This is a genomic window from Neisseria sp. P0021.S006 (assembly GCF_051956895.1).
The window spans coordinates 1-55,894 of record NZ_JBQCWZ010000001.1; the positions used below are offsets into that span (position 1 = coordinate 1).

Sequence of the window (55,894 nt, forward strand, 5' to 3'; positions counted from 1 at the left end):
CTAAAGAGCAAGTTGGTCCGAAAACCGAGCCGATTATGGACGAAGTTTTGGACTACGACACTGTCTTTGAGCGCATGGACAAATTCATGGATTGGTTGGCAACCCAATACGTTACCGCGCTGAACATTATTCACTACATGCACGACAAATACAGCTACGAAGCTGCATTGATGGCATTGCATGACCGTGATGTGAAACGTACGATGGCATGCGGTATCGCCGGTTTGTCTGTGGCTGCCGACTCATTGTCCGCCATTAAGTACGCCAAAGTGAAACCGATTCGTGACGAAAATGGCATTGCCGTTGACTTCGAAATCGAAGGCGAATACCCACAATTTGGTAACAACGACGACCGCGTTGACGATATTGCTTGCGATTTGGTTGAACGCTTCATGAAAAAAGTGGCAACCCACAAAACTTACCGCAACGCCACTCCGACTCAGTCCGTACTGACCATTACTTCCAACGTTGTTTACGGTAAGAAAACCGGTAATACTCCAGACGGCCGCCGTGCAGGCGCTCCGTTTGGTCCGGGTGCAAACCCAATGCACGGTCGTGACGTCAACGGTGCAGTCGCTTCATTGACTTCCGTAGCCAAACTGCCATTTGAGTTTGCCAAAGACGGTATTTCCTATACCTTCTCCATTATTCCTGGCGCGTTGGGTAAAGACGAGTATTCTCGCGAACGCAACCTTGCCGGTTTGATGGACGGTTATTTCCACCATGAAGACGGTATTTTGGAAGGCGGCCAACACTTGAACGTCAACGTATTGAATCGCGAGACTTTGGAAGATGCGATGCACAATCCAGAGAAATATCCGCAGTTGACCATTCGTGTGTCCGGTTATGCGGTTCGCTTCAACTCGCTGACCCGCGAACAACAGCTTGACGTGATTACCCGTACATTCACAGAAACCATGTAATCCGGGTGGAGAAACAAACCGGAAGCTAAATTTGCATTTGGTTTGTTTTGAAACAAAGCTCCGAGGCCGTCTGAAATGTTCAGACGGCCTTTATTATCGTACAATCCATATAAGCAAAAACATTTTTGAGCCGAACACTATGTCCACGACTTTTGCCATTACCCCCGAGCTGGCACTGAAAGACCTTGGCCACCGTCACTATAACGGTAAAGGCATTATTCATTCGATTGAATCTTGCGGTGCTGTCGATGGTCCGGGTTTGCGCTACGTGCTCTTTTTGCAAGGCTGCCTGATGCGTTGCCTGTATTGCCATAATCGTGACACATGGGATCTTCATACTGAGCAGGCGCAGGAATTGGATGTGGCAACTGTGATGAAGCAGGTCATGACCTATCGTCATTATTTGCGTGCGACAGGCGGAGGCGTAACGGCAACCGGCGGCGAGCCGTTATTGCAATATGAGTTTGTATGCGATTGGTTTACGGCCTGTCGGGAACACGATATCCATACCTGTCTAGACAGCAATGGCTATGCTTTGCACTATGATTCGATTTTGGATGATTTGCTCGATCATACCAATTTGGTCATGCTCGACTTAAAACAAATCGATCCTGAAATTCATAAAGTGCTTGTCGGTATTCCAAATACCAAAACGCTGAAATTCGCGCGCTATCTTGCTGAACGCAATCAGCCGACGCGTGTGCGTTATGTGGTTGTTCCCGGTTATACCGATGATGAGCGGTCAGCGCATTTATTGGGCGAGTTTATCGGTGATATGGATAATGTCGAAATGGTCGAGCTCTTGCCGTATCACGAATTGGGCGCACACAAATGGGCTTTGTGCGGCGACGAATACAAATTAAAAGGCGTACATCCGCCGCCCAAAGAAACCATTCTGAAAATCAAAGAAATATTAGAGAGCTACGGAAAAAACATTATTTATTAAAACAGAAAAAGGCCGTCTGAAACGAAATAATCAGTTTCAGACGGCCTTTTCATTATTGAAAAAAATTTAAGCGTTCAATGCGGCCAAAACCTTGGCGACAACTTCTGATACTGCAACGGCTTGAGCCTGATTGTTACGGCGCTCGGCATATTCGACATTGCCTTCTTTCAATGCGCGATCGCCGATCACGATGCGGTGAGGAATACCCAACAGCTCGGAGTCATTCAGCAATACGCCTGCACGTTCGTCGCGGTCATCCAACAAAACATCCGCACCAGCAGCCAAAAGCTCGGCGTAGATTTTGTCGGCGGCTTCGCGCACGGCGTCTGATTTTTTGTAGTTCATCGGCACGATAACGACTTCAAACGGCGCCATTGCTTTGGTCCAAACAATGCCTTTTTCGTCGTTGTTTTGTTCGATGGCGGCGGCCACAACGCGGGTAATACCGATACCGTAGCAGCCCATTTCCATGATTTGGGATTTGCCGTTATTGTCCAAGAAGCTGACATTCATGGCTTGGGTATATTTGTCGCGCAATTGGAAAACGTGGCCGACTTCAATACCGCGCGCCAGTTTCAGACGGCCTTGTTCGTCAGGGCTAATGTCGCCTTCGATGACATTGCGTAAATCGACAAATTCAGGCTCGGCAGCATCTCGGCCGAAGTTGAAGCCGGTATAGTGGTAGTCGTCTTCGTTTGCGCCGATAACCCAGTCTGCGCCTTTTTCGGTGGCGAAATCGGCATAGACTTTGCCTTTGAAGTTGACAGGGCCGAGAGAGCCGCCGTTGGCGCCGAACTGTTCAATAATCGCGGCAGGGCTTGCCATGGTCAGTGGCGATTTCACGCCGGCCAGTTTTTCCGCCTTGATGTCGTTAAACTCATGGTCGCCACGCAACAGCAGCAGGACGAGTTCGCCTTCGTTTTCGCCTTCAACCACGATGGATTTGAGGGTTTGTTCAACCGGAATATTGAGGAATTCAACCAAAGACTCAATGGTTTTGACATTTGGTGTATGTACTTTGGTCAACTCGGCCTGAGCAGCGGCGCGTTCGCCTTTGAGCGGCAAGGTGGGTGCCAATTCGATATTGGCGGCGTAATCGGAAGTATCGCTGTATGCGATAACGTCTTCGCCGCTTTCAGCCAATACTTGGAATTCGTGAGAGCCGGTACCACCGATGCTGCCGGTGTCTGCGGCTACGGGGCGGAATTCCAAGCCCAGACGGGTAAAGATACGGCAGTAAGCGTCGTACATATCCTGATAGGTCGTCTGAAGCGAGGCATAGTCGGCATGGAAGGAATAAGCGTCTTTCATGACGAACTCGCGCGCGCGCATCACACCGAAGCGCGGACGCACTTCATCGCGGAATTTGGTTTGGATGTGATAAAAGTTTTTCGGCAGTTGTTTGTAGCTGTTGACTTCTTTGCGCACGATGTCGGCAATCACTTCTTCACAAGTCGGACCCATACAGAAATCACGGTCATGACGGTCTTTCAGGCGCAGCAGTTCTTTACCGTAAAACTCCCAGCGGCCGGATTCCTGCCACAGCTCGGCAGGTTGTACCACCGGCATCAGCAGCTCCACGCTACCTGCGCGGGCCATTTCTTCACGCACGATATTTTCAACTTTGCGCAATACGCGCAGACCCATCGGCATCCAAGTATAAAGACCGGATGCGTTGGCTTTGATCAAGCCGGCACGAATCATCAGCTTGTGGCTGGCAAGTGCGGCTTCGGCAGGGGCTTCTTTAAGGGTAGAAATGAAGAACTGGGAGGCTTTCATGGCGTATTTTTCTTTCTTAAAAATAAGTGCGTATTGTAACGCAAAATGTATGGCCGCGTGTCTTTTGAATGGCATCTGATGAAATCGGCCGTTGTTTTACGCAGCTTTTGATTCGGGGTGATTTTTAGGGATGTCAACCCTAATTTATGCACAAAGCCGCATAACCTTGTTTTACCTATAAATTTTCACTGTATGATTATAGTAAAATCTTATAAATATAACCACTTGATTTTATTATATTTTATTTGATTAAATTTTAGTCAATTTAAGACTTGGTTTGTTCCTAAAGAAAATTTTACGATTACCCAAAGCTTATCAACAGATTTATCCACAGAGATTGTGTATAGATTTTAAATGCTGTCGGCGTAATGATTTCGCATGATTGGCAAGCCTTGTTTAAAGCAGATTGGGTTGCCTTAAAAAGATGGGGCAACAACACGATGAGCAGGTTTTGCGCTAACATTCTGCTCATTGTTGTTTCCTTACAAGGAATAAAATGAAAAATTCAGAATTGCATTTGCTGGAACGCAGAAAGATGTTTAACGGGTATCAGGAACGGTACCGCCATTTTTCTCAAACCTGCCGGACGGATATGGTATTTGATGTCTATCTGCCGCCACAAGTCTTAAAAGGCTATCCCGCGCCTGTTTTATATTTTCTTTCCGGCTTAAATAGTGATGGTTCTGAATTGGTTCAACAAAGCGGGATCCAACGTTTTGCGGCGCAATGGAATATTATCGTGGTTTTCCCGGATACCTCGCCACGCGGTCGGCATGTTGCCGACAGTGAGGAACATTATCTTGGACAGGGCGCCGGATTTTATGTCAATGCAACTGAAGCACCTTGGGCGCAGCATTACCAAATGGAAAGCTATATCAGCCAAGAATTGCCTGATTTGATCGAGCATCATTTTCCGGTAACGCAAGAGCGCAGCATTGCAGGTTTCAGCATGGGCGGGCATGGTGCGCTGCAGTTGGCTTTGAAGCATCCCGGCCGATATGCTGCGGTTTCAGCCTTTGCGCCTTTATGTCATCCTATCGATACGGAAGGCGGCAGGCAGGCGTTTTCGGCTTATTTGGGCCAAAACGTGGAAACGTGGAAACGCTATGACAGTACAGAGCTGCTTCAGACGGCCTCGCATAAATTGCCTGTTTTGATTGATGTCGGCAGTGAAGATGCTTTGTATCCTGAAGTCCTGCAACTGGAAGGGTTTGTCCGCTCAGCACGCGAAAAAGGTTTCAATATCCAATATAAAGTACGCCCGGGCTATGGGCATGACTATTTCTTTATTGCCAGCTTTATCGATTCGCATATTGAGTTTCATGCTCAGGCATTGGGGCTTTAAGCAGTATTGAATAAAAGGCCGTCTGAAATCCGATTAATGGTCGGATTTCAGACGGCCTTTTATTTGGTCTTTAACCTTTAATTTCAGACAGACTTATTCCTCAGGACGTTCGCCGTCGGTGTCGTCCAATTTGCCTTCGGTAATATCGACATTGATACCGACTGCCGCACGGATTTTGGCATCGATTTCGTTGGCGATATCAGGGTTTTCTTTCAGCCAAACGCGTACATTGTCTTTACCTTGGCCGATTTTTGCGCCGTTGTAGCTGTACCATGCGCCGGATTTTTCAACGATGTCATGTTTGACGCCCAAGTCGATCAATTCACCTTCCCAGCTAATGCCTTCGCCGTAAAGAATATCGAATTCGGCTTGACGGAACGGAGGGGCAACTTTGTTTTTGATGACTTTGACTTTGGTTTCGTTACCAATCACGTCATCGCCTTTTTTAATCTGACCGGTACGGCGGATGTCGAGGCGGACAGAGGCATAGAATTTGAGCGCGTTACCGCCGGTTGTGGTTTCAGGGCTGCCGAACATCACGCCGATTTTCATACGGATTTGGTTAATGAAAACAACCAATGTATTGGTGCGTTTGATGTGGCCGGTCAGTTTGCGCAGGGCTTGGCTCATCAGGCGGGCTTGCAGGCCGACGTGGCTGTCGCCCATTTCGCCTTCGATCTCGGCTTTAGGCACAAGTGCGGCTACGGAGTCGACAACGACCATATCGATACCGCCGGAGCGTACCAAGGTATCACAGATTTCCAATGCCTGTTCGCCGGTATCCGGTTGGGAGAGATAGAGTTCTTCAACTTTTACGCCGAGTTTGCGGGCGTAAATCGGGTCAAAAGCATGCTCGGCATCGATGAATGCGCAGATGCCGCCATTTTTTTGGCATTGGGCAATGGCTTCGAGACAGAGTGTAGTTTTACCGGAGGATTCCGGGCCGAAAATTTCAACCACGCGGCCGCGGGGCAGGCCGCCGACGCCGAGTGCTAAGTCCACGCCGAGGGAGCCGGTGGAAATAACATCAAGGTTTTCTTCCTGTTGGCTGCCGTCCATTTTCATGATGGAGCCTTTGCCGAAGTTTTTTTCGATTTGGGCAAGGGCTGCGGCTAAGGCTTTGCTTTTTTCGTCTGACATGTTTTCTCTCCGAAAGGAAATATGAATCGCTAAGAATTTATTTAGCTATTATCGCACAAATTAAGAAAAAGTATAGTTTTATTTTTATTTTTCAGACGGCCTGTGTTTTTTGTATGCAACAGGCCGTCTGAAATGTTGAATAATCAATCAGTTGGTCAATGATGCAAAAACTTGGAAATAGTCGGGGAAAGTTTTATGCGTACATTTCGGGTCGTTGATGATGACGGGGACGCCCAAAAGCGAAACCAGCGAGAAACACATGGCCATGCGGTGGTCGTCGTAAGTGTCGATAACGGCATCGGGGGTAAGCGTTTCGGGCGGCGTAATATGGATGGCTTCGGCTTCTTCGATGACGTCTGCGCCCAGTTTGCGCAGTTCGGTTGCCATGGCGGCGATACGGTCGGTTTCTTTGACGCGCCATGAGCCGATATTGCGCAGGGTGCAGGGTTGTTTGGTGGCCAGCGCAACAATGGCCAAGGTCATGGCCGCATCAGGAATATGGTTGGCATCTAAATCAAAAGCCTGAATCTTGCGCTCGGCAGGACGGGAAATTTCTACAAAATTTTCGCCCCAAATGACATCTGCGCCGATTTTTTCCAATTCACGCGCAAAGGCAACGTCGCCTTGAATACTGTGTGCGCCGATGCCGGTTACGCGGATGGGTGTACCGGCAATCAGGCCTGCGCCCAAGAAATAAGACGCGCTGGAGGCATCGCCTTCTACATATAAATGTTCGGGCGCATGATATTTGGCACCGGCCGGGATTTTAAATACACGGTAGTCTTCATTGATGATGTCCACACCGAACTGCGCCATCAGCTTGAGCGTGATGTCGATATAAGGTTTGGAAATCAACTCGCCTACCATGTGGATTTCAAATGCTTGTCCCGTCAAGGGCAAAGCCATCAGCAGGGCGGTCAGGAATTGGCTGGAAACATTGCCTTTAATCGGAATAACGCGCTCGCCGTTGTCTTGGCGTTTGCCGATCTGAAGAGGCGGATAGTTTTCATTGCCCAGATATTGTACGTCCGCTCCGGCAATACGCAACGCGTCGACCAAATCGCCGATAGGGCGTTCGTGCATACGCGGTACGCCATGCAGATGATAGTCGCCGCCCAAAACGGCAAGTGCGGCAGTCAAGGGGCGGAATGCCGTACCGGCATTGCCTAAAAACAAATCGGAGGATTGGTTGGGAAAGCGGCCGCCGGCACCATGAACTTTCAGACGGCCTTCAGGTAAAGATTCAATTTGCACGCCGAGTTTGTCGAGTGCTTCAAGCATTCGGTCGGTATCGTCGGATTTGAGCAAAGAATGGATTTCGCAAACGTTGTCGGAGAGTGCTGCCAAGAGCAGCGTGCGGTTGCTGATGCTTTTGGAACCGGGCAGGGCAACGGTGGAGGGCTTGAGTGTGGAAGCGGGCAGGCGGATGGATTCGGTCATTGGTTAGGATTTCAAATTGTAGACAAAACGATATTATACGCAGGCAAAGGCCGTCTGAAAAATGGAAGTGGCGTTGCAGGCAAGAAAAGCCGGACTCTTTTTGAAAGTCCGGCTTTGGGATGCTCGATATTTTAATGGTTAACCTAAAATATGCATTAACTGGTCAATGTTGAACGTACCTTCGTCAAAGCGGAATTCGCTGACTGAGGGGATTTTTTGACCTTGGACGTCGGTATGGATGTCGGCATATTGGTGGTCGATGGTGATGAGGTCGTTGTGATTGTTTTCGCCACGAATGGTGATGTTCCAAGTCGTGCCGTCTTTTTCGTTGACCGTTTCGAGCGACAGATCCGAGAGGGAAATGCCAGCGCCGAATTGGATGGCGTTTGTGCTGTGATGGTCGAAAATGGTGTCATGGCCTTCGCCGCGATTGAATACGTAGGTATCGTTACCGGCTTCGCCGTGCAATATATCGTCCCCTAAGCCACCAAACAGTGTGTCGTTGCCTGCGCCGCCGTGAAGGATGTCGTTGCCTGCTTCGCCCAACATAGTATCGTTACCGGAGCCGCCATACAGCGTGTCGTTGTCTAATCCGCCGTTCAGATGGTCATTGCCACCGCCTCCGTAGAGAATATCGCTGCCGGCATCGCCGTTGATGACATCGTCGCCGGTGCCGCCGGACAATTTGTCATTGCCGCTGCCGCCGTGAATCTCATCATTACCCCGGTTGCCGTAGATGATGTCTTCGCTTTCAGTACCTTTGATATGGTCGTCGGCGTGGGTGCCGTTGAATGTGGTTTTGCCGTCGGCAAAGGTTTGGCTGACGCTTGCCTGCCCTAAATTGCTGACATAAAGCATATCCCAGACATCCAGGCTCGGGACGGTGACTTCCAGTGCCACCGGTTTGCCGTTTTCATAGATGACGGAAGATTCCAATGTGTGCATGGATATATCGTCTGAGTCGGGGGAAGCCAGTTGTACGATGGCTTGCTCGGCCTGTTCTGCGCTGATTTCCATATCAAACGGGATTCTGACTTTAGGGTTGTCGAGTTTCAGCGTGTGGTGGTTGGAGCTGTTCCAATTGGTGTCTTTGTCGAGGCCTGCGAGATTGATTAATTGGACAACTCGGCCGCCGTCTGCGGTGGCCTTGGTCCATGTATAAACTTTGCCTCCTTCGCCTGAAGTGGAAGTCATGTCATAGCCGTCGGATGCTACGATGGAGGCATGACTGTCTTTGAGTTCAACCAAGCCTTCGCCGCGAAGCAGCTCCTCATAGGCGGTAATGAATTGTTGATAGTTGAATTCTGATTTGGCCAGGGTTTCGTTGGTTTTGAGCGTCTGAGCGGGATAGTATGGATCTTGCAAAATACCAAAACCATGTGCGTTTTTATCCGGGAGGTTGTTTAATGCGGCAACAGTCATGTGGTAGCCGCCACTCGCTGCGATAACGGCATCGACCAGCAATTCGTTGTCCGGATTGAGTTCGGAAGAATTATCTTCCGGGTGGGTACCTTTTCGAGTATAGGCGGCAATAATCGGGGAAACGTGATTGTAATCGTACAGACGGCCTACCAAGCGTTTAAGCTCGGCATAGTTGTGGTTTTCATAATGGGTATTTCCGGCTGTATCTTTAAAATCGCGCGGCCAGATTTCTGAGTAAGGAACATCCATGCCGGTGGTGGATAAGACATCGGCCCTGCCTGTGCTGATGTCGTTGATCATATAAGTTTGACCGTAATCGTGTAACTTTTCCGCAGCCGCGGCTGACAAATCGTCATAACCGTCAGACATTCTGAAGTTTTCAGTCTTTTGGCCATTTTGTATTTTGTAAACGAGGTTATCACCCATGGTATCGGCCTGCCAGCCGTCAAAGCCGCCTGTTTTCAGGGCTTTGATCATGGTGTTGACGATATAGTTTTGCCAGCTTTTGTCGGCAGGATCGACGAATTGTTGTACGGATGTTTTGGTCTCTGCACCGGCTTTGCCGAAGTTGGAATGCTCTTGGGCATTGTAGAGTTTGACATTATTTAAAATTTCTTTGATGGCCGGATTATCGAGTTCGTCATTGGAGGCGGCGTTAAGCATATTGTAGAGCATGGCACTGCCGCCTTTTTCGTGAATTTTGTTCACGAGGTTTTTAATCAGCAGGGTATCGATTTGGGGAGGGTTGGGTTGGCCGTTGTCGACAGCCCAAGTCGCCCATTCTTGCTTGAAGCTGTTGACATTTGGAAATGGATTGGAGGTTGTGTCGTACACATCATAGAAGAAATAATTGTTGATGTGCATTTGTGCCAGCTGATCGATATTGTTTTGATAGCCTTCGAGCTGGTCATTGGTCATGGCGTTGTTTCGTTCTGCCGAATTATCGTTAGATCCTGCCACTACGCCATAGCGGGGAAAAATAGTCCAGTCGTCTTCGACAGACAATCCCAGTGTTTTGCTGGTGTGGTTGCCGGTGTTGTCAACGGTTTCTACTTTGACGACGTAGCCTGAATTGGGTGAAAAAATATCGGAAGAGAGTTTGACGGAGGTTGAGTTCAGATGATCCAATTTTTGGATTTCCGTACCCAAATGGCTGACGGTGACAGAGGTGATTTTGTCTGTCGCATTGGAGATGTTCAGAATAACATCATCGCCGTTGGTATAGGCTACCTTGTTAAAGAGAATAGTCGGTAAAGGGGCTGTTTTTGCTTCAGTTGTCATGCTGTATATTCGCTTCTAAATATTATATTTTGAAATTACCTTAATAAATCAATATCACTTAAGTTGTTGATATGAATAATTGTTAAGACTTTTTAGTAGGCAGAGCGGAAAATAAGTTCCCCGTTTGATAGCAAATATCTAAAATAATTCGGTTTGTGATTGAAATTTAAAAATGCTGTCTGAATGTTTTGTTATTCAAAAGACGGTTTTTTGCAGGTATATAACCAAACACCATAAGAAAATCAGAAACCATTCTTTCCTATTTTTTCAGACGGCCTTTAATATCGGCGGACAATCATTGATAAAGTAAGAGCACGACTATGAGCCATTATCCGTTGTTTGCCGATTTGAAAAACCGCCCTGTTTTACTGGCAGGTGCGGGTAAGGTTGCCGAGCGTAAGGCGGAAAGCCTGTTGTCTGCCGGAGCGCGCGTGCGTGTTGTTGCGGAAACTTTGAATCCGCAGTTTCAGCAATGGGCGGCTGAAGGGAAAATAGTTTGGCTGGGTGGCTTGTTTGAAGAAGCCATGCTGGACGAGGTGTATTTCGTTATTGCGGCGACGGATAATGGCATGTTTAACCGCCGTGTTTTTGAAGCGGCGGAACGACGGGTGAAATTGTGCAATACGGTGGATACGGCGGACTTGTGTTCGTTTATCGTGCCTGCCGTGGTGGATAGGGGGCCATTGAAGATAGCCATATCCAGCGGCGGTACTGCGCCTGTATTGGCGCGTAAATGGCGGCAGATTATTGAAACATTGATTCCGCTGCATACGGGCACGATGGCGCGTATTGCCGGTAAATGGCGCGAAAAGGTTAAACAGACTATTCATCATGTCGAACGACGCCGTTATTTTTGGGAAAAGTTGTTCGACAGCCGTTTCAGTATTTTTGCGGCTCAAAACAATATCGAGGCGGCAGAACGTGAATTGATCACGCAGTTAAACCGGGAAACGCCGTTTGGCGGCGAAGTGGTTTTGGTGGGCGCAGGGCCGGGAGATCCGGGCTTGCTGACCATACATGCTTTGCAGGCGATACAGGCTGCGGATACCGTGTTTTACGATGCTTTGGTGTCGGATGAGATTTTGGCGATGGTGCGTAAAGATGCGGTGAAAATCAGCGTGGGTAAACGTGCTGGTGCGCACCATGTTCAGCAGGAAGAAACCAACCGTCTATTGGTTGAACACGCTCAAAAAGGCGAGCGTGTGGTAAGGTTGAAAGGCGGCGATCCTTTTGTGTTCGGTCGCGGCGGGGAGGAAGTGCAAACCCTGCATCAGGCCGGGATTGCCTACCGCATTGTGCCGGGTATTACTGCCGCGCTTGGAGCTACTGCTTATGCCGGTATTCCGTTAACCCATCGCGATTGTGCCCAAGGTGCTTTATTTGTAACCGGCCACAGCAAACACGAGGGCAGTCAGCCCGATTGGCAGACTTTGGCTTTAAGCCGCCAAACGTTGGTAATCTATATGGGCACGCTTAAAGCGGCTGAGATTGCGGAAAAGCTGATGGCTTATGGCAGGCAGCCTTCTACACCTGTTGCCGTGATTTCCAATGGGACTTTACCGCATCAAACCGTGCGGACAGGCCGTCTGAAAGATTTGGGCTTGTTGGCTGCCGAAGCAGAACGTCCGGCTTTAATGGTAATTGGCGAAGTGGTTGCCCTGCGCGATGAGATGAAATGGTTTGGAGAATTTGTCGAATGCTATGAAGAAGCTGCATAAAGAGGATTGATCAAACAAGGCCGTCTGAATATTGGTTTTCAGACGGCCTTGCCTTATTTAAAAGCTTGGCAATATTGCTGATAACGTTCTGCCAGTCCATATAGGATGATTGCTGTCAGCCCCCAGATGTCGTAGTGTCGGAAAGGCAGGGCGGGGAGGGCGAGGGTTTGATTGTTGTGATGAAGATGACGGTATGAGTAGTTTTGCAGGTTTAAGGTGAAGTCCAAAGGCAGATAAAAAATTTCTGCTACTTCATCGGGATTTGCTTTGGGGTTGACGGGCTGGGTGCAAATTGCCGGAACAGGCGTAACACGGTAGCCGGAAGGTGTGTCATAAAAGGGTAGCGGCGCAAAAGTCTGCCATGCGGCAATCGGAATGGCGGTTTCTTCGTAAGCTTCTCTTAACGCCGTTGCCGTTAGGCTGTCGTCTTGGGCATCTTTGCGGCCGCCGGCAAAGGCGATTTGTCCGGTGTGTTGCCTTAAGGTCTCGGCCCTTTTGGTCAGTAAAATTTGCCACGCTCCTTCATGCAAGGCGATGCCGACCAAAACGGCTGCTTCTTTGACCGTTTTAGTGGTAACTAATTGATTGCGCTCTGCTTGCATACGGCTGCTGAAGCGTGAAGCTTGAGTTAGGAAATGGATAAGGTGGTCGGTATTCATTTTTGGCGCTGATCGTTTTATGCAGATGAGGATTACACAAGGTTTACGGTTACCGTGTCAACAAAATAGGGTGCGTGTGTTACAGTTATGCCTGAATGATAAATAAAGCTTTGCGTCTGTTCTGCAAGTGCTTAGGCCGTCTGAAAATGTCGGCAGGTTCTCAAAAAGGATAGTTATGTTGTTTTCCCCATCCCGTATTCGAGTGGCAGCTGCGGCTGTCATGATGTTGTTTGTTACACAAACTTTTGCCGCGCCCGGCGATTCAAATGCAGTTTTTGAATCGGCTAAGATTATTAAAAAGAAAAGCCGTACCGACCGTTTTTCTCCCGAAGAGCGCGAGCAGGAGCGGATACGTCTGTTGGGTATACAAAACCGTACATCTCAGGTTTTCACTTTGTTAAATTCAGAACTGGCCCTGCAAAAGGGTGATGCAGCTTCTGCGTTGTTTACTTATATTTTAACGTTGCATCGCACCAAATCTCCCGAAGTGGCCGAACGCGCTTTGGAGATGGCGGTTTCGTTAAACGCATTTGAACAGGCTGAAGCCATTTACCAAAAATGGCGCGAAATCGAGCCGGAGCCTGGTGAAACACAAAAGCGTATGACTTGGTTGCGCAATTTGCTGCTGGGTAAAGCCGATAAGAATTTGAGCGGATTGGACAAGGTAATTGCCGGCGGTAGTGAAGATGAGCAAAAGCGCGTGTTCCTGCTTTTAGCACAAACCGCAGCACAACAGCCGAATCTGACCAGCGATGCGGTTAAACAGGTGCATAAAACGGCCTTGAATTATAAAGACTTTCCAGAAGCGGCGATTGCGGATGCAATTTTTAGTGCAAAAGACGGTCAAAAGAAACACGCCATTGCGGCATTGCAGCGATTGGCCAAGTTGGACAACGAAATTTTGCCGCCGACTTTTGTGACGTTGCGGCTGATGGCGCAACGGCATCCTGATATTTTGGACGGCTTCTTCAAAGAGACAGACACCAAAACCTTATCTCCGATTTGGCAGGAATTGGACATCGCCAATTTGATCGCCCATGGTCAAAATGATAAGGCCTTTAAGCGTTTGCAGACTTTATTGGAAGAAAATCCCAACCCTGATTTGTATATTCAGGCTGCCTTATTGTCAGCGAGCAAGACAGAAAATATTTCTGCGGTAAACAGCTATCTGGAAAAGGCTTATAAAGCTGGCACGGAAGAGCAGCGCAGCCGTGCAGCGTTGATTGGTGCGGTTTCATATAATGATGTAGAAGAATTGGCCAAAGCCAAACAATGGCTGGATAAGGTAACGGCTACGGCTTATACGTTTGATAAAACCATTTTGGCTGCTTCTATCGAAGCCAAACAGGGCAACCATAAAGAGGCTTGGGCTTTGGTACAACGCGCACAAAAAATGCCCGAGCAAAGAGGACGTTATTTTGAAGTTAAGGATTTGTTGAGTACGGCTTTGTTCGTATTGTCTAAAAATACCAATCTTCAAGAATCGTTGAACGCTTTGAACAGCTTGGTAAATTCCACCGAAAAATCCTTGAAAACCCAAGCTTCTCCGGAGCTGCTTGCCAATGTGCTGTATCAGCGTTCGATGGTGTATGAGAAGCTGAATCAGCCAGGCAAGGCGATTGCCGATTTGCGCCGAGTTGTTGAGTTGTATCCGGACAATCCGCATGGTTGGAATGCTTTGGGCTATACCTTGCTGTCCAACGGCAAGGATTTGGACGAGGCTTTCAAAATGGTTCAGATGGCCTATCAAATGGATCCGGAAAGCGCAGCCATTAATGATAGTGTAGGCTGGGCATATTATCTTAAAAGCGATGCCCAAATGGCTTTGCCGTATATCCAATATGCCTATGGAAAAGAACCTGAAGCCGAAGTCGCCGCACATTTGGGCGAAGTCCTATGGACGCTTGGAGACCAAGACAAGGCCAAAGAAATCTGGAATGACGGCTTGAAACGTGGAAGCAATCTCCGAGTATTAAAAGAGACAATGTCCAAATTCGGTATAACGCCCAGCAAACCGCATACTCAAAAACACAAATAAAACCCAAAGGCCGTCTGAAAGCGTTTGATTTCAGACGGTCTATGAAGGAATATCCATGAATTTAAAACGATTATCATCGGTTGCAGCCTTATTGCTTTTAGCTGCCTGTGCGCAGCCAAACTTACCTCAGCAAAACAGTTGGCAAGCAGCAGAGCAGGTGCAGGATTTTAGCGCAGACGGTCGTTTGGCTGTCAAAGTGGAAGGAAAAGGCTCTTATGCCAATTTCGATTGGACTTATCAGAACGCGGTTCAAACCATTGATGTGAATACCCCATTGGGCAATACCGTAGGCCAGCTGTGTCAAGACAGTGAAGGTGTATTGGCGGTAGACAGTAAGGGTAAGGTTTATCAGGCGGAAACTGCTGAGGAATTGAGCAGACAGCTTTTGGGCTTTGCTTTGCCGGTACAATATTTGCATATTTGGGCAGATGGTAAACGCGTTGCCAATGCGCCATACAAAATCCTGCCTGATGGACGTCTGGAGCAGTTTGACTGGACGATATCGCGCACTTTAAATAGTTCAGGACAGCCCAAAACGCTTCAACTTGAAAATGCCAAGTTTAATATCCGCTTGGTGTTTGACACGGTAAACCACTCTTTGGATAAGAATGGACAAACCCGATGCGCAGCACGCAAATAGAGGATGCCATGTCTGTTTCAGAGGAAATCCAAGCCTTTCCTGCGCCGGCTAAATTAAATTTGGATTTGAGGATTACCGGCCGCAGGAGCGATGGTTATCATAATTTGGAAAGTATTTTCTGTTTGATCGGCTTATATGATACCGTTCATCTGAAAATCCGTACTGATGGGCAGATTATTCTGCATACGCCGGTCGAAGGGCTTGAACCTGAGCAAGACTTAACTTATCGGGCGGCTAAATTATTACTGCCATATGCAAGCGTAGCGCACGGTGTCGAAATCTGGTTGGATAAAGTGATTCCAACCGGAGGCGGATTGGGCGGCGGAAGCTCTGATGCAGCCACGGTTTTAATGGTTTTAAACCAATGGTGGCAATGCGGTTTGAGTAGGCAGCAACTGATTGATTTAGGCGTAAGTCTTGGTGCAGATGTTCCTTTTTTTATTTTTGGCAGAAGTGCTTTTGCCAAAGGTGTGGGTGAGAAGCTGGCTGAAATAGATGTCCCTAAACAATGGTATGTTATCGTTAAGCCCCCCGTCCATGTGGCAACAGTTAAAATTTTTGCACATGAAGGCTTGACACGGGATTCCAAACCCAGCATAATGCCGACTTTCCAATCGTTACAGCCGTTTCAAAATGATATGCAGGCGGTTGTATTTCAGGAATATCCTGAAGTTTGGAAGGCTTATGTTGAGTTATCCCAATATGGTCATGCATTAATGACCGGTTCTGGGGCTTGTTTGTTTATAGCAAGTGAATCTCATCAAGAAGCAAATACAATTTACCAACAGGTTTCTCAATCATATGAAGCTTATTGTGTGGAAGGGTTAGATATTCATCCGCTGTTTCATATGATTTAGTAAGTTGGGGAGTCGTCAAGCGGTTAAGACACTGGATTTTGATTCCAGCATGCGAAGGTTCGAATCCTTCCTCCCCAGCCAAACCCTTTGTTGGGGAGTCGTCAAGCGGTTAAGACACTGGATTTTGATTCCAGCATGCGAAGGTTCGAATCCTTCCTCCCCAGCCAACACCCTTTATTGGGGAGTCGTCAAGCGGTTAAGACACTGGATTTTGATTCCAGCATGCGAAGGTTCGAATCCTTCCTCCCCAGCCAAATAAAAGCGTGTAAGTTTTCTTACACGCTTTTTTATGCTCAGAGCGCAATAACGCTGAAAAACTTTTTTTTACCCGTCTTTACGCGTATAATCGCATAATTAGTGTCTTAGACATAGGGCAAAGGGAAGCGTAATGTTTTCTGAGCGTAAATCAAATCTAGAATCAGGTGAAGATATGGCTGCTTATGACAGTTTAATGGTGTTTACCGGTAATGCAAATCCGGAATTGGCACAACGTGTTGTCAAACATTTGGATATTTCACTCGGTGAAGCCACCGTTTCCAAATTCTCTGATGGCGAAGTAGCCATTGAATTGTTGGAAAATGTGCGTGGTCGCGATGTGTTTATTTTGCAACCTACCTGCGCGCCAACCAATGATAACCTGATGGAAATTTTGACTATGGCCGATGCACTCAAACGTGCTTCTGCCGGTCGTATTACTGCCGCGATTCCTTACTTTGGCTATGCGCGTCAAGATCGTCGTCCTCGCTCTGTTCGTGTACCGATTTCTGCTAAATTGGTAGCGAATATGTTGTACTCCGCAGGTATCGACCGCGTATTGACTGTTGACTTGCATGCCGACCAAATTCAAGGTTTCTTTGATATTCCGGTAGATAATATTTACGCTACCCCGATTTTGTTGAACGACATTAAACAACAACGTATCGACAATCTGACTGTTGTCAGTCCTGATATCGGTGGTGTTGTACGTGCACGTGCTGTTGCTAAATCTTTAAATGCTGATTTGGCCATTATCGATAAACGCCGTCCTAAAGCCAACGTGGCTGAAGTGATGAATATCATTGGCGATATTCAAGGCCGTACTTGCTTGATCGTAGATGATATGATCGATACGGCAAACACCTTGTGTAAAGCGGCTGTAGCCCTGAAAGAGCGCGGTGCAGAACGTGTACTGGCATACGCTAGCCATGCAGTATTCTCCGGTGAAGCAGTGAATCGAATTGCTTCTTCCGAAATTGACCAAGTAGTTGTGACAGATACGATTCCGTTGTCTGAAGCAGCTAAAAAATGTGAACGCATCCGTCAAGTTACCATTGCCGGTTTGCTGGCTGAAACGGTACGCCGTATTAGCAATGAAGAATCCGTCTCATATCTTTTCAATGAAGATGTGATGATTGGCGGCATGTTGCTGCCATAACCCGATGTCGTCTTAAGCTGGTCGCGGCCGATGACGACGATTTTATCTAAATTGGAGTATTAAACATGACTTACGAAATTCAAGCCTCTGTTCGCGAAGCCCAAGGCACTGGTGCGAGCCGCCGCCTGCGTCGCGAAGGCCAAATCCCTGGCATTCTGTATGGTGAAGGTCAAGAGCCTGTTGCTATCGCTGTAGACCACAAAACTGTATTCTACGCATTGGAAAAAGAATCTTTCCATACTGCTTTGATTAAACTGTCTTTGAACGGTGAAACTAAAGACGTTATCGTGCGTGACTTCCAAATGCACCCATTCCGTCGCGAAGTTCAACACATCGACTTCCAAGCTGTAAAAGCTGATCAACCTGTACGCATCCGCGTTCCTCTGCACATTGTTAACGCTGAAAACTCTCAAGCTGTTAAATTGCAAGGTGGCCGCGTATCTCTGTTGAACACTTCTGTTGAAGTAGTTGCTTTGCCTGCAAACATTCCTGCTTTCTTGGAGTTGGATTGTGCATCTGTAGTTGCTGGCGACATTCTGCACTTGTCAGACATCAAATTGCCAGAAGGTGTTGAAAGTGTTTCTCTGAAACGTAATGAAAACCTGGCTGTTGCTACTGTTACTGGTAAAAAACGCTAATAGGTAGTTAATATAAGAAAACCGTATCAGATAAATCTGATACGGTTTTTGTTTTACATATAAAATCATTTGCCATAATAAAACTTAGGCAAATGCAGCAGCATATGTACTTTATAAGATTGAAGCAATTTCATTGCGAAGTTTATTAAGAAAGCGGCCATGCCGTACCCATTGTGCGGCCGATTCATAATCCTGTTGTTCAAATGCTTGTTGTAAATCTTGATATAGGTTGCTTTGTACTTCTTGGATTTCTTGATCCAGCGCTCGGATGGCATCATGGTTTTGTTCCATTTGTGCATCCATCAATGTTTCCCGCCATTCCATCTGCTGCATGAGGAATTCTGGTGAAAACGAAGTGTGTTCAGGTGCATCAGCATCGATATTTTGGCTTTTCAAGAGATAAGCGGCTCGATCAATAGGGCTTTTTAATGTGCGGTAGGCGTCATTAATTGTAGAAGACATCATAACGGCTTGTTTCTGCTCAAAAGCTGAAGCAGAAGCAAATTTATCGGGATGAAAACGGGCAGCTAAAGCTCGATAGATCTGTTCGAGTGCTTCGGTATCAATATTGAAAGATGGCTCAAGCTGAAAGAGGTTGAAGTATTGAGACATGATATCAAAGGAAAAAATCTAAAGAAGAGGATTATTTTACGATATAATCCAGAAACTGTTTATACGAAAGGAAAACAATATGACCGGTAAGGTGCAACACAATAAAGGCAAAATACGAGACAATGCCTTAAAAGCCTTAGTCAAATCTGATTTGTTCCGACACAAAGTAGAACGAAAAAGAAAAGGCAAGGGTAGCTATAATAGGCAAGAAGCCAAAAAATGGCGGGATGGTTTTGATACTTTCTCGCTATTTTTGATATTTTAAACGTGGAAGCTCTCGCCACAGCCGCAGGAATCTTTAACGTTTGGGTTTTCAAATTTGAAACCTTCCTGTAATCCTTCTTTGGTGTAATCGACTTGCGTGCCGTCTAGATAAACCAAGCTTTTCGGATCGATATAAACGCGTGCGCCGTGTTCTTCAAAAATCAGGTCATCCTCGTTCACTTCATCGACAAATTCAAGGTTGTATGCCATGCCTGAGCAGCCGCTGGTTTTCACACCCAAGCGCACGCCCAAACCTTTACCGCGTTTGGTCAGGTAGCTGTTGATGTGTTTGGCTGCGTTTTCTGTGATGGTAATCATGCTTTTTTCCTCATTTCGCAATCATTTTCTGTTTTGTCTGCTTTTTTATTTCAGATGGCCTCTTGAACTATCAGGCCGTCTGAAAACGCTGTTTTGCCCACTCTATTGCGGCAGTAATGGCAGCTTTGGCCTGCGGACTATTTTTCCAACAGGTTGAGCCGGTTAATTGTGCGCCCTGTTCCAAAATATCGTCTAAATCCGCAACCTCCAGAGTGGCAATATCATCAATCCCATTTGCTGCAAACGCTGCAATATGGTTTTACCTATTCCTTTGACAGCAAGTAGGGATTGGATTTCTTCATCGGTAAAAGGCATATCGTCTTCTTTGATTTTGCAGGTACTGGCGCACTTATATGGCAAGTTGGGCCTATCAAGCCGATTTAGACATTAATGTCTGCAAACTAAGTATCTGGCAAACAAGGTTATTTGTTTTCCTGACGTTTGCGATAGTCGGCAACGGCTGCTTTTACCGCATCTTCAGCCAAGATGGAGCAGTGGATTTTTACCGGCGGCAGCTCCAATTCTTCGGCGATTTCGCTGTTTTTGATTGCCAGCGCGTCATCCAAGCTTTTGCCTTTTACCCACTCGGTAATCAGGCTGGAAGAAGCGATAGCAGAGCCGCAGCCGTAAGTTTTAAATTTTGCATCTTCGATAATACCCTCATTGTTTACTTTGATTTGCAGACGCATTACGTCACCGCAGGCCGGTGCACCGACCATGCCGGTACCGACAGATTCGTCGTTTTTGTCGAAAGTACCGACGTTGCGGGGGTTTTCGTAGTGGTCGATTACTTTATCGCTGTATGCCATGATGTGGTTTCCTTTGTGTTTTTAGTGGTGTAAATGGTTTGTTTACGAATATTCAGACGGCCTGAAGTTTAGATTTTGCACGCGCCGCCTTCGCAGCCGTCATCATTCTCTGAATCAACGCCGCCTTCTACGGTAACGCCGTCAAAATCTTCGAGCAGGTTGTCGAGATTGTCGAGGTCGAGTTCTTGTTCGTCCATGGGTTTGTATCCTTAATTTGAAGATTGTGGCTTTTAGGTCGTCTGAAAAGGTATATTTTTAGAGTTTCAGACGTCCTTTTTAATGTCTAAGTTGATTATCTATTACAGTTGTTTTATCAGCCATTTATAAAGGCACATTCTAAAATTGTTTGGGGTTTTCCGTTAACATTAATCGGTTTTAGTTTTGCTTGCAGGGTTTCGTATTCTTCTAAAATCAAACTGTATTTTCGAATAGGGCGGTATTTTCCTTTTAACACCTTGCGTGCCTGTCCCAAAGGTACATCCAACAATAAACGGGTGTAACTGTAACCTGCGGTTTCTACTTGGAACGTCTGGCTGATATGAACCACAGGCAAGCCATAGTAAGTACCGCTGAGTTTCAAACGGGTTTGATCAAGAATAAACGGTTTTCCATCTTCACTAAATTCCGTGCGGTGCAAAGTCATCGGAGGGTGCGCAAGATCACGGTAAGCCTTTGGCAGCTTGACTCTATTGGGATAATTCAAACGCAGGTTTTGATATTTAGAGTCTTTATCGTTCCAGTCATAGCTTACATCACTAAATGGATCCAACAGGTTTTCCAAATGTTTATCGAATTGGCAGCCATTTTCAAATGATTTGAATATAGTTGACCAATCAGATTGTGTCTGTGCTGAAACCAGCGGGGCCGAGCATAGAATCAGACAAGAAAGTAAGTGGCGTATTTTATTTTTTATTATCGTCATTTTTAGTATTTTTCTTGATGAGGTCGTCTGAAAAGGTAAAGGCCTTGTGGATTTTTCAGACGACCTTTTCTCTTGATTAATGCGCCGCCCATTCAATCGAGTTCAAATCGATACCTTCTTTAAACATTTCCCACAGCGGAGACAGTTCGCGCAGTTTGCCGATTTTGGATTTAATCAGTTCTGCTGCGAATTGGACTTCTTCTTCAGTGGTCATGCGGCCGAAGGTGATGCGCAGGGAAGAGTGCGCCAATTCGTCGTTACGGCCGAGTGCGCGCAGGACGTAGCTTGGTTCGAGACTGGCAGAAGTACAGGCGGAGCCGCTGGATACGGCGAGTTCTTTGACTGCCATAATCAGGCTTTCGCCTTCGACGAAGTTGAAGCTGACGTTCAGGTTGTTTGGAGCGCGGTGTTCGAGGTCACCGTTGATGTAGACTTCTTCGATGCCTTCGATACCTTTGAGGAAGATATCGCGCAGTTTCAGGTAGTGCGCCATGTCTTGCTCGAGTTCTTCTTTGGCGATGCGGAAGGCTTCGCCCATGCCGACGATTTGGTGGGTGGGCAGGGTGCCGCTGCGGAAGCCGCGTTCGTGGCCGCCGCCGTGCATTTGGGCTTCGAGGCGGACGCGTGGTTTACGGCGTACATACAGGGCGCCGATGCCTTTAGGGCCGTATACTTTGTGGCCGGACATAGACAGCAAATCAACTTTGGCGGCTTCAACGTCGACAGGCACTTTGCCGCATGCTTGTGCTGCGTCAACGTGGAAAATGATTTTGCGTTCGCGGCAGATTTCGCCAATGGCAGGAATATCTTGAACTACGCCGATTTCGTTGTTTACCCACATTACGGAAACGAGGATGGTGTCTTCGCGGATAGCGGCTTTCAGCACGTCTAAGTCAACCAAACCGTTTTCTTGTACGTCCAGATAAGTTACTTCATAACCTTGGCGTTCGAGTTCACGCATGGTGTCAAGCACGGCTTTGTGCTCGGTTTTCACGGTAATGAGGTGGTTGCCTTTGGATTTGTAGAAGTGCGCCGCGCCTTTAATGGCGAGGTTGTTGGATTCGGTTGCGCCGCTGGTAAAAACGATTTCTTTAGAGTCGGCGTTAATCAGGGCTGCGATGTCTGCACGTGCTTTTTCTACGGCTTCTTCTGCTTCCCAGCCGAAGCTGTGGCTGTTGGAGGCTGGGTTGCCGAAAATATCGGACAGGTAGGGAATCATTTTTTCGGCAACGCGGCGGTCAACGGGAGTGGTGGCGGCGTAGTCGAGGTATACGGGGGTTTTGACGGTCATGGTTTGCTCTTTCGTTTGGTCATCTGCCTGCGGTCTTTGCCGCAAGTCGGTTTAATGAATGTGTGTAAAAGTAACGACATGACTGCTGTCGCTGCAGTTTTTTTGTTCAATGATGCTTTGCAGCGTAACGCTGCTGAGGTAATCATTGATGGTTTTGTTTAAGTTTTCCCAAAGGTCATGGGTCAGACAGGGGGCACCGTGGTGGCAGTTTGCTTTGCTGCCGCATTGTGTGGCATCCAGTCGGTCTTCGGCTGCGGAGATGATTTGTGCAATATTGATTTGCTCGGCGGGTGCGGCAAGGATATAGCCTCCGCCTGGGCCGCGTAGGCTTTCAACCAATCCGGCACGGCGCAGCTTGCTGAATAATTGTTCGAGGTAGGACAGCGATATGCTTTGTCGTTCGCTGATGGCACTGAGTTTGACAGCGCCGGTTTGCGCGTTCATCGCCAAATCTATCATGGCGGTTACTGCAAATCGCCCTTTGGTAGTCAGTCTCATGGTGTGGTTGCCTGTGTGGGGCGTTTTTATTAGTAGGGGAATTGTCTAATATCTGAGTGTTTCAGTCAAGTATGTGGCGGTTCGGTTTGATTGTTTGTTTAAATGGTGGCATGGGCTGATTTTTAAATCGGAAAATATTTTCCTTATTTTTCTGTAATTTGGACTTAAGGCCGTCTGAAAAAAGGCTATCAACCCTACAAATATCAGGGTTAAAATGTTTTGATTTAATATTGATACTGATATAGATTATCAAAATTATTCTTAAAATTTAGTTGTTTTGATGGAGTAAAATAATGAGGTGTTTGAAATGTTCAGACGGCCTTGACCATCCATCTTTACCTTAACAGAGGCAATCGACAATGAAATGTAATTTAAGCAAAATAACCTGTATCGAAGACTTGCGCCTTGTTGCCAAACGTAAAATGCCGCGTATGTTTTATGACTATATTGACTCAGGCTCTTGGACGGAAACCACTTATCGTGAAAACACTTCGGATTTTAAAGACATCCGTTTCCGCCAAAAGGTATTGGTTAATATGGAGGGGCGCAGTCTCGAAACCAAAATGATTGGGCAGGATGTGAAAATGCCGGTAGCGATTGCGCCAACAGGTTTCACGGGTATGGCGCACGCCGACGGTGAAATTTTGGCGGCGCGTGCGGCGGAAAAATTTGGTATTCCGTTTACGCTGTCGACCATGTCCATTTGTTCGATTGAGGATGTGGCTGAAAACACCAGCGCGCCGTTTTGGTTTCAGCTTTATGTGATGCGCGACCGCGAGTTTATGGAAAACCTGATTAAGCGTGCGAAGGATGCCAAATGTTCGGCTTTGGTATTGACCGCTGATTTGCAGGTCTTGGGTCAACGCCACAAAGACATCAAAAACGGCCTGTCCGCGCCGCCGAAACCAACCATTGCCAATTTAATCAATTTGGCGACCAAACCGGAATGGTGTATGAAAATGCTGAACACGGAACGTCGCACCTTCCGCAATATTGTCGGTCATGCGAAAAACGTGGGCGATTTGTCTTCGCTGTCTTCGTGGACTTCCGAACAATTCGACCCGCGCCTGAGCTGGGATGATGTGGCGCGCATTAAAGATTTGTGGGGCGGCAAGCTGATTATCAAAGGCATTATGGAGCCTGAAGATGCGGAAAAGGCAGCGAAAAGCGGCGCGGACGCATTGGTCGTTTCCAATCATGGTGGCCGTCAGCTTGACGATACCGTGTCCGCCATTAAAGCTTTGCCTGATGTGGTCAGCGCAGTTGGCAGCGATATCGAGGTTTGGATGGACAGTGGTATCCGCAGCGGTCAGGATATTTTGAAGGCTTGGGCTTTGGGTGCGAAAGGTACGATGATTGGTCGGGCGTTTCTGTATGGTTTGGGTGCGTATGGTGAAGAAGGCGTAACCCGTGCGCTGGAAATCCTGTATAAAGAAATGGATATTTCCATGGCATTTACTGGTTATCGCAATATTCAAGATGTGGATTCCAGCATTTTGCGTTCTACGCGTTGGGCTCAAGATGAATTTTAATTTTTAAACATAAGAAAAGGCCGTCTGAAAATCTGTTTTCAGACGGCCTTTTTATAGACGGCTATTTCTCGTTTTTGCGATACCATTCGATGAAGGCATCGGGTTTGACAAAGCCTAATAAGGCTTCGCTATGACTGCCGTCGGCGCGGACAACAAACACGCCCGGAGGACCGAAGAGGCCGTATTCTTTCAGTAAGGCCTGATGGTCGGGAGTGTTGGCAGTTACGTCGATTTGGAAGAAGCGCTGCATATCGACCGCTTCGTGTACCTGCGGTTGGTTGAGCGTGTAGGCGGCCATTTCTTTGCAGGATACGCACCAGTCGGCGTAGAAATCAATCAGCACGGGCTTGCTTGGATCGGCTTTCAAGGCGGCATCCATAGCGGCTTTGAGTTCGCTGACATCGGTAAACATCTTGCCGTGGTCGGTTTCTTGTCCGGCTTCGGATGGCGGAACCAGCGTTAAGAAGTGGTGGAGGGCGGTGGTTTGTTTATTGAGGCTTTGCCAGCCAAACCATGAGCCGCCAATCAGCAGTAAAAAGCCCAATACGGCGGCAACCGTTTTCAGACGGCCTTTTTGTTTGCCGGATTTCGCTAAAAGCATAAGGGCGGGAACAATCATCAGCAAGGTGTAGAGGCTGACTACTGCGAAATAAGGCAGATGCGGTGTAGCAAGGTATACGGCAACAGCCAGCAAGATGAAGCCGAATGCGTATTTGATGCCGTTCATCCAGTCGCCTGCTTTAGGCAGGATATGGCCGCCGAATGTACCGATGATGATGAGCGGCACGCCGGTGCCGAGTGCCAAGACATAAAGCGCAAGACCGCCCAATACGGCATCGCCGGTCTGGCCGATATAGCCCAAAGCAAATGCCAGCGGAGGCGCAACGCAAGGGCCGACAATCAGGGCGGACAAAATACCCATGATGAAGACGGAAATGATTTTGCCGCCGGAGAGTTTGTTGCTTTGGTTTTGGAAATAGGATTGGACGGAGTTGGGCAGTTGGATATTGAAGAGGCCGAACATGGACATAGCCAGTACCACCATCAGCGCGGCGGCGGCAAGTACGACCCAAGGCTGTTGCAGCCATACGGTCAACAGCGCACCGGTCAAACCGGCAATCACGCCGACCAAGGTATAGGTCAATGCCAAGCCTTGTACATATACCATAGACAAGGTAAACGCGCGGCCTTTGCCGGCTTTTTTATCGCCCACGACAATACTGGAAACAATCGGCAGGAGCGGATACATACAGGCGGTAAAGCTTAAGCCTAAACCTGCGACAAAAAACGCCAACAGGTTGGCGTTTAAAGTATCCCAAGAGAGCTTGAAGCGGCTGCTGTCGGGATTGTTTGTACTGGGTTGCGTTGGCATTTGGCCGTCTGAAGAGGCGGACGGTTGTAAAAAGCGGTCTTTGGCAGAAACCGGCTCATCGCTTTGCGGCTGATAAACCCCGTTGCCTTTTACGTCAAACTCGGTGTCCACAGGCGGATAACATACACCGGCTTCGGCACAGCCTTGATAAGTCAGCGTCAGTTTGTATTGCGGTGCGGCTTGTTTGTAAGGCAGGTCAACCTGTGCGGTATGGTGGTAAACCGTTTGTTTGCCGAAGAATTCGTCTTCTTTTTCTTCGCCTTTGCTGAATTTGGGTTCGCCTAGGATTTTGTCAGGATTGGTCGCTGCAACGATTTTGGACTGGTACATATAGTAGCCGTCGGCGATTTTGAACTGCACGCTGATGCCTTGGTCGGTTACATTGACTTGAGGTACAAAGGCTTGCTCTGGAGGCAGTAAATCATTGGCATCTACTGCGAATGCGAAGCTGCTCAAGCCTAAAAATGCAATGAGGAAATAAAGGAATTTTTTCATAGTATCTACGGAGTTGCCGTTGAGGAACCGTCATTATAAATGATGGAAAAAACAATCGGCTTAATTTATGTTAAATATTGCGAGAGAAATCTAATGCTTTTGAATTATATCGAAATAGAGTTGCCCATATATGACCGATAGTCTCATGTTATCGTTCAATCTATGCCAAAGGCCGTCTGAAATGTTCAGACGGCCTTTGTTTTTATTCTGCTCGGCTTTTAAGGATAAGCGATATAAGCGTAAGCGGAATGGTTGTGTATCGATTCGAAGTTTTCGCTTTCGACGACGAATGATTCGATGCGTTTGTCTGCAATTAACACCGTGGCCACATCACGAACCATGTCTTCGACAAACTTCGGATTTTCGTATGCTTTTTCCGTTACATACTTCTCGTCAGGGCGTTTGAGCAAACCGTAGAGCTGGCAGCTTGCCTGTGCTTCGACGTAATCGATGATTTCTTCAATGCCTACATCCGCGTTTGCAATAAGACTGACCGTCACATGCGAACGTTGGTTGTGCGCGCCGTATTGGGAAATTTCTTTGGAACACGGACACAAGGAAGTAACCGGAACCATCACTTTCAGGCTGTGGCTGTATGTACCGTTTTTGATTTCGCCGGTCAGGGTAACATCATAGTCGAGCAGCGATTGGATGCCGGAGACGGGCGCACTTTTCTTGCGGAAAAACGGGAAGGTAACGCTGATTTTGCCGGAATGGGAATCCAACAGGGCAACCATATCGGCGGTCAGCTTGTGCAGCGTATCGAAATCCAAAGCATCGGTTTGTTTTTCCATCAGGGCGACAAAGCGCGACATATGCGTGCCTTTTTGGTCGGCAGGCAGGAAAACCGTCATGGTCAGGCGGGCGACGGTGGATTGTTCGCCTTCTTTGCTTTTGAGGGAGATTGGAAAGCGCAGGTCTTTGATGCCGACCTGATTAATCGGCAGGTTGCGTAAATCGCGGCTGGATTGCACGTCTGCAATGGCGTTCATGCGTGGTATGTCCTTCATGATAGGATTGTTGAGATGCGTGTGGAGGGAGTCGGCTCGTGTCGGCCGATTTGCAAATGCGAGATTATATCACTTGCTTTATCCGCCTGCATTGATTGTTTCTATTTTTCAGATAGTGATAAAATCTTCAATTATTCACATCTATATAGGCAGAGACCCAATGAAATTCGCCACGAAAGCCATCCATTCCAGCTACGATTGCGACGAACACAACCGTGCGCTGATGCCGCCGATTTATCAAAACAGTATGTTCGCGTTGCACGAGATTGGCGAAAATGTGCCTTACCGCTACTCGCGCCTGAGCAACCCGACCCGACAGGTCTTGGAAGATACCGTTGCCGATTTGGAGCACGGTGTGGCCGGCTTTGCGTTTTCCAGCGGTATGGCGGGGATTGATGCCGTATGGCGTACTTTCCTGCGCCCGGGCGATACCATTGTCGCAGTCGCCGATATTTACGGCGGCGCTTATGATTTATTGGTCGATGTTTATCAAAAATGGGGTGTGAACGTTGTTTTTGCCGATTTGGGCAATCCGGATAATCTGGACGAGCTGCTTAAAGCGCACAATGTCAAACTGGTTTGGCTGGAAACGCCGTCCAATCCGCTTTTGCGCTTGGTGGACATCAAAGCGCTTGCCGCGAAAGCCAAAGCAGCCGGTGCGCTGGTCGGCATCGACAACACCTTTGCCACGCCGTATCTGCAACAGCCGTTGGATATGGGCTGTGATTTTGTGTTCCATTCCGCTACCAAATATTTGTGCGGCCATTCGGACGTACTGATGGGCGTAGTCGTTGCCAAAACCAAAGAGCTGGCGCAGCCTTTGCACGACATGATGGTGCATACCGGCGCGATTGCAGGTCCGATGGATTGTTGGCTGGTGTTGCGCGGTATTAAAACACTGGCTCTACGCATGAACGCCCATTGCCAAAACGCACTCGAAATCGCGCGCCGTTTGGAAGCCCATCCTGCCATTGAAAAAGTGTTCTATCCCGGCCTGCCGTCTCACGAACATTACGAACTCGCCCAAGCACAAATGCCCAAAGGCATCGGTGGCGTGGTTACGGTTTACCTCAAAAACGACACGCGTGAAGCGGCCAATAGTGTGATTAAAAACATGAAACTGGTCAAAATGGCTTCTAGCCTTGGCGGAGTGGAAAGTTTGGTCAACCATTGCTATTCCCAATCCCACAGCGGCGTGCCGCATGATGTGAAAATGGAAATGGGCATCAAAGTCGGCCTGCTGCGTTTCTCTGTCGGTATCGAAGATGTGGACGATATTTGGAACGATATTTCCAAAGCATTGGATACGACTTTGTAAATAAGGCTTAAAGGCCGTCTGAAGGTGGATAGTTTTTCAGACGGCCTTTAAATTATGGTGATTAAGATGAATATCCCTGAAAAATTTATTCGTCCATTCCCCTCTCCGGAAGAAGTTTTTTCTGAAGAGATAGAGCGACACGCGAAACATTTTTTACCCATTTGTTCGCTTAATCTTCAATTTATACGTCCTGATAGTGAAGAGTTTTGGATACATTTCGTCCAGCCTGCGGAAATTCATTCGGGTTGCGTAGGTGAGCATACATCGGCATTTCATGACCGCTATAATTTTGAGGACAGTATTTGTTTTGATGTCGATGAGAACGGTAAATATCGATTTAATGGCGATTGGCATTTTTTTATTTTGGAAAACAAGGAAATGCCGTCTGAAATTAAAACCAGAATAATGGAACAGGCGCAAAAGATTGCGGAAAAACAGGGTATGAGTTTTGATCAGGCAGCTTGGTATAAAACGCCGCATATTTATCGGCAGGATACGCAGGAAGAATTAGAAAACGTATATAGAATCAATCATCTTTGTTTTAATGCCATCAAAAATTTGTATCTGAAATATGGAAAATTCCTTCAGGGATATGTACCCATTGAGCTGGACAGTAAATATACTTTGGAAGAATTGGTTGCATTGAAGGAAGCTGCAGATTCACAATGTCAGGATGACGGGTTGGATAGAGATTTGATTGAGGATGCCGGCGGATTATCAGAGGGTATGTTGGAAGAAGGTTTTAACCATATTGATGGAATGTTCCAAGAAGAGTACGGTAATTTAGTGGATACACCCAAACGAGATGATGGAAAAGTTTTTTCTTATGTCGGCTATTTGAGCGGATATAAATTTCAGGAATATGGTTGCGATGAGTTGTACCTATTTTTTGATGCGGATAGTAAAAAAGCCGTTGTCCGTTTGGTGTACAGTTAGACGATAAAGAAGATTTCTAAAAAAGGATGAGTCATGAAAACCCTTATTTCAGCAATGATTGGTGCATTTGTATTGGTTGCTTGTTCTACGCCTGCCGATAAGCCTTTATCAAGTCAGCCACATATTTCTTCTAGCAAATCATCTGAATCAAAGCAAATGAAAATGCCTACTTTAGCCGCTAAATGGCGTGTTGTCGCTTTCAATAAATTCACTGAAAAAGAATTGGCAGATAAAAACGCCTATTTGGATTTCAGCAAAATGCCTAAGGCTTATGGCAATATGGGTTGCAACGGTATGATGTTTCAAGCGAATGTAATCGGAGCGGACAAAATTGATTTTGGCCATATTGCGGTAAGTATGATGCTGTGTGAAGACATGAAGCTGGAAGATGCGTTTTTGCGTAAACAAAGCGTGTGGAACTATCGTTTTGATGGTAACGATTTGATTTTGGAACAAAAAGGCATCAATATCCGTTTGCGCCGTGAATAATCTTAAAGGCCGTCTGAAAATAAATATTTCAGACGGCCTTTTGAATCTTTATAATAAGCCCTATTTGAAACTGATACCGAATATCAAGGAAACCTATTATGGCAGCTTCTCCAGAAGCCAAGTTTACAGAAGAAAAAGTCTTGTGGATCAAACACTATACGCCCAAGCTGATGACTTTTGCCATCAGCCGCCCTGAGTCCTACCGTTTTTCGGCAGGGCAGTTTTCGCGCCTTGGTTTCCGTGACGGCGAGGGCTTTATTTGGCGCGCGTATTCTGTCGTGTCTGCCGAATACGCCGATACGCTTGAGTATTTCGCAGTATTAATCGAAGGCGGCCCGATGTCGGCGCGTTTTGCTGCGATGAAAGAGGGCGATACTATTTTGCTGGATAAAACGGCTACCGGTTTCCTCTTGCCCGAGCGTTTCCCCGACGGCAAAGATTTGGTTATGCTCTGCACGGGTTCAGGCATTGCGCCTTTCCTCTCTATTATTGAGCAGCCTGAAATTTGGCAGCGTTTCGACCGTTTGGTTTTGGCGCATTCCGTCTCTTACGCCGACGAGTTGATTTTCAACCAGCGCCTTGCCGATTTGAAAGAGCATCCGCTGATTGAAGAATATTTCCATAAATTCACTTTTGTTCCGGTCACCACGCGTGAGGAAACGGAAGGCGCATTGAGTGGCAAACGGATTCCCGAATTGCTGAAGAATGGCGGCTTGGAAGAAAAAGTCGGCTTCAAGTTCACCAAGGCCGATACGCGCTTTATGGTCTGTGGCAATCCGGCAATGGTCAAAGACACTTTCCAAGCCTTGATGGATTTGGGCTACGCTATGCACCGCAACCGCATCCCCGGCGAAATCATGATGGAAAATGGTTTTTAACAGATAAATGGTCAAAGGCCGTCTGAAAGTTTCAGACGGCCTTCAATATTAAATATAAACAGAAAATCAGAGAAAATATGAATATCAAACAATTTATCCAAGCCCTGCCCAAAGCCGAGTTGCACGTTCATATCGAAGGGACGTTTGAGCCGGGGCTGATGTTTGAAATCGCCAAGCGCAACCATATAGCAATTCCTTATGAAAATGTCGATGCGGTACGGCAGGCTTATGATTTTCACAATCTGCAGTCGTTTTTGGATATTTATTATGCCGGTGCCGGCGTATTGTTGCACGAGGCGGATTTTTACGATTTGACCCGCGCGTATCTTGAGCGTTGCCGTGAAGACAATGTCGTGCATACGGAAATATTTTTCGATCCGCAAACCCATATTGCGCGGGGTGTGGCGTTTGAAACCGTGATTAACGGCATTGTCCGCGCCTGTCATGAAGCCGGACAGCAATGGGGAATAAGCACGCGTTTGATTATGTGTTTCCTGCGTCATTTGTCGGAAGAAAGCGCATTTGAAACCTTAAATCAGGCTTTGCCTTATAAGGAACACATCATTGGCGTAGGCTTGGATTCGAGCGAGCAGGGGCATCCGCCGTCCAAGTTCGAGCGCGTGTTTGCGCAGGCGCGGGCGGAGGGTTTGTTGACGGTGGCACATGCCGGAGAAGAAGGCCCGCCGGAATATGTTTATGAGGCTTTGGACTTGCTGCATATCCGCCGTATCGATCATGGCGTACGGGCGGAAGAAGATGAGGCCTTGATGGCGCGTTTGATTAAAGAACAAATGCCGTTGACCGTTTGCCCGTTGAGCAATTTGAAATTAAAAGTGTTCCCTGAAATGGCGAAACACAATTTGCGCCGTATGTTGCAACGCGGCGTCTTGGTAACCGTCAATTCCGATGATCCGGCATATTTCGGCGGCTATATGAACCGCAATTTTGAAGCGCTTGCCGAGGCTTTGGATTTGAGTGCGGAAGAAATCAAAACCTTGTGCGCCAATTCGTTCCGCGCTTCGTTTTTGAGCGAGGCGGAAAAGGAAGAATGGATACGGAAGATTGAAGGTTTTGATGCTGAATAACGATAAAAGGCCGTCTGAAAAAGTTTTAGACGGCCTTTTATGTCGGCGACGGGCTTATTCGCCTACGGTTTTTTGTATCAGTTTTTCGGCGTTTGCCAAAGTGTTTGCCACTTCGTCAAAACCGATGCGGCTGCCGGCGATGAGGGCGCGCGTATCGGTATAGGCGGCGCGTACTTTGCCGTCCGTTTCGGTAACGAGGACGCGCAGGGGCAGTTGCAGGGCGAAGGCGGGGTCTTTGACCATCAGCGGCGTGCCGGCTTTGGGCGTGCCGAAGACGATGACTTTTGCCGGCTGCATCGTTAAGCCGTTTCGGCGGGCGGCTTCCTGATGGTCAATGACGGCAAAAATGTCCATTCCTTTGCTTTTTATGGCGGTTTCAAGGCGGCTGACGGTTTCGTCAAAGCTGTATTTTGAGGTGAGGGTATGCGTGGTCATAGCGGTTTCGTTTTGGGTGGACGGTTCGCCGGTAGGATGTGCCGAAGCGGTTGAAATGCAGAGTGCGGATGCGGCAATCAGGGGGAGTATGTGTTTCATCGTATTTCCTTATTGGTTTGTTTATCAGGCTTCGGACGGGGCGGCACGCGCCGCGCCTGATGTTGCGCCGCGTGCCGGAGTGCCGTATGCCGTCTGAAAGCCTGTCCTTTCAGACGGCATTATGATGGCGGTTAATAGTCGACTTTGATTTTGGGTGTTTCCTGCGCGGCTTTGTATTCTTCTTCCAATTCAAAGCGCAGCGGATACAAATTCAATTTTTCCATTAGCAGGCGGTCGCCGTCTTCGTCCGGATTGCCCGTAGTCAGCAGCTTGTCGCCGTAGAAAATCGAGTTTGCGCCAGCCATGAAACACATGGCCTGCATGGATTCCGGCATATTGCTGCGGCCTGCGGACAGGCGGACGTAGCTCTCGGGCATGGTAATGCGCGCCACAGCGATGGTGCGGACAAATTCTGTCCAGTCCAAATCTTCGGCATCGGCCAGCGGCGTGCCTTCCACTTTGACCAACTGGTTGATCGGCACGCTTTCGGGTTGCGGGTCGAGGTTGGCAAGGCTGGCAATCAGGCCTGCGCGTTCGGCGCGGGTTTCGTTCATGCCGACGATGCCGCCGCAGCAGACTTTCAAACCGGCATTGCGGACTTTGCCCAAAGTATCCATGCGGTCTTCGTGTTTGCGGGTGTGGATGATGTCGTTGTAGCGTTCAGGGTCGGTGTCGAGGTTGTGGTTGTAGTAGTCCAGACCGGCTTTTTTGAAGTCTTCAGCCATGCCGTCTTCGAGCATGCCGAAGGTGCCGCACACTTCCATGCCCAAGCCTTTCACCGCGCTGATGATTTCGGAAACGACAGCCACGTCTTTGGGTTTGGGGCCGCGCCATGCCGCGCCCATGCAGAAACGGCTGGCGCCGCGAGATTGGGCAATTTTGGCTTTTTCGACGATTTCGTCCACATCCATCATTTGCTCTTTGCCCAGATTGGTGTTGTGGTGTGCCGATTGCGGGCAGTAGGCGCAGTCTTCGGGGCAGCCGCCGGTTTTGATGGAGAGCAGGGTGGAAAGCTGGATTTCGCGCGGGTTGAAGTTTTGGCGGTGGATTTCGGCGGCTTGGAAAACGAGGTCGAGGAAAGGCAGTCCGAATAAAGCCTCGACATCGCATTTTTTCCAATAACGCGCAGTCGGATGCGGCTTGCGCTCGGTTTGACGGCGCAAGGCTACGGGAGATACGGTCATAGTGTGTTCTTTCGTGTTTACAGCGACGCAGTGTCGCTGACGGCTTGACTGCCGGCGCAATGACGGCAGCAGCAGGTTTGAAATCAATATAAAAGGCCGTCTGAAACGGCGCAGCAAGTGTAACGCTTTTGATAATGTAGAGCAAATGTTTCAGACGGCCTGAAATATGGTTTGCCCGGGTTTGCTATAATCGCATTTTTAATTTTTCCGTTTTCTTATGAACGCGCCCAAAGCCTTCGCCGTACTCGGCCCGACCGCCGGCGGTAAAACCGCACTGGCCTTAAATATTGCCCGATCGTTGCCGGTAGAAATCATCAGTTTGGATTCCGCGCTGGTGTATTGCGGCATGGACATCGGTACGGCCAAGCCGACTGCCGAAGAGCTTGTTGCCGTACCGCATCATTTGATTGATATTATCTCGCCGCTGGAAAGTTACAGCGCGGCGGATTTTGTCGGCGACTGCGTGCGCTTGGTGAACGAAATACATGCGCGCGGTCGCTATCCGCTGATTGTCGGCGGCACGATGATGTATTTCCATGCGCTGACGGAAGGTTTGAACGATTTGCCCGGCGCGGATGCGGCGGTGCGCGCACAGCTTCAGGCGGAAAAAAAAGAACACGGTTTGGCAGGCCTGTATCGCCGTTTGCAGGAAGTTGACCCGATAACGGCAGGCCGTCTGAAAGCCAATGACAGCCAGCGTATTGAGCGCGCTTTGGAAGTCTATCTTCTGACCGGCAGGCCTTTGAGCGAACATTTCACAGAGCAGAAGCAGGCTGCGTCTTTATTGGATTTATGCACGGTTGCCCTTATCCCCGAAGACCGCCATTTGTTACACCAGCAAATCGAAAAACGCTTTTTAAGTATGCTGGAGCACGGTTTCCTAGATGAAATACACGCCTTACGCCGCGATTATCCGCAACTGCATGCCGATATGCCGTCTATGCGCTGCGTGGGCTACCGTCAGGCTTGGGATTATCTCGAAGGCGAAACCGATTATGACACCTTTGTCGAAAAAGGCATTATCGCCACGCGCCAGCTTGCCAAACGCCAGTTGACCTGGTTGCGGAAAATTCCTTTGGCGCACACGTTAGATCCTTACGCAGACAGCGATTATGTTCAAACGGCCTTAGCCTTGGCGCGTCAGCATTTTCAGGAATAATCCATGCTGACTACGCCACCACTTGCCCCTAAAGCATTGACCGCGCTAAAAGAATTGGGTATTTGTACGCTGGAAGATTTACAGGAAATCGGCGCAGTCCACGCATTTCTATTGCTGAAAGCGTCGGGTTTGACCGTAACCAAAAGCACCTTATGGCAACTGGCTGCGTTGGTTTCAGGTGTGGATGCCCGGCGTATTTCCGAGGAGAGAAAGACGGAGCTGTGCGAGGATTTGAAAAAACATCCGCCTGTTGCCGTTTTCCCTTCGCAAAGCGATATGGAAACCTTTATGCGGTTGGCGATAGAACAGGCCAAACAATCGGCGGTATTGGGCGAAGTGCCGGTTGGCGCGGTCATCGTATATCAAGGCGAGGCAATCGCAGCGACACACAATACCTGCATTGGCGACCACAATGTCAGCCATCATGCCGAAATCAACGCGCTTGCCGCCGCAGGTAAGACCTTGCAAAACTACCGTTTGGAAGACTGCGACGTGTACATTACCTTAGAGCCTTGCTCCATGTGCGCATCTGCCTTGATACAGGCGCGGGTCGGGCGTGTGATTTATGGTGCGGCTGAAGCTAAAACCGGTGCGGCAGGCAGCGTGGTCGATTTGTTTGCCGACAAACGTCTGAACAAGCATACCGCAATTTTGGGCGGCATATTGGCAGAAGAATGCCAAAGCGTATTGCAGGATTTCTTTGCGGCCAAACGTAAGGCCGTCTGAATTTCAGACGGCCTGTCAGCAAAAACACTTTATTTTAAATTTTCGGATTTCCCCATGTCAGTCAATCATTACGAAAACTTCCCAGTCGGCTCTATTGTGCTGCCGCGCCGTTTGCGCAAGCCGGTTCACGCCGTTTACGCTTTTGCGCGGACGGCGGACGATATTGCCGACGAAGGCAATGCCGAAGCAGTCGAACGCCTGCGCCAACTGGACGAACTGAAGGCAGAGTTAGACCGCATTACACAAGGTGGGAAATCGCAAACAGCTTTGATGCAGCGTTTGTACAACGAAGCGATTGAGCCGTTTCAATTACCGTTGCAGCTGTTTTACGATTTGTTGGCGGCGTTCAGTCAGGATGTGGTCAAAAACCGTTATGAAAATTTTGGCGAATTGATTGCCTATTGCCGTTTGTCCGCCAATCCGGTGGGGCGCATTATGTTGCATTTGTACGGGCAAACCGATGAAGTGAGCATAGCGCAAAGCGACGGCATTTGCACTGCCTTGCAGCTGATTAATTTCTGGCAGGACGTGGCGGCAGATTGGCAGAAAGGGCGCGTGTACATCCCTCAGGAAGATTTGCAGAAGTTCAAAGTCAGCGAAGAACAGATTGCGGCCGGCAAAGCCGACTTTGCTTTTCAACGACTGATGGCACACGAGTGTCAACGTGCCTTTCAAATACTGAAGGCCGGTTCGCCGTTGGGCAAAACCCTCAAAGGACGAATCGGTTTTGAGTTGCGCATGATTATTGTCGGCGGCCAGTTGATTTTGCAGAAACTGGACGGTTGCAAATATGACGTGTTTAACCAGCGGCCGCTGTTGGATAAGAAAGACTGGATGATTATCATCAAACGGGCTTTGATGAAGAAATAAAAAAAGGCCGTCTGAAATTGATGTTTCAGACGGCCTTGATGTTTTCGATTAGCGGTTTTTCAAACGGTTGATGCGGTTGTCCAAAGAAGGATGGGTGCTGAACCAAGAATCTTTGGCTTCGCTGGCAATGCCCATTGCGGTCATGGTTTGCGGCAGATCGCTGGTGCTGCCTTTTAAGCGTTGCAGGGCGGCAATCATTTTCGGCGCGCCCACCAGTTTTGCAGCGCCCGCATCGGCGCGGTATTCGCGTTGGCGGCTGAACCACATCACAATGATGCTGGCGAGGAAGCCGAATACGATCTGCAATACCATGCTGACCATGAAATATGTACCTTGCGACGTACTGCCGTCATTGTTGCGCGCCACCATGCTGGAAACAATACGCGCCAAGAAGACAACAAAAGTATTCACAATACCTTGAATCAGTGTCAGCGTTACCATATCGCCGTTGCCGACGTGTGCCATTTCATGCGCCAAAACGGCTTCGACTTCATCGCGGGTCATGTGGTCGAGCAGGCCGGTGCTGACAGCGATGAGCGAGCTGTTTTTGGTCGCGCCGGTTGCAAAGGCATTAGGCTCTGGGGAGTCGTAAATGGCTACTTCGGGCGTTTTCAGATTCCATTGGCGGGCTTGCGCTTCAACAGTTGCCAACAGCCAAGCTTCTTCTTCGCTTTGGGGCTGGTCGATGACGACGGCGCCGACCGAATGTTTGGCAATGGTTTTCGACATCAGCAAAGAGACAATCGAGCCGCTGAAGCCGACGACTGCGGAATAAGCCAACAGGCTGCCGACTTGGTCGGTACTGTTGATGCCCAAGATGGCCAAAATAATACGGATGACAACCAGAACTGCGATATTGGTTGCGATAAATAAGAAAATGCGTTTCACCGATTATTCCTTTTTAGTGTGGTTTGTGAGGTGATTTTTATATGGGCGCATTGTCTCAAAAACTCTATAGAGATGAAACAGCATGATAGGCAAAGGTATGCAAATTCAAAGCAATTGAAGCAAAGGCCGTCTGAAAAGGTAGTCTCAACCAGTGAGAATCGCTTTTCAGACGGCCTCTTATAGGTAAAACTATCTGCCGGCTTCTTCCAGCCAGTTGCGCGGTATAAGGAATTGATTGAGGCGTGCTTCGGGTGAACCTTCTTCCGGCACATATTGATACTCGAAGCGTACCAAAGGCGGCATGGACATCAAAATGCTTTCCGTACGGCCGCCGCTTTGCAGGCCGAACAGCGTGCCTCTGTCCCAAACCAAGTTAAACTCGACATAGCGTCCGCGACGGTAGAGTTGGAAATCTCGTTCACGTTCTCCATAAGGCGTGTTTTTACGTTTGGCCACAATCGGCAGATACGCTGCGATATAGCCTTCCCCAACCGCCTTGATAAAATTCAGGCAGGTATCGAAATCCCAACGGTTTAAATCGTCAAAAAACAGGCCGCCCACGCCGCGTGTTTCGTTACGGTGTTTCAAGTAGAAATATTCGTCACACCATTGTTTGAATTCAGAATAAACCGATTCGCCAAATGGCGTGCATACGTCTCGCACCACTGTGTGCCAATGCACGATATCTTCTTCAAAAGGATAAAACGGCGTCAAATCAAAGCCGCCGCCAAACCACCAAACCGGCTCGGCATTTTCAGGATAGGCAATAAAAAAGCGCACATTGGCATGGCTGGTCGGGACATAAGGATTTTTCGGATGAATGACCAGCGACACGCCCATGGCTTCAAACGCCGCGCCTGCCAATTCAGGACGATGGGCAGTGGCAGAAGCCGGCATTTTGGTTCCCTTTACATGCGAAAAATTTACACCGGCCTGCTCGAATACTGCGCCGTTTTTCAATACGCGGGTTTCGCCGATACCCAGTTTCCCCGTCCACGCTTCATGCACAAATTTGGCTTCGCCATCTTCTTGCTCCAGCGCGGCGCAGATTTGGTTTTGCAGGGTTTTGAGGAGGGTTAGAACGGATTCTGTGTGCATGATATTTCCTTGATGGTGTTTTGTTATGGGTAAATTTTTGCAGGGCTTATCTTGTAATCAAGCTTGACTCATCAGCAATAGATTGAAAGGTATCGATGATGTGGCGATACCTTTCAGACGGCCTTGATTTATTCAGTAAAAAAGGTATGTGCGCCCAAATAGTTTTTGGCGTAGAACGGGGTGGAAAGTTTTTCGGTTTTGATGGTTTTGCCGCTGCTGGGGGCGTGGATGAATTCGCCGTTGCCGATGTAGAGGCCGACATGGGAATATTTGTGTGCGCCGCCGGTATTGAAAAAGACAAGATCGCCGGCTTTTAATTTGTCATCGGAAATTTTACGGCTGGCTGCGGCCATATCGCGTGCGGTGCGTGGCAGATTGACATTGAGGGCGTTTTTATAGACGAATTGGATCATGCCGCTGCAGTCAAAGCCTGTGGCTGTGGTACTGCCGCCCCATTTGTAGGGCGTGCCGATCAGGCCCATGCTGTGAAGCATCAATTCCTGCGAACCTTGTGTGCGGTCAATATGGGAAATGCGGACAGGTTGGACTTTTCTGGCGGTTATTTGCGGCTTGTGGGATTTGTGTTTGCTGGTGGTGCCGCAGGAGGCCAACAATAGGCTGGTGGTACAAACAAATAGGGTTTTGCAGATGAGTCGAGACATGGTGAATTTCTCCGGTCGCATGATTTATGTTTTCAGACGGTCTCTATAATAATCCTTCTATGGGCAGGATGGACAGGATTTTTGAAGTAACCCGTTTCCAGAATTTGGCTTCTGGTTCTTGTGCGTAAGTTCGTTTTTCACTTGGGTCATACCAGTATAGTTTATTGTAATTGCCAAGCGTTACCTGATAGGCGTAGTTTGGGGTGGTCGTAACGAGGGTGCGCTGCATTTGGCCTGCGATTTGGGGACTTTCGATGACGACACCCATTTCGGTATTGAGGCGTGCGGAACGTGGGTCGAGGTTGAATGAGCCGATGAAAATGCGTTTCTCGTCCACGATGAATGTTTTGGCGTGCAAGCTGGTGGCGGAGCTACCGGTCAAGCCGCGGTCTTTGGAGGTCGGAACGGCGTGGTTGGGCTGGAGCTCATAGAGTTTGACCCCAGCTTTAAGCAAGGGCTTGCGGTATTTGACGTAGCCGGAATGGACGGCGGCAACGTCGGTTGCTTGGAGCGAATTGGTCAAAACGGTAACGTCCACGCCGTTGTGAATCAGCTTTTCTATGGCTTTAACGCCCGATTTTGTGGGCACAAAATAGGGTGAGACAAGGTAAACGCTTTTTTCAGGTTGCTTGAGGGCGTCTTGTAGGCGTTCGGAAATAGGCGGTTTATGCCGGTCACGGTCTAAGCCTTTGGCCGGGTCATCGCTGATCAGGCGTGTGCTGACACTTTGCCACTCCATAAGGTTGCTCTGTATTTTTTGATAGAGGTTGGAGTGTTCAATGCTTTGACGGTAGCGGATGAGCGTTTGGTTTTTATCTTGGTCGGTGTAATTAAGTTCGGCTAGTCCTTTTTGCAGGTTTCCCCGTTTGATTATGCTACTTGCATTGTAGGCGGAATGGCTTGCCCAGTAGCGGTCGAAGTCTTGGGACACTTCTGTTACTACGCGTCCTGTTGCGAGGATATCGAGGTCGGCAAAGATGGTATCGTCGTTAACCTTAAAATATTCGTCGCCGATATTGCGTCCGCCCAAAATGGTGGCACGGTTGTCGGCGGTAAAGGATTTGTTGTGCATTCGGCGGTTAAGTCGCGGAAAGTCGGCAACGTAGCCGAGCGCACGCCATTTTCTGAAAATGAAGGGATTAAACAGACGGACTTCGATATTGGGATGATTGTCGAGTGCCAGCAGGAGATCATCCATGCCGTTGGTGTTGTTGTCGTCCAGAAGCAAACGCACACGGACGCCGCGTTCGGCCGCGCGATGAATCAGGTTGAACAAAAGCTTGCCGGAGATGTCGTTGTGCCAGATATAGTACTGCAAATCAAGAGTATGGTCGGCGGCTTCAATTAAGGCTGCTCGGGCAACAAAGGCTTCATGGGCATCGTTCAGCAGATAGATATGGGAAATATCGGCCTTGGAGGGGGTAGAAGGAATACCTAAGGCGCTGTCCAGTCGCGGCGTTGAAGGGATGTCAAGATAACTGCTTTGGGTGCGTTCGTCCAATGATGGCAAAAACGCGGCGCAACCGCCCAATAGCAGGGTATAAAGAAGAGGAAGATGAAATTTCATGGGAAACCGGTACAAACAATCCCTACCTAAATGATATTTAGGCAGGGATTGAATTGAAATTAGGTTGCTTGAATCAGCTTAGAAGGCAACATAATTTGCCGGATTGACTGGTTTGCCGTTTTGACGGATTTCAAAGTGCAACTGAGTGCGGGATGCATCGGTATTACCCATGTGCGCAATGGTTTGACCGCGTTTCACGGTTTGGTTTTCATTAACCAGCAGGCGTTGGTTGTGACCGTATGCGCTCAAGAATGAGGAGTTGTGTTGGATGATGACCAAGTTGCCGTAACCGCGCAAGCCTGAGCCTGCGTAAACGACTTTACCGTCTGCCGCTGCAACAACAGGCTGGCCTTGCGTACCGGCGATATCCACACCTTTGTTGCTGCCGCCGAAGTTGGCGATAACGTTACCGGTAGTCGGACGCTGCCATGTGATGCCGCTGACGTTGCGGCTGCTGCCGGTAGATACGGTCGGTGTATTGGCAGGCGTGCTTGGAGTCGGAGCAGTAGTTGTAGTTGTTGGAGTAGAAGGTTTGCTTGCAGAAGCTGCAGGTGCAACGTAGCCTTCAGGTTTCACACGGAGGGTTTGACCAATGCTGATGGTGTTGTCGGCCAAGTTATTCCATGCACGCAGATTGTCTTGGGTAATGTTGTAGCGTTTGGAGATGTTGTAAACGGTATCACCACGAACAACGGTATGTGTCGCTGCATTAATATCAACAGGCGCATAAGAAGGCGTGTAAGTGCCGGTGCTGCCGCTGTTGTACGTTGGAGCAGGTGTACTTACCGGCGGAGTGTATGGAGCATCTGCCGCTGGGCTGGTGTTGGTATTGTAAGGCGCTGCACCGTAAGGATTGTCAGCGGTAGAGCTTGTTGTTGAACCACCGCTTTGTGTGCCGACGACTACAGGAGCCGGTTGTTGGCTGGCACAGGCTGCAAGTAATAAAACCAAAGCTGCCGATCCGGCATAAGATACACTTTTTTTCAACATGTTAATGACTTTCGTATTCGGGTAATTGTTCTCGTCGAGGCATATCATAATAAAAATATGCTTGTTTCTCAAGTGTTCGGCTGTTAGGGACTGTTAAGGCGCAGGGATTTCTGACCAAAAGGAAGCGGTTTGCTCCATTTGTCCGTAGGCAGTCAAATCGACTTGCAGGGGGGTAATCGTGATGAAGCCGGACGCGCATTCGCCAAAGTCGGTACCTTCTTCGCTGTCGGAAACATCGCCGACCGGCCCAATCCAATAAATTTGTTCGCCACGTGGATTATACATGGGAACAATGCTTTGTTCATGATGACGACGGCCGAGCCGTGTAATTTTTATGCCTTGGATATCCTCAGGTGCGACGGCAGGGATATTGATGTTCCATAAGATGGGTTTGGAAATAGGGCGTTTGAGAAAGTAGGAAAGCAGTATCCAAGCGGCTTTTTCCGCGGTTTCCCAATAACGGCCGCTGGAGTCGGCAAGCGAAAAAGCAATGGCGGGAATGCCCATTAAATAGGCTTCAGTCGCGGCGGCAACCGTACCGGAATAAAGCGTATCGTCGCCCATATTTGCGCCGTTGTTAATGCCGGACAAGACTAAGTTGGGTTTGAAGTCGGCAAGGGCATGCTGGCCGACATGAATGCAATCGGTGGGGGTGCCGTTCACATAGTAAAACCCGTTTTCCGCCTGTTTCAGTTGTAAAGGACGGTCTAGAGTCAGGGAATTGCTGACGCCGCTGCGATCGCGTTCGGGCGCAACCACCCTGACATTGGCAAATTCTGCACACACTCTTGCCAAAACAGCCAAACCGGGCGCAAGATAACCATCGTCGTTTGAGATTAATATGTTCATGTGACAATATTGTGTCTATCGGTAAGATGGACGGTATTGTACTGGTTTGCTTGAGCGATTGTCCACGAATCGGCAACGTTTGGGCGGAAAGGATAATAATGAAACATTATGAGTTAGACCCCAAAGCTTTATTGGGCGGCGTGATTGCTTCAGACGGCAATCAGGAGATTGTTCAGCTTTCACTGCAGAAGAATAATGAAATTCCGGCATATGAGGCGGATGCGATTATTTTGCTTTTGGTTTTAAACGGCAAAGCCGAAATCAAAACGGTGGACGAAGTTTTGCAAACCGAAGGCTTGCAAGTTATCCGTCTTGAGCCGATGGAAGCGCACAGCATTCGCGCGTTGGCCGATAACACCAATATTTTGGTTATCAAACAATTAATTCACGAAACCGGTCTCAGCAAACGTTTGAGATTTGGAAGTTGCTGTCTGTAATGCAATAAAGGCCGTCTGAAAAGTTTCAGACGGCCTTTTTAAAATCAACTAGATTTATTTCAAACCTTTTTTCACCAAGTCTTCATAACCGCCATGGTTGGTTACGTTGGTGTAGCCGGCTTTTTTCAGCTCAGTCAGCGCGGCTTCTGCACGGCGGCCGCTGCGGCAGTAGAGGTTTACCGGTGCGTTTTTATCCGGGCTGACGGATTTGATGCGGTCAACGATTTGGTCATGCGGAATATTGAGCGCACCTTGCAAATGGCCTTCTTTAAATTCTTCGGCAGAGCGGACATCAATCCAAACGCCTTTTGCTTTTGCAGGCTGTGCCGCAATTTTTTCAACTTTAGGCATAGAGGCAGCGGAAGCGGCCAAAGGAGTGGCAACAGCGGCGGCAAAAAGTACGGCGGTCAGCAGTTTCTTCATGGTTCAATCTCCTATTAGACAGAAAACAATATGATAACTTTATCAGTTTAGCATTTCATCAGGCCGTCTGAAAGGGGAGTTGGCTTTCAGACGGCCTGATTTTACAAACCGATTAGCGTTGGGTTTCTACTGCTTCCAAAGCGCGTAAAGCGTAGGTATAAGCGGCACCAGCGTTCAGGGCGATAGCAGTGGCCAATGCGCCGGCGATTTCACTTTCGGTTGCACCTGCTTTGGCTGCGGCGGCTGCATGCACGCTAATACAGCTTTCGCAACGTGTGGTAATAGCAACGGCAATGGCAATCAGTTCGCGTGTTTTGGCATCCAGTGCTTCGGCAGCGGCTGCTTGATCCAGTACGCCGTAGGCTTGCAGCATTTTAGGATGGTTTTTACCCAATTCGCCGAATGCTTTTTTTACCAAGGCGGTATGTTCAGGCCAGTCTTTAAACATGATATGTCCTTTCTTAATGTGAGTGGATAAGATAAAAAATCCTATCCGTTTGTATTTGGTGTGTGTATTATTGCAATAATTTGAAGATTTAAATCGTCAAAACATCTCATTTATTGGTAAAAAACACTATGGATATTTTGGATAGGCTGGTCGAATTGGCGCAGGTAAAAGGCAGCGTGGATGTTCAATGTCTTTTTCGGGGGGAATGGTATGTGCGGCATGAACCAAAGCGTGCGCATGGTTTGGTACATATCGTAACTGCCGGTTCGGGTTATATCCGAATTGATGGGGAGCAAGAGGCTAGGCTGCTGAGTGCGGGGGATATCATTTTTTTTCCGCGCAGCGTAGGGCATACTTTGAGCAACGACAGCAGTTGTGAAAATCTCGGTGTCAGCGTGCTGACGAGTGAAAAAGGCGCATTTAAAGTCAAGCAGAGTCATGCAGGAGGCGATGCGGCTTTGCATCTTTTCTGCGCGCGGTTTGAATATGAAGCGCAGGCGGATATTATGGCGGGACTGCCTGATACTGTTTTGCTGAATATCAACCATCCTTCTTTACAGTATTTGGTGGCATTGTTGCAATATGAGAGCGGTCAGGCTTTGTCCGGCTCGGTAGCGGTCGTGAACGCATTGGCTTCGGTGTTGCTGGTATTTCTACTTCGAGCCAGCCTGGAGAAAAATGGGGCAGCGCAATTAAGCGGTTTGCTGAATGGTTGGCAGGACAAACGTTTGCGGAATTTGCTTCAGGCAGTAGTGGATAAGCCGGAAGAGGAATGGAATATCGAGAAAATGACCGAGATGGCCAACTTATCTCGCGCCCAGTTGATGCGGGTATTTAAGCAGCAGACGGGAACAAGCCCTCATGCTTTTGTAAACAGTATCCGCTTGCAGCAGGGGGCGTTATTGTTAAAGCAGACAGCCGATTCGGTTTTATCGGTTGCGCTCTCGGTGGGTTTTCAATCGGAAACGCATTTTGGCAAGGCATTTAAAAAGCAATATGGGATATCGCCGGGGCAATATCGTAAGAATGATCGCGCTGATGAAGCAGCAGTACAAGCGGAAGAAATGCCGATTTACTTTATTTGAACAGATGATAAAAGGCCGTCTGAAAGTGTAAAAATGAAATCTAGGATTTCCAAAACACTTTTCAGACGGCCTCAATTTTAAAACGTATCAATCAAACAGAATTAGTCCAGTTTTTTGAAATGACGGCGACGTTCCAATTCGCTCAGGTAGCGTTTACGCAGGCGGATGGATTGTGGCGTGATTTCAACCAGTTCGTCATCGTCGATGAACTCAACTGCACCTTCCAAAGTCAATTTGATAGGCGTAGTCAGGCGCACGGCTTCATCTGTACCGCTGGCGCGGACGTTGGTCAGTTTTTTACCTTTCAGAGGGTTTACCACCAAGTCGTTGTCGCGGCTGTGAATACCAATAATCATACCTTCGTAGACTTTGTCGTTTGGAGAAACGAACATACGGCCGCGGTCTTCCAAGTTCCACAGGGCGTAAGCAACAGCTTCACCTTGCTCTTGAGAAACCAGGACGCCGTTGTGACGACCTGGCATATCAGGTTTAACCGGAGCATAGTCGTCAAAAACGTGGCTCATCAAGCCGGTACCGCGGGTCAAGGTCATAAATTCACCTTGGAAACCGATCAGGCCGCGTGCAGGAATATGGTATTCCAAACGTGTACGACCGTTACCGTCGCTTTCCATATTGGTCAATTCGCCACGGCGGCGGCCGAGTTCTTCCATGACCGCGCCTTGGTTTTCATCCGGCACATCCACAGTCAGATTTTCGTAAGGCTCGCATTTTTGACCGTCAATTTCACGGAATACCACGCGCGGTTTGCCGACTGCCAATTCAAAGCCTTCGCGGCGCATGTTTTCCAACAAAATGGTCAAGTGCAATTCGCCGCGGCCAGAAACGCGGAAAACGTCGGCATCGGCTGTATCTTCAACACGCAGGGCAACGTTGGTCAGCAATTCTTTTTGCAGGCGGTCGCGGATTTGGCGGGAAGTCACGAATTTGCCTTCAGTACCGGCAAGAGGAGAAGTGTTGACCATAAAGTCCATGGTCAGGGTCGGCTCGTCCACGCTCAACATAGGCAAGCCTTTGGGATTGTCTTTGTCGGTAATGGTTACGCCGATACCGATGTCTTCAATGCCAGAAATAATCACGATGTCACCGGCCTCAGCTTCTTCCAAAGGTACGCGTTCCAAGCCTTGGAAGCCCAACAGCTGGTTGATGCGGCCTTGGGCGACTTGTTCTTCATGATTCATGACGGCAACGACTTGGCCGGGTTTGATGCGGCCGTTCAGGATGCGGCCGATGCCGAGGCGGCCGGTGTAGTTGTCGTAGTCCAGTTGGGAAATTTGCAGTTGCAGCGTTTTGTCCGCGCTGCCGCTTGGTGCAGGCGTGTGTTTCAAAATGGTCTCGAACAGAGGGCGCATGTCGCTGCTCTCGTCGTTTTCATCCAGTTTGGCAAAGCCGGACAGGCCGGAAGCATAGACGATAGGGAAGTCCAATTGTTCGTCGGTTGCGCCCAAGTTGTCGAACAATTCGAATGTTTGGTCGATAACCCAGCTTGGACGGGCAGATGGTTTGTCGATTTTGTTGATAACAACGATAGGTTTAAGACCCAAAGCCAAGGCTTTTTTGGTCACGAAACGGGTTTGCGGCATAGGGCCTTCTTGTGCGTCAACCAACAGTACGACGCAGTCAACCATGCCCAATACACGTTCCACCTCGCCACCAAAATCAGCGTGTCCCGGGGTATCTACGATGTTAATGTGGTAGCCTTCGTATTCGATGGCGGTATTTTTAGCGAGAATGGTAATGCCGCGTTCTTTTTCAAGATCGTTGCTGTCCATGACGCGTTCTTCGACTTGCTGGTTGGAACGGAATGTACCGGACTGACGCAGCAACTGGTCAACTAATGTGGTTTTGCCATGGTCGACGTGGGCGATGATGGCAATATTGCGGATTTGTTTCATGATAATTTATGTGTTTCAGCTAGGTGCTTAAAAAAAAGATAACTGGCGATTATAGCACGATTCCTAAGTATTGACGGAGTAGAAGATTCAAAAAAATGAGGCAAAAGCAGTTGAGAATAATTCATAATTAAATTTGATTGATTTTGTTGGATTATTTGCTTTTATTTATGGTTAACAAATGTAAATGTTTTTGAATGATGCAATGGATTCTTAATACTAATGTCAAAAAATTGTCATTAAAAACAGGGGATTAATTTTTCAGACGGCCTTTTTGGCTGGTTAACTTTTTTGATAATTGTTTGTATTTTAAATAGAAAATTTGTCAAAAGTGCTTCTTGTGCATACAATTACCTCGTTCCATAACAACACACGAATCTTCATTTCGTGATTATCAACTTTTAAAAGAAAGAGAAAGAATTATGCAAGGCAACCAAGCAGTTATTGATTACATGAACGAATTATTGTCTGGTGAGTTGGCTGCTCGCGACCAATATTTTATCCACTCTCGCCTGTACTCTGAATGGGGTTACACCAAACTGTTCGAACGTTTGAACCACGAGATGGAAGAAGAAACCACTCACGCCGAAGACTTCATCCGTCGTATCCTGATGTTGGGCGGTACTCCTAAAATGACACGTGCCGAACTGAACATCGGTACTGACGTAATCTCTTGTCTGAAAGCAGACTTGAACACTGAATACGAAGTACGCGATGCGCTGAAAAAAGGCATCAAATTGTGCGAAGAAGCTCAAGACTACGTTACCCGCGATTTGATGATTGCCCAACTGAAAGACACTGAAGAAGATCACGCTCACTGGTTGGAACAACAACTGCGTCTGATCGAATTGGTCGGCGAAGGCAACTACTACCAAAGCCAACTGTAATCTAGCGTATAACATATTAAGGAGCTGAATATGAAAGGCGATCGCTTAGTTATTCGCGAGCTGAACAAAAACTTAGGTTTGTTGCTGATTACCATTAACCAATACTTCCTGCATGCCCGCATTTTGAAAAACTGGGGCTTTGAAGAATTGGGCGAACACTTCTTCAAACAATCCATCCGCGAGATGAAATCCGCAGACGATTTAATCGAGCGTATTTTGTTCTTGGAAGGTCTGCCTAATCTGCAAGAATTGGGTAAACTGTTGATCGGTGAATCTACCGAAGAAATCATTGCCTGCGATCTGAAAAAAGAGTATGAAAAACATGATACTCTGGTTGCAGCCATCGCTCTTGCAGAAGAGCAACAAGACTATGTCAGCCGTGATTTGTTGGAAAAACAAAAAGACATCAACGAAGAACACATCGACTGGCTTGAAACTCAGCAGGAATTGATTGGTAAAGTTGGTTTGCCAAACTACCTGCAAACAGCGGCGCAAGAGGACTAAAACACAAACCACTGCCAAATATAGCAGTCCCTGCTCCCATCGACGGCATATCTTTACGGATATGCCGTTTTCTTTTATAAAAATGCTTAAAGGCCGTCCGAATGTTCAGACGGCCTTGATTTTATATCGCTTTCAAACGGTATAGATAAGTAGTTTCCTTGTTTCTGGCAAACGCCAAAGGATCGGATTCATCTATTGCTTTTTTGTGTTGCGGTTTAGTTTTCAAAATATCGACTACATTGAGTGAGGCCGTCTGAAAGCATTGGTTTAGAAAGTCTTTGTTGCGCAAATGTAAGTGTTCTGCCAAGTCGGAAATAATTAACCAGGCTTCGCCGTTTGGATTTAAGTGCTGGCGTACGCCGTTGAGGAACGCGGTTAACATGGCATGATTGGGGTCGTAAAGGGCGGTCTCGATGGCAGAGGTCGGTTTTGCCGGCAGCCAAGGCGGATTGCAGACGATAAGGTCGGCGCAAGTTTCGGGAAATAAATCAATCGATTGGATGTTGACAGCTTTATCCAGGCTTAGACGCTCAAGGTTTGCTGTGGCGCAGGCTATTGCTTTTGGGTTGGTGTCTGTGGCAATGATGTCGGGTATGCCTCGCTTGGCCAAAATTGCGGCAATAACACCTGAGCCGGTGCCGATGTCAAAGGCCGTCTGAATATGGGGAGCGAGTGGGGCTTGTGTGATTAAATCCAAATACTCGCCGCGCAGTGGAGAGAATACGCCGAAAGGAACATGGATTTTTCCATCAAGCTGAGGAATGTCTATGCCTTTTTTGTGCCATTCGTGTGCACCGATAAAACCCAATAATTGATTTAGCGGCAAAAGAAACGGTTTGTCGTTTAGTGTGTCGTAAACATCGCACAAGGCGGCGTAGATGTCGGGTGCGCGTGCATTGTCCAGTTGAAAATTAGGTTGGATTTCGATGGCAAGCATATTGAGCAAACGGCTTTGTTGCGCCTGTTTCATACGGTGGGCATGAAAGGCTGTCTGAATATCGGCAGGTGCGCCTTTCTTTTTTTCAGACGGCCTGCGGATACGTTTTTTCATTGCAGATAAGACTTGCTTGGCATTGTGAAAATCGCCAGTCCAAACAGTTGCAGTTTGCGCGTGGGCATTTTTTAAGATTTCTGTTGCGCCTGCTTCTTGTATGTAAACCGCCTGCTTGGGTGGCTTTTGTGTACTTTCGTTGCGCCATTCGATGTCGGAGCGGTTGGTAGGGATGGTATGGGGCATAATGTGTTTCAAATCGGGGAAATAGGGGATTAGTTTACTATATTTAGGATGTGTTCGGTTTGAGAGGAGCTTTTAATAGTCCAAATTAGACAAAATGTATAAAAATTTCTCAAGTTTTAAAATTTATACCAATATTTTGATAAAAATAGATTGTCGTTTTGTCTAAAATGAGTATAATGCAAAACCAGAACACAATAATCTTAATCAGATTTGGACAAGGAACATCATGCAATTAGACATTGACCGTTTGGTTGCCTATTTTGGCGGCGTAAACGCGCTGGCCGAAGCTCTGAAACAGCACGACCCGGAAAATGCTGCGACCACAGCGGCTATCTACAAATGGCGTACACGCGGGTCCCTGCCTTTGGCTCAGTTGCAAAAACTGACCGCTTTGGCGGAAGCGCAAGGCAGACCGCTTGATTTGAATGCTTTTTTACAAAAAAATGAATCTCTGGAGAGAACAGAAATGACACAAACCAACCGCGTTATCATTTTCGATACCACCATGCGCGACGGTGAGCAGTCCCCCGGCGCATCCATGACCAAAGAGGAGAAAATCCGTATTGCCCGCCAGTTGGAAAAGATGGGTGTCGATGTGATTGAGGCAGGTTTTGCAGCAGCCAGTCCGGGCGATTTTGAATCGGTTAATGCGATTGCCAAAATCATTACTAAATCTACAGTTTGCTCATTGGCGCGTGCCGTTGAAAACGATGTGCGCAAAGCAGGCGAAGCTGTTTCCCCTGCTCCGAAAAAACGTATTCACACTTTTATCGCCACCAGCCCCATCCACATGGAGCACAAACTGAAAATGAAGCCGCAGCAGGTCATCGATGCGGCGGTCAAAGCGGTAAAAATTGCCAAAGAATATACTGACGATGTGGAATTTTCCGCCGAAGACGCCGTGCGTTCGGATTTGGACTTTCTCGCCAAAATCTTTACGGCGGTTATCGAGGCAGGCGCAACCACCATCAATATTCCCGATACTGTCGGCTACTCCATCCCTTCCGTATGGTACGAGCGTATCAGTAACATCATCAAAAGCGTGCCCAACGGCGACAAAGTAGTCTGGTCGACCCACTGCCACAACGACTTGGGTATGGCGGTTGCCAACTCGCTGGCCGCTGTTCAGGCAGGCGTGCGCCAGGTGGAATGTACCATCAACGGTTTGGGTGAACGTGCGGGTAATGCCAGCCTTGAAGAAATCGTGATGGCGTTGAAAGTGCGCCACGACCTTTTCGGCTTGGAAACCGGCATTGATACCACGCAAATCGTGCCAGTATCCAAACTGGTATCTACTATTACCGGCTATCCGATTCAGCCAAATAAAGCAGTAGTCGGCGCAAACGCCTTTGCACACGAATCAGGCATCCACCAAGACGGCGTGTTGAAACACCCTGAAACCTATGAAATCATGACTGCCGAATCAGTTGGCTGGTCAACCAACCGCCTGACTTTGGGTAAACTCTCCGGCCGTAATGCTTTCAAAACCAAGCTGGCAGATTTGGGTATTGAGTTGGAAAGTGAAGAGGCGTTGAATGCGGCATTTGCACGCTTCAAAGAGCTGGCGGATAAGAAACGCGAAATCTTTGATGAAGACCTGCACGCTTTGGTGTCTGACGAAATGGGCAATATGAATACCGAAAGCTACAAATTCATTTCCCAAAAAATCAGCACTGAAACTGGTGAAGAGCCGCGCGCCGATATTGTGTTCAGTATTCGCGGTGAAGAAAAACACGCTTCCGCTAGCGGCTCAGGCCCTGTTGATGCCATCTTCAAAGCCATTGAAAGCGTAGCACAAAGTGGCGCAACCTTGCAGATTTACTCTGTCAATGCGGTAACTCAAGGTACAGAAAGCCAAGGCGAAACTTCCGTCCGCCTGCAACGTGGCGACCGTGTGGTCAACGGCCAAGGTGCGGATACCGACGTATTGGTGGCAACTGCCAAAGCCTATTTATCTGCGCTGAGTAAATTGGAATTCGGCCAAGCCAAGCCAAAAGCGCAAGGCAGAGGCATGATTTAATTTATTGAAAAGGTTAAGGCCGTCTGAAATCGTAGTGATACGTTTCAGACGGCCTTTTTTATTTGGTTAGAAAATAGTTTATTTATTGAAGTTTAAGCAGTCGGTCTTGTTCGACCGACAATACGCCATTTATTTTTTTGAAATAGGCAATGGCATCTTCAATCTTGGTCTTGGAAGACGGACGAATAGCAATGCCGTTCAGGTTTTTGTATTCATAAATCAAACTTGCACCCGAGGTTTTCACTGCTTTTAGCAATGGCGCAGAACCGGTTTGGGCATCATAGAAGATAATCAGGTTTCCATTTGTATCTTGGGCTTGTTGCTGAGATGGGATGGCAGTTGATTGAGTAGGAGTACTTGGGCTTTGGCAGGCGCAAAGCAGGGTGGAGAGTAGGATGAATGCTAGGGTTTTCATGGCATTAATTCAATTTGATAAAACACTAAGGCCGTCTAAACAATCGTAAAACGAAATCAAAGTTTCCCTTTACAACTTTCAGACGGCCTTTGTCAGTTATGCTTCAGGCAATTCCATGGCTAGAACGGTTTGCTCTTGTTTGGCACGGAAAGCCGCCAATTTTTCAGCCAATTCAGGATTTTCATTGGCCAAAAGTGAAATAGCAAACAGCGCTGCATTGGCCGCACCGGCTTCGCCAATGGCAAATGTGGCAACAGGAACGCCTTTGGGCATTTGTACAATCGAAAGCAGGGAGTCTTCGCCGCGCAGATATTTGCTGGGCACGGGAACACCCAAGACGGGCACCGTGGTTTTGGCTGCAACCATGCCTGGCAAATGCGCTGCGCCGCCTGCGCCGGCAATGATGGCTTTGATGCCGCGTTCGCGTGCGGTTTCGGCGTATTCAAACATCAAATCAGGCGTACGGTGTGCAGAGACGACACGCGCTTCGTATTCAACGCCGAATTCTTTGAGAAATTGTGCTGCCTGCTGCATCACCGGCCAATCGCTGTTGCTGCCCATAATAATGCCGACTTGGATCATGAAGAGTTCCTTTTGCTTGAATGGATTAAGGGTAAAAAAATATTCAGACGGCCTTGGGGATGACAAGGCCGTCTGAACGTTTATCTTTGTTTGAGACTGATGGAAGCGCGTTTTGCCGCTTCGCTGTTGGGGAAGCTTTGTATCAGTTTGCGCCATGTGCTGCGGGCGATGTCTTTTTGTTGCAGTTTGTATTGGCATTGGCCGATGCTGTACATGGCATCGGGAGCTTGCGGGCTGTTGCGGAATCGGTTGGCGTAGCGGTTGCCGATTTCGATAACGGATTCGCAGTTGCCCAGACGTTGTTGGCTTTGCAGGAGCAGGTACATATTGCGGCGGGCAATTTCGCTGCCATTGCCGCCGTCAGCCTCTTTCAAAATGGCCACTGCGGCGGAATAGTTGTTACGCTGATAGTATTTTTGCGCCTGATTATAAAGGCGTAATTCGTTTTGTGCGGCTGAGTCTGTTTCAGACGGCACGCCGCCGCCATTTGCCAAATAGTTCATTTTCAGCTTGCGGTCGTCCAATCGCTGGGCTTTGGGATTGGAAGCAGAAGTAGTCGGACGTTTGATAGTCCGTTGTTGTTCCAATGTGTGCAAGCGTTGATTTAATTCTTCAACCGTGCGTTCCAGTCGGGCAATTTGTATACCTAAGTGGTCAATCTGGGTTTGTGCGTCCAAACGCGGATAGGGAATACTTTTTTCAGGCAAAGGCTCACGCGGAATATCCGGCAGGACGAAGTTAGGATTATCGGCTGGTTGAAGAGGATGGGAAACGGCGCACGATGTGGCCAATAGAGTAAGCGGCAAAAGAAACAGGGAATGTGATAATGTTTTCATCGGATTGTGTCGTTTTATTTTTTTAGTAGCAGTGTCAAACCGTCGCCGACAGGCAGGGTAATGGGAATAATGCGTGTATCGCGCGGCAGATTTTGGTTGAAATGGCGCAGGATATCCAAGCTTGGCGGATCATTTTCGGCAGCTTCATTCATGACGCGCCCACCCAACAAGATATTATCGATGGCAATCACGCCGCCACTCCGTACCAGTTGCAAACAGCGTTCGAAATATTTTGGCGTAGGCGGTTTGTCGGCATCGATAAGTGCCAAGTCGTAGCTTTCCGATTCGCCTTGCGCAATCAAATCGTCCAAAGTCAGCAAAGCTGGTTGCAGATGAAGCGAGATTTTATGCGCTATACCTGCTGCCTGCCATGTTTCTCGGGCAATATCGGTAAAGGTTACATTAATGTCGCAAGCCGTGATTTTGCCGTCTTCGGGGAGGGAAAGCGCCATGGCGGTGCTGCTGTAACCGGTAAAGACACCAACTTCCAAATATTTTTTAGCATTCAATAATTTGGCCAACCACACCAACATGGCTGCCTGCTCTTGGGCGATGGCCATCTTTCCCAGACGATGTGATTGGGTACGCTCACGCAATGCGGTCAAAACGGGATGTTCGTGCTGACCGATGCTGTTGAGGTACTGCTGTAACGCCGGATCGGTATTGTGGGTGTTGGTCGTCATACCGATACGGGTTAGTCTTGATAGTAGGTGTAAGGTTTTTTGTTGACTTTGGCCGCTTCAAATTCAGCCTGTTCGGCCGGATTAAGGGTTACATCCCACAGTAAATGGCGGTTTTCGAGGCGTTGCGCTTCTAATTCGGGATGGTCGGACATGAGTTTGTCGAGGAATTGGGTAGCTTCGGATTTGTAGTGGTACATGATGTTTTGCCTGAATCGTTGTCAGACCGTCATTATAGCCGATATTTTTTGCCAATACGCTAATTAATCGAACTTCCATAAGGTATAATGGCACGTCTTTTTTAGGCTGTCTGAAGCCTTTGCTCAATGTTTTGTCTTTAATCTACGGCAGGATATTGTGCAAAGGCTTAAGCCGGACAAGTTTCAGACGGCCTTTTTTATCGTGAAAAGAGCTGCTTATGTTAAAAAAATGGCTGCATAAAGTGTTGCCTAAAAAACACGTCAAGTCGTTGCCCGAAAAGGAGATTATTCCGCTTGAGCAACATGGTATCCATGCGGATATGTTGAGCTTTGCCGCTGAGAAAATTGCCAAACGCCTGCATGAAGCCGGTTTTCAGGCTTATGTTGTAGGGGGAGCCGTTCGGGATTTGTTGCTCGGGGTTGAACCCAAAGATTTTGATATTGCAACCGATGCCACGCCGGAGCAAATCCGTAAAATATTCCGCCGCAGCCGCATTATCGGCCGCCGCTTTCAAATCGTTCATGTGATGATTGGTCCTGAAACTATTGAAGTGACGACGTTTCGCGGTGGCGATAAGGTTCAGCAAAATGCGCAAGGCCGCATTATGAAGGACAATACTTACGGCAGCATTGAAGAAGATGCCATGCGCCGCGATTTTACTTGCAATGCGCTGTATTACGACCCGATTAAAGAGGAAATTTGGGATTTCCATCAAGGCGTGGCTGATGTTGCCGATAAGAAATTGGTGATGATAGGTAATCCTGCTGAACGCTATCAGGAAGATCCCGTCCGTATTCTTCGCGCCGTCCGTTTGTCGGGTAAGTTGGGCTTTGAAGTGGAAGAGCAAACGGCTTTGCCGATTGCCGAATACGCAGGCCGTCTGAAAAATGAACCGGTGGCCCGTCTTTTTGACGAAATCATGAAAATCCTGTTTTCCGGCCATTCCCGTGCCTGTTTGAAACGGTTGAACGAGTTGGGTATTCCCGAAGGCATCCATCCGCTTTTAGATGCCTTGAAAACTGCCGAAGCAGCCGACAAACGTATGATTATGTTGGCTTTGAAAAATACCGACGAGCGTCTTCGTGCGGATAAGTCCGTTTCTGTCGGTTTTGTATTGGCGGCGGTATTGTGGCCGACACTAAACGCCATTTGGCAACGCAATCAAAGCCATGGTCAAAAACCTGTCCCTGCGCTGATGGATGCGATGAACACCATGCGCGATACGGTGGAGAAAGGTTGGGGCGTACCGCAAAGATTCTCTGCAACCATGCGTGAAATCTGGCAATTTCAGCCGCAATTCGACAATATGCGCGGTGCGCGCCCGTATCGTCTGTTGGCTCAAGCCCGTTTCCGTGCCGCTTATGACTTCCTGATTTTGCGTAGCGAAGTTGGCGAGGTTGATAAAGAGATGGCTTCTTGGTGGACAACTTTCCAGCATGCCGATGAGGAAACCCGTCAGCAAATGACTGCGGCCAATGAGCGCAAACGTCAGAAACAAAGTGGATCAACTGACGGCAAACCCAAACGTCGCCGCCGCCGTCCAAAAAAGAAAACCACTGAGGCTGAATAAAATTTAAGGCCGTCTGAAACCATTAAATCTTTTGAGATTTGGTTTTCAGACGGCCTTTTTGTA

56 protein-coding genes, 3 tRNA genes and 2 pseudogenes are annotated in these 55,894 nt (G+C 48.1%); 28 read left to right on the forward strand and 33 right to left on the reverse strand.

What is annotated here, in order from left to right:
• Together ACTHUM_RS00005 and pflA are read left to right on the forward strand one after the other, a co-directional pair.
• Window positions 1-923: pyruvate formate lyase family protein (locus ACTHUM_RS00005; protein ID WP_440402785.1), on the forward strand; the 923-nt coding region annotated here is incomplete at its 5' end.
• 139 nt (window positions 924-1,062) lie between these two features.
• The gene (gene pflA / locus ACTHUM_RS00010; protein WP_440361120.1) at window positions 1,063-1,869 is read left to right on the forward strand and encodes a pyruvate formate lyase 1-activating protein; all 807 of its coding nucleotides are present in this window, start codon (window positions 1,063-1,065) and stop codon (window positions 1,867-1,869) included.
• Window positions 1,870-1,935: 66 nt separating this feature from the next.
• Here the strand turns inward: pflA and ACTHUM_RS00015 are convergent, their stop codons facing one another.
• Together ACTHUM_RS00015 and ACTHUM_RS00020 are read right to left on the reverse strand one after the other, a co-directional pair.
• A complete protein-coding gene (locus ACTHUM_RS00015; RefSeq protein WP_039862211.1) occupies window positions 1,936-3,648 on the reverse strand; it encodes a proline--tRNA ligase in 1,713 nt (570 codons plus the stop codon).
• 301 nt (window positions 3,649-3,949) lie between these two features.
• Window positions 3,950-4,120, reverse strand: coding sequence for a hypothetical protein (locus ACTHUM_RS00020; RefSeq protein ID WP_004519914.1), 171 nt, complete (start codon window positions 4,118-4,120; stop codon window positions 3,950-3,952).
• Between the two features lie 24 nt (window positions 4,121-4,144).
• Here ACTHUM_RS00020 and fghA point away from each other — a divergent pair, with 24 nt between their 5' ends.
• Window positions 4,145-4,993: an S-formylglutathione hydrolase gene (gene fghA, locus ACTHUM_RS00025; RefSeq protein ID WP_049336773.1), complete on the forward strand. Its 849-nt coding sequence runs from the start codon at window positions 4,145-4,147 to the stop codon at window positions 4,991-4,993.
• 93 nt (window positions 4,994-5,086) lie between these two features.
• On the opposite strand, the gene recA is transcribed toward fghA, so the two are convergent.
• From recA to ACTHUM_RS00040, 3 genes are all read right to left on the reverse strand, one after another.
• Complete coding sequence (gene recA / locus ACTHUM_RS00030) at window positions 5,087-6,133, reverse strand: recombinase RecA (protein ID WP_003680794.1); 1,047 nt, start codon at window positions 6,131-6,133, stop codon at window positions 5,087-5,089.
• 147 nt (window positions 6,134-6,280) lie between these two features.
• Window positions 6,281-7,573, reverse strand: a complete 1,293-nt coding sequence (gene aroA / locus ACTHUM_RS00035; RefSeq protein WP_039862183.1) for a 3-phosphoshikimate 1-carboxyvinyltransferase — start codon at window positions 7,571-7,573, stop codon at window positions 6,281-6,283.
• 138 nt (window positions 7,574-7,711) lie between these two features.
• Window positions 7,712-10,276, reverse strand: coding sequence for a glycoside hydrolase family 66 protein (locus tag ACTHUM_RS00040; protein ID WP_004519910.1), 2,565 nt, complete (start codon window positions 10,274-10,276; stop codon window positions 7,712-7,714).
• Window positions 10,277-10,596: 320 nt separating this feature from the next.
• On the opposite strand from ACTHUM_RS00040, the gene cysG reads away from it, so the two are divergent.
• A complete protein-coding gene (gene cysG, locus ACTHUM_RS00045) occupies window positions 10,597-11,994 on the forward strand; it encodes a siroheme synthase CysG (RefSeq protein WP_004519908.1) in 1,398 nt (465 codons plus the stop codon).
• Between the two features lie 53 nt (window positions 11,995-12,047).
• On the opposite strand, the gene ACTHUM_RS00050 is transcribed toward cysG, so the two are convergent.
• The gene (locus tag ACTHUM_RS00050) at window positions 12,048-12,653 is read right to left on the reverse strand and encodes a CoA pyrophosphatase (RefSeq protein WP_049336772.1); all 606 of its coding nucleotides are present in this window, start codon (window positions 12,651-12,653) and stop codon (window positions 12,048-12,050) included.
• A 175-nt stretch (window positions 12,654-12,828) separates the two neighbouring features.
• On the opposite strand from ACTHUM_RS00050, the gene ACTHUM_RS00055 reads away from it, so the two are divergent.
• From ACTHUM_RS00055 to ACTHUM_RS00090, 8 genes are all read left to right on the forward strand, one after another.
• Window positions 12,829-14,691: a tetratricopeptide repeat protein gene (locus tag ACTHUM_RS00055; protein WP_004519906.1), complete on the forward strand. Its 1,863-nt coding sequence runs from the start codon at window positions 12,829-12,831 to the stop codon at window positions 14,689-14,691.
• A gap of 55 nt (window positions 14,692-14,746) precedes the next feature.
• Window positions 14,747-15,331: a lipoprotein insertase outer membrane protein LolB gene (gene lolB / locus ACTHUM_RS00060; RefSeq protein ID WP_004519905.1), complete on the forward strand. Its 585-nt coding sequence runs from the start codon at window positions 14,747-14,749 to the stop codon at window positions 15,329-15,331.
• 8 nt (window positions 15,332-15,339) lie between these two features.
• Window positions 15,340-16,188: a 4-(cytidine 5'-diphospho)-2-C-methyl-D-erythritol kinase gene (gene ispE, locus ACTHUM_RS00065; RefSeq protein WP_039862210.1), complete on the forward strand. Its 849-nt coding sequence runs from the start codon at window positions 15,340-15,342 to the stop codon at window positions 16,186-16,188.
• 5 nt (window positions 16,189-16,193) lie between these two features.
• A tRNA-Gln gene (locus ACTHUM_RS00070) sits at window positions 16,194-16,269 on the forward strand.
• A gap of 10 nt (window positions 16,270-16,279) precedes the next feature.
• Window positions 16,280-16,355 (forward strand) — tRNA-Gln (locus ACTHUM_RS00075).
• An 11-nt stretch (window positions 16,356-16,366) separates the two neighbouring features.
• Window positions 16,367-16,442 (forward strand) — tRNA-Gln (locus ACTHUM_RS00080).
• A 176-nt stretch (window positions 16,443-16,618) separates the two neighbouring features.
• Entirely contained in the window at window positions 16,619-17,602 is a 984-nt protein-coding gene (locus tag ACTHUM_RS00085) for a ribose-phosphate pyrophosphokinase (RefSeq protein WP_100066646.1), read from the forward strand.
• Between the two features lie 65 nt (window positions 17,603-17,667).
• Window positions 17,668-18,240, forward strand: a complete 573-nt coding sequence (locus tag ACTHUM_RS00090; protein ID WP_004519902.1) for a 50S ribosomal protein L25/general stress protein Ctc — start codon at window positions 17,668-17,670, stop codon at window positions 18,238-18,240.
• Between the two features lie 111 nt (window positions 18,241-18,351).
• Here the strand turns inward: ACTHUM_RS00090 and hscB are convergent, their stop codons facing one another.
• Window positions 18,352-18,852, reverse strand: a complete 501-nt coding sequence (gene hscB / locus ACTHUM_RS00095) for a Fe-S protein assembly co-chaperone HscB (RefSeq protein WP_004519901.1) — start codon at window positions 18,850-18,852, stop codon at window positions 18,352-18,354.
• Window positions 18,853-18,931: 79 nt separating this feature from the next.
• Here hscB and ACTHUM_RS00100 point away from each other — a divergent pair.
• A pseudogene (locus tag ACTHUM_RS00100) lies at window positions 18,932-19,154 on the forward strand (alternative ribosome-rescue factor A).
• On the opposite strand, the gene iscA reads toward ACTHUM_RS00100, so the two are convergent.
• The 7 genes and pseudogenes from iscA to iscR all read right to left on the reverse strand — a co-directional run bounded on the left by iscA (window position 19,114) and on the right by iscR (window position 22,954).
• A complete protein-coding gene (iscA, locus tag ACTHUM_RS00105) occupies window positions 19,114-19,434 on the reverse strand; it encodes an iron-sulfur cluster assembly protein IscA (protein ID WP_003685774.1) in 321 nt (106 codons plus the stop codon). The pseudogene ACTHUM_RS00100 and the gene iscA sit on opposite strands and share 41 nt — an antisense overlap.
• A 70-nt stretch (window positions 19,435-19,504) precedes the next feature.
• Window positions 19,505-19,749 (reverse strand): annotated as a pseudogene (locus ACTHUM_RS00110) (recombinase RecA).
• 107 nt (window positions 19,750-19,856) lie between these two features.
• Entirely contained in the window at window positions 19,857-20,243 is a 387-nt protein-coding gene (gene iscU, locus ACTHUM_RS00115; RefSeq protein ID WP_049335285.1) for a Fe-S cluster assembly scaffold IscU, read from the reverse strand.
• Between the two features lie 68 nt (window positions 20,244-20,311).
• Window positions 20,312-20,440 (reverse strand): hypothetical protein, encoded by a 129-nt coding sequence (locus ACTHUM_RS00120; RefSeq protein ID WP_004519897.1) that lies wholly within the window; start codon window positions 20,438-20,440, stop codon window positions 20,312-20,314.
• 116 nt (window positions 20,441-20,556) lie between these two features.
• Window positions 20,557-21,024 (reverse strand): hypothetical protein, encoded by a 468-nt coding sequence (locus tag ACTHUM_RS00125; RefSeq protein WP_440366755.1) that lies wholly within the window; start codon window positions 21,022-21,024, stop codon window positions 20,557-20,559.
• A gap of 217 nt (window positions 21,025-21,241) precedes the next feature.
• On the reverse strand, window positions 21,242-22,456 hold the full coding sequence (locus tag ACTHUM_RS00130; protein WP_049335281.1) for an IscS subfamily cysteine desulfurase: 1,215 nt from the start codon (window positions 22,454-22,456) through the stop codon (window positions 21,242-21,244).
• Window positions 22,457-22,507: 51 nt separating this feature from the next.
• Window positions 22,508-22,954: a Fe-S cluster assembly transcriptional regulator IscR gene (gene iscR, locus ACTHUM_RS00135; RefSeq protein ID WP_004519894.1), complete on the reverse strand. Its 447-nt coding sequence runs from the start codon at window positions 22,952-22,954 to the stop codon at window positions 22,508-22,510.
• A 359-nt stretch (window positions 22,955-23,313) separates the two neighbouring features.
• Here iscR and ACTHUM_RS00140 point away from each other — a divergent pair, with 359 nt between their 5' ends.
• Window positions 23,314-24,486, forward strand: coding sequence for an alpha-hydroxy acid oxidase (locus ACTHUM_RS00140; protein WP_049344453.1), 1,173 nt, complete (start codon window positions 23,314-23,316; stop codon window positions 24,484-24,486).
• A gap of 61 nt (window positions 24,487-24,547) precedes the next feature.
• On the opposite strand, the gene dsbD is transcribed toward ACTHUM_RS00140, so the two are convergent.
• Window positions 24,548-26,353 (reverse strand): protein-disulfide reductase DsbD, encoded by a 1,806-nt coding sequence (gene dsbD / locus ACTHUM_RS00145; RefSeq protein WP_070695637.1) that lies wholly within the window; start codon window positions 26,351-26,353, stop codon window positions 24,548-24,550.
• Between the two features lie 218 nt (window positions 26,354-26,571).
• Window positions 26,572-27,345 (reverse strand): GTP cyclohydrolase FolE2, encoded by a 774-nt coding sequence (folE2, locus tag ACTHUM_RS00150; RefSeq protein ID WP_004519889.1) that lies wholly within the window; start codon window positions 27,343-27,345, stop codon window positions 26,572-26,574.
• A 178-nt stretch (window positions 27,346-27,523) separates the two neighbouring features.
• Between folE2 and ACTHUM_RS00155 the strand changes: the two genes are divergently transcribed.
• The 5 genes from ACTHUM_RS00155 to ACTHUM_RS00175 all read left to right on the forward strand — a co-directional run bounded on the left by ACTHUM_RS00155 (window position 27,524) and on the right by ACTHUM_RS00175 (window position 32,069).
• Window positions 27,524-28,681: a trans-sulfuration enzyme family protein gene (locus ACTHUM_RS00155; protein ID WP_039862178.1), complete on the forward strand. Its 1,158-nt coding sequence runs from the start codon at window positions 27,524-27,526 to the stop codon at window positions 28,679-28,681.
• Between the two features lie 66 nt (window positions 28,682-28,747).
• Entirely contained in the window at window positions 28,748-29,617 is an 870-nt protein-coding gene (locus ACTHUM_RS00160) for a hypothetical protein (protein ID WP_141744538.1), read from the forward strand.
• A gap of 33 nt (window positions 29,618-29,650) precedes the next feature.
• Window positions 29,651-30,106, forward strand: a complete 456-nt coding sequence (locus tag ACTHUM_RS00165) for an META domain-containing protein (RefSeq protein WP_039862177.1) — start codon at window positions 29,651-29,653, stop codon at window positions 30,104-30,106.
• 98 nt (window positions 30,107-30,204) lie between these two features.
• Window positions 30,205-30,984 (forward strand): ferredoxin--NADP reductase, encoded by a 780-nt coding sequence (locus ACTHUM_RS00170; RefSeq protein ID WP_004519886.1) that lies wholly within the window; start codon window positions 30,205-30,207, stop codon window positions 30,982-30,984.
• A 77-nt stretch (window positions 30,985-31,061) separates the two neighbouring features.
• Window positions 31,062-32,069 (forward strand): adenosine deaminase, encoded by a 1,008-nt coding sequence (locus ACTHUM_RS00175; protein WP_070695634.1) that lies wholly within the window; start codon window positions 31,062-31,064, stop codon window positions 32,067-32,069.
• 54 nt (window positions 32,070-32,123) lie between these two features.
• Here ACTHUM_RS00175 and ACTHUM_RS00180 read toward each other — a convergent pair whose 3' ends face one another.
• Both ACTHUM_RS00180 and bioB read right to left on the reverse strand, forming a co-directional pair.
• On the reverse strand, window positions 32,124-32,603 hold the full coding sequence (locus ACTHUM_RS00180) for a DUF302 domain-containing protein (protein WP_003680761.1): 480 nt from the start codon (window positions 32,601-32,603) through the stop codon (window positions 32,124-32,126).
• A gap of 131 nt (window positions 32,604-32,734) precedes the next feature.
• Window positions 32,735-33,787, reverse strand: a complete 1,053-nt coding sequence (bioB, locus tag ACTHUM_RS00185; protein WP_070461800.1) for a biotin synthase BioB — start codon at window positions 33,785-33,787, stop codon at window positions 32,735-32,737.
• Window positions 33,788-34,004: 217 nt separating this feature from the next.
• Here bioB and miaA point away from each other — a divergent pair, with 217 nt between their 5' ends.
• Genes miaA through hpnC form a run of 3 tightly spaced genes read left to right on the forward strand, consistent with a single transcriptional unit; the run spans window position 34,005 to window position 36,542 of the window.
• Window positions 34,005-34,946 carry a tRNA (adenosine(37)-N6)-dimethylallyltransferase MiaA gene (miaA, locus tag ACTHUM_RS00190; protein WP_004519883.1) on the forward strand — a complete coding sequence of 314 codons (942 nt, stop codon included), beginning with the start codon at window positions 34,005-34,007 and terminating at the stop codon, window positions 34,944-34,946.
• A gap of 3 nt (window positions 34,947-34,949) precedes the next feature.
• Complete coding sequence (tadA, locus tag ACTHUM_RS00195; protein WP_004519882.1) at window positions 34,950-35,672, forward strand: tRNA adenosine(34) deaminase TadA; 723 nt, start codon at window positions 34,950-34,952, stop codon at window positions 35,670-35,672.
• A gap of 54 nt (window positions 35,673-35,726) precedes the next feature.
• A complete protein-coding gene (gene hpnC / locus ACTHUM_RS00200; protein WP_004519881.1) occupies window positions 35,727-36,542 on the forward strand; it encodes a squalene synthase HpnC in 816 nt (271 codons plus the stop codon).
• 48 nt (window positions 36,543-36,590) lie between these two features.
• On the opposite strand, the gene htpX is transcribed toward hpnC, so the two are convergent.
• The 6 genes from htpX to surE all read right to left on the reverse strand — a co-directional run bounded on the left by htpX (window position 36,591) and on the right by surE (window position 42,596).
• The gene (htpX, locus tag ACTHUM_RS00205; RefSeq protein WP_004520292.1) at window positions 36,591-37,430 is read right to left on the reverse strand and encodes a protease HtpX; all 840 of its coding nucleotides are present in this window, start codon (window positions 37,428-37,430) and stop codon (window positions 36,591-36,593) included.
• A 189-nt stretch (window positions 37,431-37,619) separates the two neighbouring features.
• On the reverse strand, window positions 37,620-38,528 hold the full coding sequence (gene hemF / locus ACTHUM_RS00210) for an oxygen-dependent coproporphyrinogen oxidase (RefSeq protein WP_004520293.1): 909 nt from the start codon (window positions 38,526-38,528) through the stop codon (window positions 37,620-37,622).
• 128 nt (window positions 38,529-38,656) lie between these two features.
• Window positions 38,657-39,190 (reverse strand): C40 family peptidase, encoded by a 534-nt coding sequence (locus ACTHUM_RS00215; RefSeq protein WP_004520294.1) that lies wholly within the window; start codon window positions 39,188-39,190, stop codon window positions 38,657-38,659.
• Window positions 39,191-39,233: 43 nt separating this feature from the next.
• On the reverse strand, window positions 39,234-40,757 hold the full coding sequence (locus ACTHUM_RS00220) for a phospholipase D family protein (RefSeq protein ID WP_004520295.1): 1,524 nt from the start codon (window positions 40,755-40,757) through the stop codon (window positions 39,234-39,236).
• A gap of 78 nt (window positions 40,758-40,835) precedes the next feature.
• Complete coding sequence (locus ACTHUM_RS00225; RefSeq protein ID WP_049335267.1) at window positions 40,836-41,747, reverse strand: peptidoglycan DD-metalloendopeptidase family protein; 912 nt, start codon at window positions 41,745-41,747, stop codon at window positions 40,836-40,838.
• 93 nt (window positions 41,748-41,840) lie between these two features.
• Entirely contained in the window at window positions 41,841-42,596 is a 756-nt protein-coding gene (gene surE / locus ACTHUM_RS00230) for a 5'/3'-nucleotidase SurE (RefSeq protein ID WP_440361119.1), read from the reverse strand.
• A 98-nt stretch (window positions 42,597-42,694) separates the two neighbouring features.
• On the opposite strand from surE, the gene ACTHUM_RS00235 reads away from it, so the two are divergent.
• Window positions 42,695-43,033 carry a hypothetical protein gene (locus tag ACTHUM_RS00235; RefSeq protein ID WP_004520298.1) on the forward strand — a complete coding sequence of 113 codons (339 nt, stop codon included), beginning with the start codon at window positions 42,695-42,697 and terminating at the stop codon, window positions 43,031-43,033.
• A gap of 54 nt (window positions 43,034-43,087) precedes the next feature.
• Here the strand turns inward: ACTHUM_RS00235 and ACTHUM_RS00240 are convergent, their stop codons facing one another.
• Together ACTHUM_RS00240 and ACTHUM_RS00245 are read right to left on the reverse strand one after the other, a co-directional pair.
• Window positions 43,088-43,456: a rhodanese-like domain-containing protein gene (locus ACTHUM_RS00240; RefSeq protein WP_440361118.1), complete on the reverse strand. Its 369-nt coding sequence runs from the start codon at window positions 43,454-43,456 to the stop codon at window positions 43,088-43,090.
• 112 nt (window positions 43,457-43,568) lie between these two features.
• Window positions 43,569-43,904, reverse strand: a complete 336-nt coding sequence (locus tag ACTHUM_RS00245; RefSeq protein ID WP_440361117.1) for a carboxymuconolactone decarboxylase family protein — start codon at window positions 43,902-43,904, stop codon at window positions 43,569-43,571.
• Window positions 43,905-44,032: 128 nt separating this feature from the next.
• Here ACTHUM_RS00245 and ACTHUM_RS00250 point away from each other — a divergent pair, with 128 nt between their 5' ends.
• Window positions 44,033-44,989, forward strand: coding sequence for a cupin domain-containing protein (locus ACTHUM_RS00250; RefSeq protein WP_440361116.1), 957 nt, complete (start codon window positions 44,033-44,035; stop codon window positions 44,987-44,989).
• 101 nt (window positions 44,990-45,090) lie between these two features.
• On the opposite strand, the gene typA is transcribed toward ACTHUM_RS00250, so the two are convergent.
• On the reverse strand, window positions 45,091-46,902 hold the full coding sequence (gene typA, locus ACTHUM_RS00255; protein ID WP_049335263.1) for a translational GTPase TypA: 1,812 nt from the start codon (window positions 46,900-46,902) through the stop codon (window positions 45,091-45,093).
• 419 nt (window positions 46,903-47,321) lie between these two features.
• Between typA and bfr (ACTHUM_RS00260) the strand changes: the two genes are divergently transcribed.
• Complete coding sequence (gene bfr / locus ACTHUM_RS00260) at window positions 47,322-47,786, forward strand: bacterioferritin (protein ID WP_004520304.1); 465 nt, start codon at window positions 47,322-47,324, stop codon at window positions 47,784-47,786.
• 30 nt (window positions 47,787-47,816) lie between these two features.
• Window positions 47,817-48,290: a bacterioferritin gene (gene bfr / locus ACTHUM_RS00265; protein ID WP_049335261.1), complete on the forward strand. Its 474-nt coding sequence runs from the start codon at window positions 47,817-47,819 to the stop codon at window positions 48,288-48,290.
• A 121-nt stretch (window positions 48,291-48,411) separates the two neighbouring features.
• On the opposite strand, the gene ACTHUM_RS00270 is transcribed toward bfr (ACTHUM_RS00265), so the two are convergent.
• Window positions 48,412-49,527: a methyltransferase gene (locus ACTHUM_RS00270; protein WP_049335259.1), complete on the reverse strand. Its 1,116-nt coding sequence runs from the start codon at window positions 49,525-49,527 to the stop codon at window positions 48,412-48,414.
• A 226-nt stretch (window positions 49,528-49,753) separates the two neighbouring features.
• Between ACTHUM_RS00270 and ACTHUM_RS00275 the strand changes: the two genes are divergently transcribed.
• Window positions 49,754-51,547 carry a 2-isopropylmalate synthase gene (locus tag ACTHUM_RS00275; RefSeq protein WP_049330811.1) on the forward strand — a complete coding sequence of 598 codons (1,794 nt, stop codon included), beginning with the start codon at window positions 49,754-49,756 and terminating at the stop codon, window positions 51,545-51,547.
• An 82-nt stretch (window positions 51,548-51,629) separates the two neighbouring features.
• Here the strand turns inward: ACTHUM_RS00275 and ACTHUM_RS00280 are convergent, their stop codons facing one another.
• From ACTHUM_RS00280 to ACTHUM_RS00300, 5 genes are all read right to left on the reverse strand, one after another.
• The gene (locus ACTHUM_RS00280) at window positions 51,630-51,962 is read right to left on the reverse strand and encodes a hypothetical protein (RefSeq protein WP_004520308.1); all 333 of its coding nucleotides are present in this window, start codon (window positions 51,960-51,962) and stop codon (window positions 51,630-51,632) included.
• A 96-nt stretch (window positions 51,963-52,058) separates the two neighbouring features.
• Complete coding sequence (gene purE / locus ACTHUM_RS00285; protein WP_003686478.1) at window positions 52,059-52,544, reverse strand: 5-(carboxyamino)imidazole ribonucleotide mutase; 486 nt, start codon at window positions 52,542-52,544, stop codon at window positions 52,059-52,061.
• 80 nt (window positions 52,545-52,624) lie between these two features.
• Window positions 52,625-53,380 (reverse strand): tetratricopeptide repeat protein, encoded by a 756-nt coding sequence (locus ACTHUM_RS00290; RefSeq protein ID WP_004520309.1) that lies wholly within the window; start codon window positions 53,378-53,380, stop codon window positions 52,625-52,627.
• A gap of 14 nt (window positions 53,381-53,394) precedes the next feature.
• Window positions 53,395-54,063: a class I SAM-dependent methyltransferase gene (locus ACTHUM_RS00295; RefSeq protein ID WP_004520310.1), complete on the reverse strand. Its 669-nt coding sequence runs from the start codon at window positions 54,061-54,063 to the stop codon at window positions 53,395-53,397.
• Window positions 54,064-54,074: 11 nt separating this feature from the next.
• Window positions 54,075-54,260 (reverse strand): DUF3460 family protein, encoded by a 186-nt coding sequence (locus ACTHUM_RS00300; protein ID WP_004520311.1) that lies wholly within the window; start codon window positions 54,258-54,260, stop codon window positions 54,075-54,077.
• 218 nt (window positions 54,261-54,478) lie between these two features.
• Here ACTHUM_RS00300 and ACTHUM_RS00305 point away from each other — a divergent pair, with 218 nt between their 5' ends.
• Complete coding sequence (locus ACTHUM_RS00305; RefSeq protein ID WP_004520312.1) at window positions 54,479-55,831, forward strand: polynucleotide adenylyltransferase PcnB; 1,353 nt, start codon at window positions 54,479-54,481, stop codon at window positions 55,829-55,831.
• Window positions 55,832-55,894 lie beyond the last annotated feature (63 nt).

Bases quoted from the DNA above. Each gene is read 5' to 3' on its own strand.
- pflA (WP_440361120.1), top strand. From the start codon at position 1,063: ATGTCCACGACTTTTGCCATTACCCCCGAGCTGGCACTGAAAGACCTT.
- ACTHUM_RS00015 (WP_039862211.1), bottom strand. From the start codon at position 3,648: ATGAAAGCCTCCCAGTTCTTCATTTCTACCCTTAAAGAAGCCCCTGCC.
- ACTHUM_RS00020 (WP_004519914.1), bottom strand. From the start codon at position 4,120: ATGAGCAGAATGTTAGCGCAAAACCTGCTCATCGTGTTGTTGCCCCAT.
- fghA (WP_049336773.1), top strand. From the start codon at position 4,145: ATGAAAAATTCAGAATTGCATTTGCTGGAACGCAGAAAGATGTTTAAC.
- recA (WP_003680794.1), bottom strand. From the start codon at position 6,133: ATGTCAGACGAAAAAAGCAAAGCCTTAGCCGCAGCCCTTGCCCAAATC.
- aroA (WP_039862183.1), bottom strand. From the start codon at position 7,573: ATGACCGAATCCATCCGCCTGCCCGCTTCCACACTCAAGCCCTCCACC.
- ACTHUM_RS00040 (WP_004519910.1), bottom strand. From the start codon at position 10,276: ATGACAACTGAAGCAAAAACAGCCCCTTTACCGACTATTCTCTTTAAC.
- cysG (WP_004519908.1), top strand. From the start codon at position 10,597: ATGAGCCATTATCCGTTGTTTGCCGATTTGAAAAACCGCCCTGTTTTA.
- ACTHUM_RS00050 (WP_049336772.1), bottom strand. From the start codon at position 12,653: ATGAATACCGACCACCTTATCCATTTCCTAACTCAAGCTTCACGCTTC.
- ACTHUM_RS00055 (WP_004519906.1), top strand. From the start codon at position 12,829: ATGTTGTTTTCCCCATCCCGTATTCGAGTGGCAGCTGCGGCTGTCATG.
- lolB (WP_004519905.1), top strand. From the start codon at position 14,747: ATGAATTTAAAACGATTATCATCGGTTGCAGCCTTATTGCTTTTAGCT.
- ispE (WP_039862210.1), top strand. From the start codon at position 15,340: ATGTCTGTTTCAGAGGAAATCCAAGCCTTTCCTGCGCCGGCTAAATTA.
- ACTHUM_RS00085 (WP_100066646.1), top strand. From the start codon at position 16,619: ATGGCTGCTTATGACAGTTTAATGGTGTTTACCGGTAATGCAAATCCG.
- ACTHUM_RS00090 (WP_004519902.1), top strand. From the start codon at position 17,668: ATGACTTACGAAATTCAAGCCTCTGTTCGCGAAGCCCAAGGCACTGGT.
- hscB (WP_004519901.1), bottom strand. From the start codon at position 18,852: ATGTCTCAATACTTCAACCTCTTTCAGCTTGAGCCATCTTTCAATATT.
- iscA (WP_003685774.1), bottom strand. From the start codon at position 19,434: ATGATTACCATCACAGAAAACGCAGCCAAACACATCAACAGCTACCTG.
- iscU (WP_049335285.1), bottom strand. From the start codon at position 20,243: ATGGCATACAGCGATAAAGTAATCGACCACTACGAAAACCCCCGCAAC.
- ACTHUM_RS00120 (WP_004519897.1), bottom strand. From the start codon at position 20,440: ATGGACGAACAAGAACTCGACCTCGACAATCTCGACAACCTGCTCGAA.
- ACTHUM_RS00130 (WP_049335281.1), bottom strand. From the start codon at position 22,456: ATGACCGTCAAAACCCCCGTATACCTCGACTACGCCGCCACCACTCCC.
- iscR (WP_004519894.1), bottom strand. From the start codon at position 22,954: ATGAGACTGACTACCAAAGGGCGATTTGCAGTAACCGCCATGATAGAT.
- ACTHUM_RS00140 (WP_049344453.1), top strand. From the start codon at position 23,314: ATGAAATGTAATTTAAGCAAAATAACCTGTATCGAAGACTTGCGCCTT.
- dsbD (WP_070695637.1), bottom strand. From the start codon at position 26,353: ATGAAAAAATTCCTTTATTTCCTCATTGCATTTTTAGGCTTGAGCAGC.
- folE2 (WP_004519889.1), bottom strand. From the start codon at position 27,345: ATGAACGCCATTGCAGACGTGCAATCCAGCCGCGATTTACGCAACCTG.
- ACTHUM_RS00155 (WP_039862178.1), top strand. From the start codon at position 27,524: ATGAAATTCGCCACGAAAGCCATCCATTCCAGCTACGATTGCGACGAA.
- ACTHUM_RS00160 (WP_141744538.1), top strand. From the start codon at position 28,748: ATGAATATCCCTGAAAAATTTATTCGTCCATTCCCCTCTCCGGAAGAA.
- ACTHUM_RS00165 (WP_039862177.1), top strand. From the start codon at position 29,651: ATGAAAACCCTTATTTCAGCAATGATTGGTGCATTTGTATTGGTTGCT.
- ACTHUM_RS00170 (WP_004519886.1), top strand. From the start codon at position 30,205: ATGGCAGCTTCTCCAGAAGCCAAGTTTACAGAAGAAAAAGTCTTGTGG.
- ACTHUM_RS00175 (WP_070695634.1), top strand. From the start codon at position 31,062: ATGAATATCAAACAATTTATCCAAGCCCTGCCCAAAGCCGAGTTGCAC.
- ACTHUM_RS00180 (WP_003680761.1), bottom strand. From the start codon at position 32,603: ATGAAACACATACTCCCCCTGATTGCCGCATCCGCACTCTGCATTTCA.
- bioB (WP_070461800.1), bottom strand. From the start codon at position 33,787: ATGACCGTATCTCCCGTAGCCTTGCGCCGTCAAACCGAGCGCAAGCCG.
- miaA (WP_004519883.1), top strand. From the start codon at position 34,005: ATGAACGCGCCCAAAGCCTTCGCCGTACTCGGCCCGACCGCCGGCGGT.
- tadA (WP_004519882.1), top strand. From the start codon at position 34,950: ATGCTGACTACGCCACCACTTGCCCCTAAAGCATTGACCGCGCTAAAA.
- hpnC (WP_004519881.1), top strand. From the start codon at position 35,727: ATGTCAGTCAATCATTACGAAAACTTCCCAGTCGGCTCTATTGTGCTG.
- hemF (WP_004520293.1), bottom strand. From the start codon at position 38,528: ATGCACACAGAATCCGTTCTAACCCTCCTCAAAACCCTGCAAAACCAA.
- ACTHUM_RS00215 (WP_004520294.1), bottom strand. From the start codon at position 39,190: ATGTCTCGACTCATCTGCAAAACCCTATTTGTTTGTACCACCAGCCTA.
- ACTHUM_RS00220 (WP_004520295.1), bottom strand. From the start codon at position 40,757: ATGAAATTTCATCTTCCTCTTCTTTATACCCTGCTATTGGGCGGTTGC.
- ACTHUM_RS00225 (WP_049335267.1), bottom strand. From the start codon at position 41,747: ATGTTGAAAAAAAGTGTATCTTATGCCGGATCGGCAGCTTTGGTTTTA.
- surE (WP_440361119.1), bottom strand. From the start codon at position 42,596: ATGAACATATTAATCTCAAACGACGATGGTTATCTTGCGCCCGGTTTG.
- ACTHUM_RS00235 (WP_004520298.1), top strand. From the start codon at position 42,695: ATGAAACATTATGAGTTAGACCCCAAAGCTTTATTGGGCGGCGTGATT.
- ACTHUM_RS00240 (WP_440361118.1), bottom strand. From the start codon at position 43,456: ATGAAGAAACTGCTGACCGCCGTACTTTTTGCCGCCGCTGTTGCCACT.
- ACTHUM_RS00245 (WP_440361117.1), bottom strand. From the start codon at position 43,904: ATGTTTAAAGACTGGCCTGAACATACCGCCTTGGTAAAAAAAGCATTC.
- ACTHUM_RS00250 (WP_440361116.1), top strand. From the start codon at position 44,033: ATGGATATTTTGGATAGGCTGGTCGAATTGGCGCAGGTAAAAGGCAGC.
- typA (WP_049335263.1), bottom strand. From the start codon at position 46,902: ATGAAACAAATCCGCAATATTGCCATCATCGCCCACGTCGACCATGGC.
- bfr (WP_004520304.1), top strand. From the start codon at position 47,322: ATGCAAGGCAACCAAGCAGTTATTGATTACATGAACGAATTATTGTCT.
- bfr (WP_049335261.1), top strand. From the start codon at position 47,817: ATGAAAGGCGATCGCTTAGTTATTCGCGAGCTGAACAAAAACTTAGGT.
- ACTHUM_RS00270 (WP_049335259.1), bottom strand. From the start codon at position 49,527: ATGCCCCATACCATCCCTACCAACCGCTCCGACATCGAATGGCGCAAC.
- ACTHUM_RS00275 (WP_049330811.1), top strand. From the start codon at position 49,754: ATGCAATTAGACATTGACCGTTTGGTTGCCTATTTTGGCGGCGTAAAC.
- ACTHUM_RS00280 (WP_004520308.1), bottom strand. From the start codon at position 51,962: ATGAAAACCCTAGCATTCATCCTACTCTCCACCCTGCTTTGCGCCTGC.
- purE (WP_003686478.1), bottom strand. From the start codon at position 52,544: ATGATCCAAGTCGGCATTATTATGGGCAGCAACAGCGATTGGCCGGTG.
- ACTHUM_RS00290 (WP_004520309.1), bottom strand. From the start codon at position 53,380: ATGAAAACATTATCACATTCCCTGTTTCTTTTGCCGCTTACTCTATTG.
- ACTHUM_RS00295 (WP_004520310.1), bottom strand. From the start codon at position 54,063: ATGACGACCAACACCCACAATACCGATCCGGCGTTACAGCAGTACCTC.
- ACTHUM_RS00300 (WP_004520311.1), bottom strand. From the start codon at position 54,260: ATGTACCACTACAAATCCGAAGCTACCCAATTCCTCGACAAACTCATG.
- ACTHUM_RS00305 (WP_004520312.1), top strand. From the start codon at position 54,479: ATGTTAAAAAAATGGCTGCATAAAGTGTTGCCTAAAAAACACGTCAAG.